Origin of the sequence: Stenotrophomonas sp. 2694, from assembly GCF_040548715.1 — a bacterium.
Classification (GTDB): domain Bacteria; phylum Pseudomonadota; class Gammaproteobacteria; order Xanthomonadales; family Xanthomonadaceae; genus Stenotrophomonas; species Stenotrophomonas indicatrix.
Genome location: NZ_JBEPSG010000010.1, coordinates 1 through 56,184, shown reverse-complemented (window position 1 = coordinate 56,184; position 56,184 = coordinate 1). Strand labels below are relative to the sequence as shown.

General features: G+C 66.6%; 51 protein-coding genes (1 of these 51 only partly in view). 20 read left to right on the top strand and 31 right to left on the bottom strand.

Annotation, left to right across the window (positions count from 1 at the left end; genetic code table 11):
• On the top strand, positions 1 to 1,409 hold the 3' portion of the coding sequence (scpC, locus tag ABIA73_RS13410; RefSeq protein ID WP_025878227.1) for a succinyl-CoA:acetate CoA-transferase ScpC. It extends 106 nt beyond the left edge of the window; 1,409 of the gene's 1,515 nt are visible here — the last part of the coding sequence; its start codon lies beyond the left edge, outside the window; its stop codon occupies positions 1,407 to 1,409.
• A 129-nt stretch (positions 1,410 to 1,538) separates the two neighbouring features.
• Here the strand turns inward: scpC and hglS are convergent, their stop codons facing one another.
• The 9 genes from hglS to ABIA73_RS13365 form a co-directional block, all read right to left on the bottom strand.
• Positions 1,539 to 2,900: a 2-oxoadipate dioxygenase/decarboxylase HglS gene (gene hglS, locus ABIA73_RS13405; protein ID WP_059065771.1), complete on the bottom strand. Its 1,362-nt coding sequence runs from the start codon at positions 2,898 to 2,900 to the stop codon at positions 1,539 to 1,541.
• Positions 2,901 to 3,062: 162 nt separating this feature from the next.
• Positions 3,063 to 3,551 (bottom strand): hypothetical protein, encoded by a 489-nt coding sequence (locus ABIA73_RS13400; RefSeq protein ID WP_059065769.1) that lies wholly within the window; start codon positions 3,549 to 3,551, stop codon positions 3,063 to 3,065.
• A 31-nt stretch (positions 3,552 to 3,582) separates the two neighbouring features.
• Positions 3,583 to 4,335, bottom strand: a complete 753-nt coding sequence (locus tag ABIA73_RS13395) for an HAD family hydrolase (RefSeq protein ID WP_032975604.1) — start codon at positions 4,333 to 4,335, stop codon at positions 3,583 to 3,585.
• A 96-nt stretch (positions 4,336 to 4,431) separates the two neighbouring features.
• Positions 4,432 to 4,851 (bottom strand): EF-hand domain-containing protein, encoded by a 420-nt coding sequence (locus ABIA73_RS13390; protein ID WP_025878233.1) that lies wholly within the window; start codon positions 4,849 to 4,851, stop codon positions 4,432 to 4,434.
• 227 nt (positions 4,852 to 5,078) lie between these two features.
• Positions 5,079 to 5,450, bottom strand: coding sequence for a hypothetical protein (locus ABIA73_RS13385; protein ID WP_025878234.1), 372 nt, complete (start codon positions 5,448 to 5,450; stop codon positions 5,079 to 5,081).
• 595 nt (positions 5,451 to 6,045) lie between these two features.
• Positions 6,046 to 6,759 (bottom strand): M15 family metallopeptidase, encoded by a 714-nt coding sequence (locus ABIA73_RS13380; RefSeq protein ID WP_354275905.1) that lies wholly within the window; start codon positions 6,757 to 6,759, stop codon positions 6,046 to 6,048.
• Positions 6,692 to 8,245, bottom strand: a complete 1,554-nt coding sequence (locus tag ABIA73_RS13375; protein ID WP_354275904.1) for a serine hydrolase domain-containing protein — start codon at positions 8,243 to 8,245, stop codon at positions 6,692 to 6,694. Before ABIA73_RS13375 ends, ABIA73_RS13380 begins: the two co-directional genes overlap by 68 nt.
• A gap of 55 nt (positions 8,246 to 8,300) precedes the next feature.
• Complete coding sequence (locus tag ABIA73_RS13370) at positions 8,301 to 11,324, bottom strand: TonB-dependent receptor (protein WP_223494066.1); 3,024 nt, start codon at positions 11,322 to 11,324, stop codon at positions 8,301 to 8,303.
• Positions 11,325 to 11,374: 50 nt separating this feature from the next.
• Entirely contained in the window at positions 11,375 to 12,847 is a 1,473-nt protein-coding gene (locus ABIA73_RS13365) for a transglutaminase-like domain-containing protein (protein WP_354275903.1), read from the bottom strand.
• Between the two features lie 132 nt (positions 12,848 to 12,979).
• Here ABIA73_RS13365 and ABIA73_RS13360 point away from each other — a divergent pair, with 132 nt between their 5' ends.
• The 6 genes from ABIA73_RS13360 to ABIA73_RS13335 all read left to right on the top strand — a co-directional run bounded on the left by ABIA73_RS13360 (position 12,980) and on the right by ABIA73_RS13335 (position 19,271).
• On the top strand, positions 12,980 to 14,425 hold the full coding sequence (locus tag ABIA73_RS13360) for an SH3 domain-containing protein (RefSeq protein ID WP_354275902.1): 1,446 nt from the start codon (positions 12,980 to 12,982) through the stop codon (positions 14,423 to 14,425).
• Positions 14,426 to 15,520: a dipeptide epimerase gene (locus ABIA73_RS13355; protein WP_025878242.1), complete on the top strand. Its 1,095-nt coding sequence runs from the start codon at positions 14,426 to 14,428 to the stop codon at positions 15,518 to 15,520.
• 400 nt (positions 15,521 to 15,920) lie between these two features.
• Positions 15,921 to 16,769, top strand: coding sequence for a MurR/RpiR family transcriptional regulator (locus tag ABIA73_RS13350; RefSeq protein WP_032975614.1), 849 nt, complete (start codon positions 15,921 to 15,923; stop codon positions 16,767 to 16,769).
• A 12-nt stretch (positions 16,770 to 16,781) separates the two neighbouring features.
• Positions 16,782 to 17,543 (top strand): L,D-transpeptidase family protein, encoded by a 762-nt coding sequence (locus ABIA73_RS13345; protein ID WP_354275901.1) that lies wholly within the window; start codon positions 16,782 to 16,784, stop codon positions 17,541 to 17,543.
• Positions 17,540 to 18,841, top strand: a complete 1,302-nt coding sequence (locus tag ABIA73_RS13340; protein WP_099782555.1) for an APC family permease — start codon at positions 17,540 to 17,542, stop codon at positions 18,839 to 18,841. Before ABIA73_RS13345 ends, ABIA73_RS13340 begins: the two co-directional genes overlap by 4 nt.
• Positions 18,842 to 18,923: 82 nt before the next feature.
• Entirely contained in the window at positions 18,924 to 19,271 is a 348-nt protein-coding gene (locus ABIA73_RS13335) for a hypothetical protein (protein WP_025878246.1), read from the top strand.
• A 107-nt stretch (positions 19,272 to 19,378) separates the two neighbouring features.
• On the opposite strand, the gene yiaA is transcribed toward ABIA73_RS13335, so the two are convergent.
• Positions 19,379 to 19,831 carry an inner membrane protein YiaA gene (gene yiaA / locus ABIA73_RS13330; protein WP_025878247.1) on the bottom strand — a complete coding sequence of 151 codons (453 nt, stop codon included), beginning with the start codon at positions 19,829 to 19,831 and terminating at the stop codon, positions 19,379 to 19,381.
• 172 nt (positions 19,832 to 20,003) lie between these two features.
• On the opposite strand from yiaA, the gene ABIA73_RS13325 reads away from it, so the two are divergent.
• Positions 20,004 to 21,170, top strand: a complete 1,167-nt coding sequence (locus tag ABIA73_RS13325) for a PQQ-dependent sugar dehydrogenase (protein ID WP_354275900.1) — start codon at positions 20,004 to 20,006, stop codon at positions 21,168 to 21,170.
• A 106-nt stretch (positions 21,171 to 21,276) separates the two neighbouring features.
• Here ABIA73_RS13325 and ABIA73_RS13320 read toward each other — a convergent pair whose 3' ends face one another.
• The 4 genes from ABIA73_RS13320 to folB form a co-directional block, all read right to left on the bottom strand.
• Complete coding sequence (locus ABIA73_RS13320; RefSeq protein ID WP_099841784.1) at positions 21,277 to 21,870, bottom strand: hypothetical protein; 594 nt, start codon at positions 21,868 to 21,870, stop codon at positions 21,277 to 21,279.
• 137 nt (positions 21,871 to 22,007) lie between these two features.
• Complete coding sequence (locus tag ABIA73_RS13315; protein ID WP_333622375.1) at positions 22,008 to 24,182, bottom strand: glycoside hydrolase family 3 N-terminal domain-containing protein; 2,175 nt, start codon at positions 24,180 to 24,182, stop codon at positions 22,008 to 22,010.
• Between the two features lie 128 nt (positions 24,183 to 24,310).
• Positions 24,311 to 25,582 (bottom strand): mechanosensitive ion channel family protein, encoded by a 1,272-nt coding sequence (locus ABIA73_RS13310; RefSeq protein WP_059065752.1) that lies wholly within the window; start codon positions 25,580 to 25,582, stop codon positions 24,311 to 24,313.
• 91 nt (positions 25,583 to 25,673) lie between these two features.
• The gene (gene folB, locus ABIA73_RS13305) at positions 25,674 to 26,027 is read right to left on the bottom strand and encodes a dihydroneopterin aldolase (protein ID WP_025878255.1); all 354 of its coding nucleotides are present in this window, start codon (positions 26,025 to 26,027) and stop codon (positions 25,674 to 25,676) included.
• Between the two features lie 365 nt (positions 26,028 to 26,392).
• On the opposite strand from folB, the gene ABIA73_RS13300 reads away from it, so the two are divergent.
• Positions 26,393 to 27,052: a hypothetical protein gene (locus ABIA73_RS13300; protein ID WP_080150741.1), complete on the top strand. Its 660-nt coding sequence runs from the start codon at positions 26,393 to 26,395 to the stop codon at positions 27,050 to 27,052.
• 41 nt (positions 27,053 to 27,093) lie between these two features.
• On the opposite strand, the gene tsaD is transcribed toward ABIA73_RS13300, so the two are convergent.
• Positions 27,094 to 28,119 (bottom strand): tRNA (adenosine(37)-N6)-threonylcarbamoyltransferase complex transferase subunit TsaD, encoded by a 1,026-nt coding sequence (gene tsaD, locus ABIA73_RS13295; protein WP_049468546.1) that lies wholly within the window; start codon positions 28,117 to 28,119, stop codon positions 27,094 to 27,096.
• A gap of 166 nt (positions 28,120 to 28,285) precedes the next feature.
• On the opposite strand from tsaD, the gene rpsU reads away from it, so the two are divergent.
• From rpsU to ABIA73_RS13265, 6 genes are all read left to right on the top strand, one after another.
• On the top strand, positions 28,286 to 28,501 hold the full coding sequence (rpsU, locus tag ABIA73_RS13290; protein WP_002808376.1) for a 30S ribosomal protein S21: 216 nt from the start codon (positions 28,286 to 28,288) through the stop codon (positions 28,499 to 28,501).
• 133 nt (positions 28,502 to 28,634) lie between these two features.
• Complete coding sequence (locus ABIA73_RS13285) at positions 28,635 to 29,078, top strand: GatB/YqeY domain-containing protein (protein WP_032975623.1); 444 nt, start codon at positions 28,635 to 28,637, stop codon at positions 29,076 to 29,078.
• 105 nt (positions 29,079 to 29,183) lie between these two features.
• Positions 29,184 to 30,143, top strand: coding sequence for a YihY/virulence factor BrkB family protein (locus ABIA73_RS13280; protein ID WP_025878278.1), 960 nt, complete (start codon positions 29,184 to 29,186; stop codon positions 30,141 to 30,143).
• 59 nt (positions 30,144 to 30,202) lie between these two features.
• Positions 30,203 to 31,942, top strand: coding sequence for a DNA primase (gene dnaG, locus ABIA73_RS13275; protein ID WP_025878279.1), 1,740 nt, complete (start codon positions 30,203 to 30,205; stop codon positions 31,940 to 31,942).
• 26 nt (positions 31,943 to 31,968) lie between these two features.
• Positions 31,969 to 32,469 carry a protein tyrosine phosphatase family protein gene (locus ABIA73_RS13270; protein WP_025878280.1) on the top strand — a complete coding sequence of 167 codons (501 nt, stop codon included), beginning with the start codon at positions 31,969 to 31,971 and terminating at the stop codon, positions 32,467 to 32,469.
• Positions 32,470 to 32,509: 40 nt separating this feature from the next.
• Positions 32,510 to 33,481 carry a bile acid:sodium symporter family protein gene (locus ABIA73_RS13265; RefSeq protein ID WP_025878282.1) on the top strand — a complete coding sequence of 324 codons (972 nt, stop codon included), beginning with the start codon at positions 32,510 to 32,512 and terminating at the stop codon, positions 33,479 to 33,481.
• Positions 33,482 to 33,603: 122 nt separating this feature from the next.
• Here the strand turns inward: ABIA73_RS13265 and cyoE are convergent, their stop codons facing one another.
• Genes cyoE through ABIA73_RS13245 form a run of 4 tightly spaced genes read right to left on the bottom strand, consistent with a single transcriptional unit; the run spans position 33,604 to position 37,012 of the window.
• Positions 33,604 to 34,497 carry a heme o synthase gene (cyoE, locus tag ABIA73_RS13260; RefSeq protein WP_033830169.1) on the bottom strand — a complete coding sequence of 298 codons (894 nt, stop codon included), beginning with the start codon at positions 34,495 to 34,497 and terminating at the stop codon, positions 33,604 to 33,606.
• A gap of 4 nt (positions 34,498 to 34,501) precedes the next feature.
• Entirely contained in the window at positions 34,502 to 35,665 is a 1,164-nt protein-coding gene (locus tag ABIA73_RS13255; protein ID WP_025878285.1) for a COX15/CtaA family protein, read from the bottom strand.
• 10 nt (positions 35,666 to 35,675) lie between these two features.
• Positions 35,676 to 36,245, bottom strand: coding sequence for a redox-active disulfide-containing membrane protein (locus ABIA73_RS13250; protein WP_033830168.1), 570 nt, complete (start codon positions 36,243 to 36,245; stop codon positions 35,676 to 35,678).
• A gap of 50 nt (positions 36,246 to 36,295) precedes the next feature.
• Positions 36,296 to 37,012 carry an SURF1 family protein gene (locus tag ABIA73_RS13245; RefSeq protein ID WP_354275899.1) on the bottom strand — a complete coding sequence of 239 codons (717 nt, stop codon included), beginning with the start codon at positions 37,010 to 37,012 and terminating at the stop codon, positions 36,296 to 36,298.
• Positions 37,013 to 37,069: 57 nt separating this feature from the next.
• On the opposite strand from ABIA73_RS13245, the gene ABIA73_RS13240 reads away from it, so the two are divergent.
• The gene (locus ABIA73_RS13240) at positions 37,070 to 37,288 is read left to right on the top strand and encodes a twin transmembrane helix small protein (protein ID WP_010484233.1); all 219 of its coding nucleotides are present in this window, start codon (positions 37,070 to 37,072) and stop codon (positions 37,286 to 37,288) included.
• Between the two features lie 53 nt (positions 37,289 to 37,341).
• Here ABIA73_RS13240 and ABIA73_RS13235 read toward each other — a convergent pair whose 3' ends face one another.
• The 6 genes from ABIA73_RS13235 to ABIA73_RS13210 form a co-directional block, all read right to left on the bottom strand.
• Positions 37,342 to 38,217 carry a cytochrome c oxidase subunit 3 gene (locus ABIA73_RS13235; protein WP_025878291.1) on the bottom strand — a complete coding sequence of 292 codons (876 nt, stop codon included), beginning with the start codon at positions 38,215 to 38,217 and terminating at the stop codon, positions 37,342 to 37,344.
• 14 nt (positions 38,218 to 38,231) lie between these two features.
• Positions 38,232 to 38,822 carry a cytochrome c oxidase assembly protein gene (locus ABIA73_RS13230; RefSeq protein WP_025878292.1) on the bottom strand — a complete coding sequence of 197 codons (591 nt, stop codon included), beginning with the start codon at positions 38,820 to 38,822 and terminating at the stop codon, positions 38,232 to 38,234.
• Positions 38,819 to 39,016: a hypothetical protein gene (locus ABIA73_RS13225; RefSeq protein WP_099782535.1), complete on the bottom strand. Its 198-nt coding sequence runs from the start codon at positions 39,014 to 39,016 to the stop codon at positions 38,819 to 38,821. Before ABIA73_RS13225 ends, ABIA73_RS13230 begins: the two co-directional genes overlap by 4 nt.
• 8 nt (positions 39,017 to 39,024) lie before the next feature.
• Positions 39,025 to 40,632 carry a cytochrome c oxidase subunit I gene (gene ctaD, locus ABIA73_RS13220; RefSeq protein WP_025878294.1) on the bottom strand — a complete coding sequence of 536 codons (1,608 nt, stop codon included), beginning with the start codon at positions 40,630 to 40,632 and terminating at the stop codon, positions 39,025 to 39,027.
• Positions 40,633 to 40,693: 61 nt separating this feature from the next.
• On the bottom strand, positions 40,694 to 41,650 hold the full coding sequence (gene coxB, locus ABIA73_RS13215; protein WP_263930194.1) for a cytochrome c oxidase subunit II: 957 nt from the start codon (positions 41,648 to 41,650) through the stop codon (positions 40,694 to 40,696).
• A gap of 11 nt (positions 41,651 to 41,661) precedes the next feature.
• Positions 41,662 to 42,138, bottom strand: a complete 477-nt coding sequence (locus ABIA73_RS13210) for a DUF2244 domain-containing protein (RefSeq protein ID WP_025878297.1) — start codon at positions 42,136 to 42,138, stop codon at positions 41,662 to 41,664.
• A gap of 273 nt (positions 42,139 to 42,411) precedes the next feature.
• Between ABIA73_RS13210 and putA the strand changes: the two genes are divergently transcribed.
• Positions 42,412 to 45,630 carry a bifunctional proline dehydrogenase/L-glutamate gamma-semialdehyde dehydrogenase PutA gene (gene putA, locus ABIA73_RS13205; RefSeq protein ID WP_354275898.1) on the top strand — a complete coding sequence of 1,073 codons (3,219 nt, stop codon included), beginning with the start codon at positions 42,412 to 42,414 and terminating at the stop codon, positions 45,628 to 45,630.
• Between the two features lie 89 nt (positions 45,631 to 45,719).
• On the opposite strand, the gene ABIA73_RS13200 is transcribed toward putA, so the two are convergent.
• From ABIA73_RS13200 to ABIA73_RS13185, 4 genes are all read right to left on the bottom strand, one after another.
• Positions 45,720 to 46,790 (bottom strand): AAA family ATPase, encoded by a 1,071-nt coding sequence (locus ABIA73_RS13200; RefSeq protein ID WP_354275897.1) that lies wholly within the window; start codon positions 46,788 to 46,790, stop codon positions 45,720 to 45,722.
• On the bottom strand, positions 46,777 to 47,385 hold the full coding sequence (gene pnuC / locus ABIA73_RS13195) for a nicotinamide riboside transporter PnuC (RefSeq protein ID WP_354275896.1): 609 nt from the start codon (positions 47,383 to 47,385) through the stop codon (positions 46,777 to 46,779). Before pnuC ends, ABIA73_RS13200 begins: the two co-directional genes overlap by 14 nt.
• 71 nt (positions 47,386 to 47,456) lie before the next feature.
• Positions 47,457 to 47,897 carry a hypothetical protein gene (locus ABIA73_RS13190; protein WP_140228272.1) on the bottom strand — a complete coding sequence of 147 codons (441 nt, stop codon included), beginning with the start codon at positions 47,895 to 47,897 and terminating at the stop codon, positions 47,457 to 47,459.
• 109 nt (positions 47,898 to 48,006) lie between these two features.
• Positions 48,007 to 49,434, bottom strand: coding sequence for an outer membrane protein transport protein (locus tag ABIA73_RS13185; RefSeq protein WP_354275895.1), 1,428 nt, complete (start codon positions 49,432 to 49,434; stop codon positions 48,007 to 48,009).
• A gap of 226 nt (positions 49,435 to 49,660) precedes the next feature.
• Between ABIA73_RS13185 and ABIA73_RS13180 the strand changes: the two genes are divergently transcribed.
• Positions 49,661 to 50,353 carry a rhomboid family intramembrane serine protease gene (locus tag ABIA73_RS13180; protein WP_025878304.1) on the top strand — a complete coding sequence of 231 codons (693 nt, stop codon included), beginning with the start codon at positions 49,661 to 49,663 and terminating at the stop codon, positions 50,351 to 50,353.
• Between the two features lie 86 nt (positions 50,354 to 50,439).
• On the opposite strand, the gene ABIA73_RS13175 is transcribed toward ABIA73_RS13180, so the two are convergent.
• Together ABIA73_RS13175 and ABIA73_RS13170 are read right to left on the bottom strand one after the other, a co-directional pair.
• Entirely contained in the window at positions 50,440 to 51,957 is a 1,518-nt protein-coding gene (locus ABIA73_RS13175) for a S41 family peptidase (protein ID WP_354275894.1), read from the bottom strand.
• 107 nt (positions 51,958 to 52,064) lie between these two features.
• Entirely contained in the window at positions 52,065 to 53,369 is a 1,305-nt protein-coding gene (locus tag ABIA73_RS13170; RefSeq protein ID WP_218788465.1) for a murein hydrolase activator EnvC family protein, read from the bottom strand.
• 94 nt (positions 53,370 to 53,463) lie between these two features.
• Here ABIA73_RS13170 and ABIA73_RS13165 point away from each other — a divergent pair, with 94 nt between their 5' ends.
• Positions 53,464 to 54,126, top strand: coding sequence for a DUF4097 family beta strand repeat-containing protein (locus ABIA73_RS13165; RefSeq protein WP_032975637.1), 663 nt, complete (start codon positions 53,464 to 53,466; stop codon positions 54,124 to 54,126).
• A gap of 78 nt (positions 54,127 to 54,204) precedes the next feature.
• On the top strand, positions 54,205 to 55,920 hold the full coding sequence (locus ABIA73_RS13160) for a M28 family metallopeptidase (protein WP_025878310.1): 1,716 nt from the start codon (positions 54,205 to 54,207) through the stop codon (positions 55,918 to 55,920).
• The last annotated feature ends 264 nt before the right edge of the window (positions 55,921 to 56,184 follow it).

The following is a 56,184-nucleotide window of genomic DNA, read 5'->3' as shown; positions in this document are numbered from 1 at the left end:
TTACCGGCTCCGGTTACCCCAAGGCCGTTCCCGTTGAACTGGCCCGCCGCATCGAATCGGTGCATGCCCAGGGCCTGCCCTTCCAGATCAGCCTGATGACCGGCGCCTCCACCGCGCCGGAACTCGATGGCGCGCTGGCCAAGGCCGATGGCATCGCCATGCGCATGCCGTTCCAGAGCGACCCGGATGCGCGCAACCGCATCAACGAGGGCAAGCTGGATTACATCGACATCCACCTCAGCCACGTCGCCCAGCACGTCTGGTTCGGCTTCTACGGTGAGATCGATACCGCCGTGGTCGAGGTCTCGGCGATCCGCGAGGATGGCTCGCTGGTGCCGTCCACCTCGCTGGGCAACAACAAGACCTGGCTGGACCTGGCCAAGAAGGTGATCATCGAGGTCAACGAGTGGCAGCCGGCCGGCGTGGACGGCATGCATGACATCTACTACGGCACCGCGCTGCCGCCGCACCGCAAGCCGATTCCGCTGGTCAATGCCAACGACCGCATCGGCGAGACCGCGCTGCGCTGCGACCCGGACAAGATCGTGGCCGTGGTGCGCACCAATGGCCCGGACCGCAACAGCCCGTTCAGCCCGATCGATGCGACCAGCGAGCAGATCGCCGCGCACCTGATCGAGTTCCTGCAGCACGAAGTGAGACGCGGCCGCCTGCCGGCCAACCTGCTGCCGCTGCAGTCGGGCGTGGGCAACATCCCCAATGCAGTGCTGGCCGGCCTGGCCAAGAGTGGTTTCCGCGACCTGGCCGCGTTCACCGAAGTGATCCAGGACGGCATGCTCGACCTGCTGCGCGACGGCGTGCTGAGCTATGCCTCGTGCACCGGCTTCGCACTGAGCCCGCAGGCCAACGAGACGTTCAAGGAGAACATCGATTTCTACCGCGAGCGCATCATCATGCGCACGCAGGAAATCTCCAACCATCCGGAACTGGTGCGCCGCCTGGGCTGCATCGGCATGAACGGCATGATCGAGGTGGACATCTACGGCAACGTCAATTCCACGCACGTGATGGGCACGCGGATCATGAACGGCATCGGCGGTTCGGGCGACTTCGCGCGCAATGGCTTCCTGTCTGCGTTCCTGAGCCCGTCGACGGCGAAGAACGGCACCATTTCGGCGATCGTGCCGATGGCCAGCCATGTCGACCACACCGAGCACGACGTGTCGGTGATCGTGACCGAACAGGGCCTGGCCGATCTGCGTGGCCTGACCCCGCGCAAGCGCGCGCAGGTGCTGATCGACAACTGCGCGCACCCGGATTTCCGCGCGCAGCTGCAGGACTACTTCGACCGCGCCAGCCGCGAGAGCTACGGCAAGCACACCCCGCACCTGCTGCCGGAGGCGCTGTCGTGGCACCAGCGGTGGCTGGATACGGGCACCATGAAGGCCTGAGTATTGCCGGTTCGCCGGGCATGGCCCGGCGCTACCCCGCATCGCACCTTGGTAGCGCCGGGCCATGCCCGGCGGGTGTGCCGCATCACACCTCGGTAGCGCCGGGCCATGCCCGGCGGGTGTGCCGCATCAGGTGCGCAGGCTCGCCAGCGATTCGGCCTGGATGCGCTCGTAGATCTCGAACTCATCGTTCACCGCCGCACCCAGCGCCTGTTCGAAGGCCTCGCGATTGGCATGGGCGGCGTACGCGCGCTGCTCACCGCCGCCCAGGTTCGACTGGAAGATGCCTGCGGCACTGACCGGCAGGAAGTCCTCGTAGACGATCGGATCGGCCGTGGCCAGGCCCGCGGCAACCAGCACTTCGGCCGGCAGATCGGCCACGCGCTCCGGCGCGGCGCGGCCAGCGTCGGTCAGCTGGTAGCGGTAATACCCCAGGCCTTCCTGGCGCAGGGTGTCGTGGTCATCCGGGAAGCTGGCGAACACCGCCTGCAGGCGCTGCCCATAGTCGCCACCGGTGCTGCCCGCGCCGTCGGCATCGCGCGCCTGCGTCAGCAGCTGGTCGTACAGCGCGCGGCCCTTGGCGGTCAGCGCCAGGCCACGCTGCTCGATCTCGCCGAAGCGCGCGGTATGGGTACCGGCGTCGCCGCCCTCGTTGCCCGGGAAGTGCACCGCCTCTTCCAGTGCCTTGAAGCTGGTCTGCCGCAGCAGGATCGGGCAGGCGCGGCGCGGCGGGCCCTCGATCACCGCCTTGGCGGCCATGCCGTGCTCGATCATCGCCGCCTGCGCAGCGTCGATGTCCAGCGTGCGCGGGGTCAGGTGGTTGATGTGCGGGCCACGGAAGCTGACCACGTCGGCCACCAGCCGGTGCGCCTTGTGCAGGGCATGGTAGGTCGGCAGGTCGACGGTGGCGTCACCATGCCAGCGGAAGGTCTCCAGCGCCTGTTCGACGAAGCGCTCGGCATCGGCCTGGGTCAGGCCACCGTCACGCTCGGCCTGGTCGATCAGCGCCAGTGCCTCGTCGGTGAAGATGCGGCGGCGGGCGAGGATCTCGGCCGACTGTGCGCGTAGCGCCTCGTCTTCGATCAGCTCCAGGCGCAGCAGCGAGGTGAACACGCGGAACGGGTTCAGTGCCAGCGCAGCGGCGGTCAGCGGGCGGAAGGCGGTGGAATGCACCGGCACGCCGGCCACCGACAGATCGTAGTAGCCCACCGGGTACATGCCCATCACCGCGAACAGGCGGCGCAGGGTTGCCAGTTCCTGCGGGGTACCGACGCGGATCGCGCCATGGCGTTCTTCATCCAGGCGGGCACGCTCGTCGTTGCGCAGCAGCTGCGCGGCCAGCGCCGGGTCCTGCGCCAGGACCTGCGTGTTGATCCGCTCCACCAGTTCCACCAGCGTGCCGTACAACGGCACTTCGGTGCGGTACATGCGGGACATGGCCTGGGCGAACAGGCGGCGGATCACATCAGGCGAAACGAAAGAGGCGCTCATCAGTCACTCGATTACGGGAACGGGGAACAGCTCGGACCCGTATTGTCGCCGGAGCGCGCGGCGGCGGCGATACGCAGAGCAACATGAAGAGCATCGGTAGCGCCGGGCCATGCCCGGCGAATCCCAGGGCCGCGCTGCGCGCTCGCCGGGCGTGGCCCGGCGCTACCGCTTCAACTGCCGCTTCAGCGTGGCATCGAGGGCGATCGGCCGATCCCAGTGCTCGTAGCTGGCCACGATGGCGTGGCGTACGGCGCGGTAGTGCAGGTTCTGCGGCTTGGCCGGCATCCGCTTCACCACCTCGGCCCAGCCGCCCTCGGGGTCCTGGCTGAAGGCGCGCACGCTGTCGCGGCAGGTCTGGCCACTGGCCTTGGCCCAGAAACAGGCGAAATAGATGTCGCCGGCCTGCCACCGGTGGGTGGTGGCCAGCGCGGCGATGTAACCGCGCGGTACACCGGCATAGCGCGATACCTCGTCGAGGAAGGCATCGGGGTAACGCTCGGCGTAGTGGTTGATGTCGGCCAGCTGGGTGTCGACCCAGGCATCGCCGGTATCCACCTCATAGGTCGCCGAACGTTCGGCGGTCTGCTGCGCCAGCACGATGGCCGGCGCCAGCAGCAGGGACAACAGCAGGGCGCGCAGTGGCAGTTTCATGCTTCGATTCTGCCGCAGCGGCCGCGCCGTGTCAGGCCGCGGCAGCGGCCTTGGCCTCGATCGTCGCCAGCGCCGCCGGCCAGTCCCAGGCGGTATCGGCGTTGACCATGCGTGGTTCGTCGTCGGCCACGCCGTGCTGGGTCTCGTGCGCCCAGGTCACCGCGTACGGGGTGTGGATACCCCAGCCGCCGAGGGTGATCACCGGTTCGATGTCCGAGCGCAGCGAATTGCCGACCATCACGAACTGCTGCATCGGCAGGTCGAACTCGGCCAGCACGCGGGCATAGGTTTCCGGGTCCTTCTCGGACACGATCTCGATGCGCGGGAACAGGTCCGCCAGCGCCGCGACCTTGATCTTGGCTTCCTGGTGGAACAGGTCGCCCTTGGTGATCAGCACCACCGGGTACTGCGCGGCGATGGCGGCCACCGACTCGCGTACGCCGTCGATCAGTTCGACCGGGTGGCGCAGGGTGTCATGGCCGATATCGAGGATGCGCTGGATGTCCTTGGCTTCGATCCGCTGCGAGGTGATCTCGATGGCCGCTTCGATCATCGACAGCGTCATGCTCTTCACCCCGTAGCCGAACACGCCGAGGTGGCGCTGCTGCACTTCCAGCAGGTGGCGGGCGGTCTGGGTGTCGTGGACGTCGATGTAGCGCGACAGCAGGTCCAGGTAATCCTGCTCGGCCTTGCGGTAGTAGTCCTCGCTCTTCCACAGCGTGTCGTCACCGTCAAAACCGACCAGGCCGATGGCGCGCGAGGGCGCAGGCGTGGAGGTGTTCATCGCCCTAGGATACAGGCGCGGCGATGACGAAAAAAACCCGGGTGGCCGAAGCCACCCGGGTTGCCCATGCACCGGTTGTCCCGAATTCAACCTTGATCAGCGACCCTGGCCTGCGGCCGTGCCACCCGCGCCGGCACCCGCCTGCTGGGCGGCCACGTAGGCCTTGTACTCGTCGGCGCTCAACTGGCCGTCCTTGTTGGCATCCGCCTGGTCGAACACCTGCGCAAGGCCCGCATTCACCTGCGACTCGCTCTTGCTGATGGTGCCGTTGCCATCGGTATCGATGCTGGCCCACGTCTGGCCACCGCCGTTGGCCTGCGCCGAGGCTGCTGCGGCCGCGTCGGTGGCCTGGTCAGCCGCCTGGCCTGCCTGTGCCGCCGCCTGCTGGGCCTGTGCCGCTTCGTTCTGTGCATGCGCGGCCTGCTGCTTGGCCGACTGCGCCATCGCCGGGATGGCCAACACGCTGCCGGCGGCGACGATCAGGGCGATCAGGGGCTTGCGGTTGCGAATAGTCATCTGGGGTGTCTCCTGAAGGGTGGTAGTGCGCGGTCGTTGTCTCCGCACGGCACCTACCCTGCCACCGCGTTTCTGAATCGATTTTGCGCCGCGATTCCCTCGAACACGCATGGTTAACCACTGGCGCAGACGCATGCGTTAGCGCGGTGGTTAGTGTGAAGTGAGCAGACAGTAAGACGAGCATTCAGCGCTGCACGATTTAACCGGCAGCGAACGAAAAACCTGCGTCAGTCGACGGTTTTTTCCGATGACCGCGAACTGAACAACACCCATCCCAATGCAACACCGGAGAGCGCACCGGCAATCTCCAGCACCACGCGGCTGCCCAGTTCGTTCGGATCGTGGATGGTGGACAGGAACAGGCGCGCATACAGCGGCGACTCCAACCGCACGATGCCCATGTAGAACAGCTTCCAGGCATCGATGCCGGCGGAGATGATCACCGCGATCACGCACGACCAGCCGATGGCATGGCCCACGGTCCAGTGCAGCAGCCGGCACAGGTGGTGCCACAGGAAATACACCAGCAGGCCGACCAGCAGGGCGATGAGGCCCGCCTCGAGCGTACCGAGCAGGCCGAAATGCAGGGGAAGGTTCATCAGGCGGGGACGCAGGAGAAGGCGGCCAGTGTAAGGGGTATCGGCAGGGCTGCGCCCTGTACCTGCCGAAGCCAGGGCAACGGCAACCGCCAAAGCAACAGCGGGCGTTCCGTGGGATGGCGGGGTGGTGTCGGATTGCGGGGACGCCGCAAGTACGTCCCTGTAGGCTCAGCCGCGCCATCCATGGCGCGGATGCCCCGCAATCCGACACCGCCCCGCCTTCGACAGGTTCCCGGTATGTGGTAGATCCACGCCATGCGTGGATGGATTTCCATCGCATCGAATATTTCGACAATTGAACGAAGAACATCCACGCATGGCGTGGACCTACCGTGTCGACCAAGGTCGACACCCACCAGGAGCACGCCAAGCCATTCCGACAGATCGCGGAAATCTGTCGAAGGCGGGGTGGGTCCGGTTGCGGGGGCGTGAGCCGCATGGATGCGGCGACCGAGCTTACATGGACGTACTTGCAGCGGCCCCCGCAACCGGCCCCACCCCGCTATCCCACGGAATGCCCGCTGTTGCTGTTGCTGTTGCCGTTGCCGTTGCCGTCGATTCGGCGGGTGCAGGGCGCAGCCCTGCCGACACCCCCTTACCGCACTGGCACGTCGTAGGCGGTACCGGAGTCCGGCTCGGGCTGCAGCGTGTAGTGCCACCACTCCTGCGCATAGTTGGCGAAACCACGCCGTGCCATCGCCTGTACCAGCTGCTGGCGGTTGCCCTTCTGTGCGTCATTCAGGCCGGGCGTCTGCGTATGCGCGCGCGGGCCGAAGAAGTCGAAATCGGTGCCCATGTCCATCGGCGTACAGCGCCCGCTGCGGCAATCCAGCAGGCCCAGATCCACGGTGGCACCACGGCTGTGGCCGGAGCGCTCGGCGATGTAGCCGTCGCTCAGCAGCTGCGGCTTGTCCAGATCCGGATACTGCAGCGCCTTGCGCGACTGTTCCTGCGGATCACTAACCCAGGCCATGAACGCCTGCACCGCGCGCACCGGGCGATAGCAATCGTAGAGACGCAAGCCAAAACCCTGGGCGCGCAGGTCGGCTTCCACAGCGGCCAACGCCTTTGCCACCGGCGCCAGCAGATAGCATGCAGGTGCCTCATAGCCGGGCACGCGCGCAGCGGTGAAGTTGTTGGCACCGGCGTAGCGGATGTCCATCTCGATGCGCGGCGACAGCGTGCGGATCTCCACCAGTCCCGCCGCAGTGACGTCGGTGGCGGGCGAGATGCGCGGCGGCTCAGCGGCGTGCGCCGCCGCTGCCAGGGCAATCGCCAGTACGAGTGAAATGCAGGTCCTGGAAGTCATAGCTGAAGTCGATCTCCGGATCGATGGCGCGCAGCTCCAGCGTCGGCGTGCCTGCATCGGGATTCAGCCACGCCTGTGCCGAGGGTTCCAGCGTATCCCACTGCAACAGCCAGCGACCCTGTAGCTGCTGCACCGTTGCCTGCAGCGTGGGCGATTTGTCGACGCTGAAGCGCAGGCCGTTGGCGGTGGGACACAGCGAGGCGGGGCCCAGCCAGGGATCGCGGTAGCGCCCCTGCCATTGCGCCAGATCAGTGGTTTCAGCCGGTCGGGCCGCCCGGGTAGAGGGCGCACGACTTCCCGTGGCGGCACGCGCGGCCCGATCGGCCTTCAGCTCGGCCAGGTAGTACCCCACAGGTTGCGCGTCATCCGGCGCGGTGAACTGTTTCAGCGTCGACTGCATCAACGCGGTGCGGGCTTCTTCGGCCTCGCCGTTGATCAGCATCACCACGCCGACCTTGCGATCCGGCAGCAGCGCCAGCGAGGAATACATGCCCGACAGCGTACCGGTGTGCGCGACCTTCCAGTGCCCGTCCATGTCCGACACCCGCCAGCCCAGCCCATAGCCATAGAAGTGGGCGTTGTCCCACTTGCGTTGGCGTTCGCCCAACGGCATCGGCATGTGCAGCGTCCACAGCATGCGGCGTTGCTCGGCGCTCAACCACGCCGGTGCCAGCGCCGGGTCCAGCAGCACCTGCATCCAGCGCGTCATGTCGCGCAGCGAACAGCGGATGCCACCGGCCGCCATCGACGTCAGATCGGGGCTGAGCGTTCCATCGGCACCGGCCACCACGTTGCGGCCATCGCGACGCACATGCGGTTGGGCGACATTGCCGACCTGCTTCACCGACCATGCGCCCACCTGGCAACGGGTCATCCCCAGCGGTTCAAACACCCGCTCGCGCATCAGCTGGTCATAGGGCTTGCCACCGGCGGCCGCAGCCACCTCACCAGCAACGACGTACATCAGGTTGTCGTAGGCGTAGCCGCTGCGGAAACTGGTGACTGGCTTCAGGTGTGCCAGCCCGGCGATGACATCGCTGCGGGTGAAGGCATTGGGCTCGGGCCACAGCATCAGGTCACCGGCACCCAGGCCGAGGCCACTGTTGTGAATCAGCAGATCGCGCACCTGCAGGTGTTCGCCCACCCAGGGGTCATGCATGCGGAACGCCGGCAGGTGGCGGCGTACCGGGTCGTCCCAGCGCAGCTTGCCCTGCTCCACCAGCGTGGCCAGCAGCGCGGCGGTCATCGCCTTGCTGTTGGAGGCGATCTTGAACAGCGTGTCTTCGTCGATGCGGCCGCCGTCACCGCGCGCGCCTTCGGCGTGGCGATAGACCACCTGGCCATCCTCGACCACCGCCATCGCCAGCCCCGGCAGGTGCTCGTGCTGGCCCACGAAGGCGATGTCGGCGTCAAGGCGTGCGGTGTCCACCGCCCCTGCTGGGGCGGTGGCGGCAAGCAACGCGGCCAAGGTCAGCAGGCGATACACGGCCGGTCTCCATTGGCAGGGCCGGGCGACGCCCGGCCCTGCGCATCCTCGTCGATCAGAAGTTCCAGGTCACCACCAGCTGGGTGTAGCGCGGCGCCTGCCAGCGGGTACCGGTAGCGAAGGTGTTCTCGCGGTACTGGCCAGGCTGGGCTTCGTAACGCTGGTGCACGTTGATGGTCTTCTGGTTGTTGAAGATGTTGTACACCGACAGCCGGGCACTCAGGTCGATGCCCTCCACCGGCAGGCGCCAGGTCACGTTCGCGCCCATGGTCCAAGTCCACGGCAGGCGACCGAAGGCACCACGCGGGCTGTATTCGAACTGGCGTTTGTCATAGGGGCCGGAGCAGTTGGCCACGCACAGCCAGCCGGTGCCACCACCGCTGCCCTCACTGGAGGTGCTGCCACCTGCGATCGAATCGTTCGGCCACATGACGCCATAAGCGGTGATCGGGCCGCCGGACTGCACCTGCAACGTGGTGCCGAACGACCACTGCTTGTTCAGCGCATACGCCGCGCGCAGCTTGAACTGGTGACGGAAATCATTGAACAGCACGCCATAACGTTCATTGGTAGCCGGGTGATCCCAGAACTGGACCATGCCGGTGTCGCCGTAGTTGGTATCGGAGTTCACCGGCCCTTCGAAATTGCCCTCGCTCTTGGACCACAGGTAGGACGCGTTGAGCATCCACTTCTCGTCCCATGCGCGATCGATCTGGAATTCCAGCGCCTTGTAGGTACGCTTCGGCTTGGAATAACCGATCACCTCGCCGCTGCCGCCCTTGCGATAGCCGCTGTTGGCGGTATCGATGGTGATCCAGCCTTCGTTGGCGCAGCCGATGCTCTTGTCGCCCCAGATGGTCAGGCTCTCGCCCGGGTTCGCGATCGGCCACAACGTGCTCGGCGTCGGTCCGCACGGGGTGTAGTTGATGCGGATGTCATCCAGTGCGCGGGTCATGCGCCGGTAGGTGGCGTTGACGCCCCACGACCAGGCCTGGTTGATCATGTTCTGGAAACCGAGGATGTACTCGTCCTGGTAGACCGCTTTCAGGTCCTTGTCCACGCTCTGCCGCAGGTCGGCACCGCCGGTGTTCATGCGGGTGTCGGTCGGCCCGATCTGCTGTCCGATGACCGGCGCCATGTACGCCGAACCGGTAGGCGAGGTCTTCCGTTCCCAGCCCTCAAGCACGTAGTAGCTGTACTCGTCGGTCAGGCCGCCGGCGAAGTTGACGTTGATGTTGTTGGTCACCGGCAGGTAGTAACGACCCGCGTTGCCGAACAGCTTGGTGCTGCCATCGCCCTTCATGTCCCACGAGAAGCCCACCCGCGGCGCAATCAGATCGTCCATCTTGATGAACGCCTTGCCGGCGGCGGTGCGGTTTTCGAAGCGGTCCCAACGCACGCCAAGGTTCAGCATCAGGTTCGGAGTGATGTTCCAGATGTCTTCCAGGTAGAAGGCATTGGCTTCGGTCTCGAACTTGCCGCCGGATTGCCGGTTGCGCGCACGCAGCATCTCGGTGACACCGGCCGGCACGTAGGCATTGGCGCCGTCCCACACTTCATCCCCGGGACGCGCCACGTAGGCGGTGTAGCTCAAGGCGGTCGGCCCGGGATAGCGGGTGGTCTGGTCGGTGGTCATCAGCTCGCGGTCAACGCCGAAGCGCAGCAGGTGGTCTCCCAGCTGCCATTCGAAGTCCAGGCGCGCCACGTCGCGTGTGTCATCACGCTCGGCCACGGCGGTCCCGGTCGGATGGCAGCCGGCGCGCAGGCCCTGCAGCTTGGACAGACGGGTGCCATAGGTGCTGTCGGTGAACACCGGGCTGCAGGCCTGGTCCAGCGACGAGTTGGTGAAGGCGCGCTGGTTGTTCTGGCCGACCATCGCGCGCGCGGTGAAGTTCTGTCCGAAGTGACCGGTGTAGGTGGCTGACCAGTTCTTGCCGCCAGTCTCGGTGATCGAATCACCGCCCCAGTCGCCGAGGCGGTTGTCATCCCAGTCGTAGGCGTAGGACGCATTGGTGACATCGCCTTCATCGGAGAATGCCAGCAGCGCCAGGCTGTGGTTGTCATTGATGTTCCAGTCCAGCTTGGTGCCCCAGAACCCATTGCCGGACTTGTTCTTGAACCAGGTGCTGCCATCGGACGAGGTGTTGTGGCCGCGGTCGTTGCGGTCCTCGTACATGGCGAACAGGAACAGCTTGTCCTTGATGATCGGCCCAGAGCCCCAGACATTGGTCTTCAGGAACGAGTTGTTGTCGCGGCTGCCATAGGAATGCGGCGTACCGTCGCGATGGAAATGGTCACCGCCGCTTGAGCGCCCTGCGCTGGGCTCGGCAGTGACTTCCACGCCGCCCTTGAACTCGTTGCTGCCCGAGCGGGTGACCGCGTTGATCACGCCGCCGGTGGAACGGCCAAACTCGACCGAGTAGCCGCCGGTCTTGACCTGGAATTCATTGAAGAACGCGAACGGGGCCGTGCTGAAGCCGCGACGCGTGTACATGTCGGTAACGTTGAGGCCGTTGATGAAGACTGCGTTCTCGGCCACCGAGGAACCGGCGAAGGACAGGCCGCCGAACGAGGAGTTGCCGCCGACCACGCCTGGTGCCATCAGCGCCACGGCGGACAGATCCTGTGCCACCGGAAGCCGTGAGATTTCCTGCCGGTTGATGTTGAATGAGGTCTCGGTGGAATAGACGTCCACCCGGTTGATCACGCGGGTACCGACCACCTGCAGTGCATCGAGGTTGGTGACGCCGCCGCCACTGGCCAGGTTGACGGTCGTGGTGCCGCCGACAGCGACGCTTACCGCCACCTGTTCGCCCAGGGTCTGGCCATCGCGGCTGAGCTGCAGCCGATAGTCACCCACCGGCAGCTGGCCGAGGCGGTAGCTGCCGTCGGCACCGACGGTGACCGTCCGGGTCAGGCCGGTGCCGGCATTGACGACGGTGATCTGGTCGCCCGCGGTGGCGCGGCCGGCAACGGCACCCGACACGTTCTGGGCCATGGCCGTGGTGGGCAGCATGATGCCCAGACACGCGCCGAGGGCGACGCACAAGGCCGCCCGCTTGATGTTGTAAGCCTTCATCCCCTGCTCTCTCCTGCAAGAATTGAATGGTGGTGGGGTGGTGTGTCGCGCTAGCGTTGCCCGGCTGGCAGTACCCGCCACTGGAAGTCGTAGCTCCATTGGTCGAAGTACAGGTTGCCGCCTGACCACTCGGCCTCGCCGCGCTGCGAGTCGACCGTTTCCGAGCGGTAGTGCTGTTTGGCCGGCACGAACGCCTGGCCGAAATCGTCGTTGAAGGCGATGCGGTAGCCATCAAGGCCACCGAGGTAGAAGTCACGCAGCGCGGGCGTGCCGCTGGCCAGCGCACCGGTGGTCACATCCATCGGCAGCCAACCATAGGGCGCCAGGTAGACCTGTCCCCAGTCGTGCAGGTTGTTGTAGCCGCTGCCATCGTCGGAGAACACCATGCCCGATTGCCAGCGCGCGGGAATGCCGTTCATGCGCAGCAGGGCGATCAACAGCAGTGTCTGCTGCCCGCAATCGGCATGACCGGCGCGCAACGCGTAGTCGCTGATGTTGCTGAGGGTCGAGTACTCGCGCGCACCGGCCCATGGAATGCGGTCGACCGCGGCGAACAGCTTGCGTACCACTTCATACGGGCGTGTCTCGCCCTGCAGCACCTGGTCGGAGAACAGCTTCAGCGCCGGGGTGAAGCGCACGTGCGGCAGCTGCTCGGCCAGATAGGGCTTCAATGCTGGATCATCCGGCGTGGCCTGCACCTTCGTCGCATCGATTGCCGTGTGGCGCGCGAAGATCGTCACCGCATAGCGGATTTCAAAGTGCGTCGGCTGGCCAGCCACGGCTGCGGCTTCCAGGTAGGCGGTGCGCTGCTGGGTGCTGGCCGGGGCGACTCGAGCCTTGCCTGGTGCACTGCCGATCCACTGCACGCGCTCCTGCTGGCCGGGAATCTCGCGCGGGTACGGAATCCAGGCACGTACGGTTTCGCCGGCCGGTACGGCATCTGCCTTGACCGTCAACGATTGGGTGAATTCGATGCGCTGCGGCAGCACGGATGCCATGCCGCTCTGTTCGGCGGCGGCAACCACGCGCGCGTGATGCGCGTTGAGCACCTCGTTGGGACCCGGCGCCGGCATCGGCGCATCCGCGCGGCGGCGTGCACGCGCTTCATCGCTGAGCAGGAACAGGTTCGATGGTGCGCGCTTGAAGTACCAGCGCGTGCCATCGATGTCGAGATGCTCGATCAGGCCAAGCTGGTCCCAGCGCGCGAATTCCTCGTCGGTCAGGTCGGGAATCCAGCGGCGTACCGCTGCTTTGGCAGCGGCTTGGTCAAGGGAGAAATCCAGTTTGATGCGGCGCATGCGCTCGCGCTGGAACGCGCTTTCGGCAACATCGCCTGCGGTCGCCAGCAACGCATCGGCATCGCTGAAACGACCGCTGTCGACCAGATCGATCAGCTGCGTTTCCCGTTCGCGATCAGTGGCGCTGCGCGGATCCGCGGCCGGTGCCGCCGACGCCCACAGCAGCAGCGCGGCACACAGGCCGGCAGCGGCAGGCAGAGACGGTTTGCGAACGGCAGGATCCACAGCGACACTTCCCAAGCGCGGGTGGTAACGGCTGTGTAACACGGGCCGGAAGACCGGTCAATAATTTATTCTTGCTTTCGGTGACGAAACGAATAAATATTCCAACAGGCATTCGAGGAGGGTGTGCAGCGCATGATCCTGGCTTCCCGCGAACCGCGCCGGCACTGGCCGCACCGGTTGACCTTGGCACTGGCCCTGGGCCTGCTGGGCGCACCCGCATTCACCCAGGCGGCCACGCCTGCACCCGACCCCGGCGCCCCGCTGCCTTACGTGATCGGCCTGCACGAGGCCTACCTCACCGCGGACTACTGGGCGGCACGGCTGGACAATGCCGACGCACCTATCCTGGACCGCGCGCAGATCGAGGCGCAGAACGCACGGATGCGCGCGCAGGACAAGCACATCCAGGACATCGCCACCCTGCCTGCGCAGCTCAGCACGGCACAGGTGCGTGACAGCATCGGCGCGCTGTCGAGCTGGCCCACGCGGGCGCTGTATGACGACAAGGGCCGCGCCATCGCACCGGACGTGCGCAGCGCGATCGAAGCCAACCTCGGTCTCGACGCAGTTCCGTCGCAGGTGTCGCCGGACTACGCCCTGGTGGTGAAGCGCGCCGCGCTGCGCACCTTCCCCACCCGCCAGCGTGTCTTCAGCACCGTCGGCGATACCGACATCGACCGCTTCCAGGAGTCGGCACTGTTCCCCGGCGACAAGGTTGCCGTCGTCCACCGCAGCACCGACGGCCGCTGGCTGTTCGTGCACAGCGAGCGCTACAGCGCATGGATCGAAGCCGACGCGGTGGCCAGCGGTGACAAGGCCACGGTGCTCGGCTACGGCGCGAAGGGCCCGTACCGCGTCGTCACCGCCGCCACAGCGCACACCGCCTACACACCCGAAGAACCGCGCGTATCGCGCCTGCAGCTGGACATGGGCGTGCGCCTGCCGGTGTTGGCCGACTGGCCCGTCGCTGAGCCAGTGAACGGGCAACAAGCGCACGCCTCGTGGGTGGTGCAGCTGCCGGTGCGCGAGGCCGATGGCCGCCTGAAGCTGGTGCCGGCGCTGCTGCCGCGCTCGCAGGAGACCGCCGCCGACTACCTGCCGCTGACTCCGCGCCTGCTGCTGCAGCAAGCGTTCAAGTTCCTCGGCGAGCGCTACGGCTGGGGCCACGACTACGACACCCGCGACTGCAGTGGATTCGTATCGGAGATCTACCGCAGCTTCGGCGTGCTGCTGCCACGCAATACCAGCGCACAGGCGGTCAGTCCCGCGCTGGACCGCTTGCCGTTCACCGCCAAGGACGGCAAGGCCGTGCGCGACCGCGCCGTCACCGATCTGCAGGTGGGTGACCTGGTCTACATCCCCGGCCACGTGATGATGGCCATCGGCCACGTCGATGGCCGCACCTGGGTGATCCACGATACCGCGGGCGGCAGCTGGTTCGGCGCCGACGGCAAGCGTGTGCAGGCCCACCTCAATGGCGTATCGGTCACCCCGCTGGAGCCGATGATGGCCAGCGACAGCGTCCGCTACATCGATCGCATCACCAACATCCAACGCCTGCGTGCCAAGAACCCCTGAATGAAGATCACCGCCATCGAACTGGGCATGCTGCGCGTGCCGCTGAAGACCCCTTTCAAGACCGCGCTGCGCACGGTGGAAACCGTGGAGGACGTGGTGGTGCTGATCCGCACCGACAGCGGCCACACCGGCTACGGCGAGGCGCCTGCCACCGCGGTGATCACCGGTGATACCCACGGCTCGATCATCGAAGCGATCCGGCACTTCATCGCCCCGCGCCTGATCGGCCAGGAGGTGGTCAACCTCAACCGCCTGTGCACGCTGGTGCAGACCGCGATGGAGCGCAACACCAGCGCCAAGGCGGCGGTGGAGATCGCCCTGTACGACCTGTGGGCGCAGCTGCATGGCGCGCCGCTGTACCAGATGCTCGGTGGTGGCGACCCGGTGATCACCACCGACATCACCATCAGCGTGGACTACATCGACAAGATGGTGGCCGATTCGCTGTCGGCGATCGAACGCGGCTTCGAGTCGCTGAAGATCAAGGTCGGCAAGGACATCGGCGTGGACATCGAGCGGGTCAAGGCGATCCATGCCGCCGTCGAAGGCCGTGCGCTGCTGCGCCTGGATGCCAACCAGGGCTGGACCGCCAAGCAGGCGGTGCATGCGATGCGCACGCTGGAAGATGCAGGTGTGGTGCTGGAACTGCTGGAGCAGCCGGTCAAGGCCGCCGACATCAGCGGCCTGAAGTACGTAACCGATCGGGTCAACACCCCGGTGATGGCCGACGAGAGCGTGTTCAGTCCGAGCCAGGTGATGGACCTGATCCAGCAGCGCGCCGCCGACATCATCAACATCAAGCTGATGAAGACCGGTGGCCTGTCCAACGCGATCCGCATTGCCGACATCGCCGGCATCTACGGCGTGCCGTGCATGATCGGCTGCATGATCGAATCCAGCATCAGCGTGGCCGCAGCGGTGCACCTGGCGGTAGCCAAGAGCGATGTGATCACCAAGGTCGACCTGGATGGTCCCTCGCTGGGACAGTTCGATCCGGTCAGCGGCGGGGTGCGCTTCAACGAGTCGGAGATCAGCATCAGCGATGTGCCGGGGTTGGGCATCACCGAAGTGCGGGGGTTGGAGATGCTGGGTTGATTTCTGCCTTGCGGCTGGCTTGGTGTACAACTGACGTTGGGTCGGGCGTTACTTTTCTTTTCGCGAAAAGAAAAGTAACCAAAAGAAACGCTCCGCCGGCCGCGAGCCGACGTGCTGCGCACGCCGGTGCCCTGCGCTCCTCGGTCCGCCGAGGGACGGCGCGGAACTCGCTGCGCTCAGACACCCGCGCCTCTTCGCCCTCGCCGGACCTGCGGTGCTCGGCTCGCTTGAAGGCGGACTCAACTGCAGCTCCGGGTAGATCCACGCCATGCGTGGATGTCCTTGCTCCTGCTTTTGCCCCACTCCGTGCCCCCTTCGCGGCTGGCACCCGCCCGACCCACCCCATAATCCGCTCTACGCAACCAACCGCAACGCGCCTACACATGCCCGGACGCCCCGCATGCCGCCCCTGCTGAAAATCCGCACCGAGCGCGGGCAGATGTCGGCCATCGAACGCCGCATCGCCGACTTCATCCTCGACAACGCGCACCTGCTGCGCGACTACTCCTCGCAGCAGCTGGCCAGCGCGCTGGGCATCAGCCAGTCCAGCGTGGTCAAGTTCAGCCAGAAGCTCGGCTTCAAGGGCTACCCGGACCTGAAATATTCCATCGGCGAGGACGTCGCCCGCGCCGGTGCCGACCCACAGCAGGCGCCCGCCGAACCGGACATCAGCGATGACTACCTGCGCCTGGGCGACGCCCTGCGCCGCAGCAAGGCCCAGGCCGAGGAAGAAACCCGCCAGGCCAACCCACGCGAGGAGATCGAGCGCATCGTGCAGCTGCTCGACGGCGCGCCCAAGCTGTTTGTGCACGGTCTCGGTGACGACGGCCTGTACGCGCGCGAATTCGCCATGCGGCTGTCGCTGCTCGGCCTGCTGGTGGTGCCACATACCGATCCGATCCTGATGCTGGCCAACCTGTCCGCCGCGCGCCCGGGCGATGTGCTGCTGATGTTCTCCGAGTTCGGCAAGTTGCCACAGCTTTCGCAGCTGTCGCGCCAGTTCCAGGACATGGGCGGCAAAGTGGTGTCGATCACCCGCCACACCGCCAACCCGCTGCGTGCGCATGCCGATGCGGCACTGGTGGTGTGCGCGCACGACCGCGCGCCGCAGGTGGCGCAGCTGCTGTACCGTAGCGCCATGCATGCCCTGCTCGATTTCCTGTTCGTGCTGCTCTGCCACGCCAATCCGGATCGCCAGCAGCAGCTGGCGGTGAACCTGGAACGGATCGACCACCTGCTGGATTCCTGACCGGAGCGCCCGATGAACCTGCTGCTGGCCCGCCTTGCATCTGCCGCGCTGCTGCTCGTTGCCGCAGCTGCTCTCCACGCTGCCCCACTGGACAACGCTCGCCAACTGATCGTGGTCACCAGCGAGACCTGGGACAGCACGCAGGGCCAGCTGCAGGCCTTCGTGCGCGACGGCAAGCACTGGCGCAGGCACGGCCAGGCCTTCCCGGTGGCGCTGGGTCGCACCGGCAGTGCCTGGGGCCTGGGCCTGCATCCTGCCCAGACCGACGGTCCGCAGAAACAGGAAGGCGATGGCCGCAGTCCGGCCGGTGTGTTCGCGCTGGGCAGCGCGTTCGGCTATGCCATCCGGCCCGGCACGGCAATGACCTATCAGCCGATGCTCGAGAGCAGCTACTGCATGGACGTGCCAGCATCGCCGTTCTACAACCGCATCGTCGATGCGAAGAAGGTGGGCAGCGCCGCCATAGCCGGTTCCACCGAACCGATGCGGCTGGACCTGCACAACCAAGGTGACGTGCGTTACCGGGAAGGCTTCGTGATCGCGCACAACCCGGACAACCAACCCGGCAAGGGCAGCTGCATCTTCGCCCATCTGTGGCGCCAGCCCGGCGAGGCCACCGCTGGCTGCACTGCGATGCCAGAGGTGCGCATGCAGGCGTTGCTGGACTGGCTGCGCCCGCAGGACACGCCACGCTTCGTCCTGTTGCCAAGGGCCGAATACCAGCGCCTGCAGGCACAGTGGAAACTGCCCGCGCTTGAAGGAGCCGTACGTTGAGCGCCGCCGACGAACCGCAACTGCAACGCGCGGTCAGCCGCTGGCAGATCGTCGGCCTGTCCATCAACGATGTGGTCGGCAGCGGCATCTACCTGCTGCCGGCGGCCACGGTCGCCCTGCTCGGCCCCTTCAGCCTGTGGGGCGTGGTCGCCGCCGGCATCGTCGTCGCCCTGCTGGTGCTGTGCTACGCGCAGGCGGCCAGCTATTTCGATGAACCCGGTGGCAGCTACCTGTACGCGCGCGAAGCCTTTGGTCGCTTCGCCGGTTTCGAGATCGGCTGGATGATCTGGCTGACCCGCATCAGCTCGGCCGCAGCGCTCAGCAATGCGCTGGCCGACGCTGTGGCGCGGTTCTGGCCGTGGGCAGGCGCAGGCATGGGCCGTATCGCGATCATCGTTGTCTCGCTCGGTTTCCTCACCGGGGTGAACATCATCGGCGTGCGTTCGGCCGCCCGCACCGGCATCGTGCTGGTGATCGGCAAGATGCTGCCGCTACTGTTGTTCGTGGCCATCGGCGCGTTCTACATCGACCCACAGCTGGCCTTCTCCGGCCAGCGCCCGGACCCGCACGACCTGCAGCGCATGGGCGAGGCGGCGCTGCTGTTGCTGTATGCCTACGCCGGGTTCGAGAACATTCCGGCCGCAGCCGGTGAATACCGCAACCCACGCCGCGACATCCCGTTCGCGCTGATCACCATGATCGTCACCGTCACCGTGATCTACGCGGCGGTGCAGATCGTGGCGCAGGGCACGCTGCCCGGCCTGGCCGGCTCGGCCACGCCGCTGGCCGATGCGGCCTCCAGCTTCGGCGGCGAGGCGCTGGCGCTGATCCTCACCGTGGGCGCGACCATCTCCATCCTCGGCACCAACAGCAACACGATGATGATGGGCCCGCGCTTCCTGTTCGCCCTGGCCCGCGATGGCTACGGCCCGAAGGTGCTGGCGCAGGTGCACCCGCGCTTCCGTACCCCGGCCGCGGCGATCTTCTGCCAGGGGCTGATCGCCCTCGGCCTGGCGCTGTCCGGGTCGTTCGTGCAGCTGGCACTGCTGTCGATGACCACGCGCCTGTTCGCCTACATCGGCACGGCCGCCGCAGTGCTGGTGCTGGCCAAGCGCTATGCCGACCGTCCCGGCGCGCTGAAGCTGCCCGGCGGCCCGTTGATTCCGGTGCTGGCCCTGCTGCTGTGCGTGGCCCTGTTTGCCAGTGCCAGCTGGCAGAACATCGTCGCAGCGCTGGTCGCCTTCGCCGTTGGCGCGGTGATCTACAAGCTGCCGCGCAAGGATGCCGCTGCTGATTGACCTGCCGATCACGCTGCCGGTCCGGCGCGTTAACCGGCCGATGGGCACGATCAGGCTTCGTCCACTACGGAGCCTTCTGTCCATGAGCCCCGATTACCAGATCCCCGGTCGCGTGCCGGAAGACAGCACCCCGCGCGAGGCCATTTCCGACTACTGGCGCGACCGCTACAGCGCCGAACCGTATTACGACGCCAGCCTGCTGTTCGATGACTACGAGCCGGCCTATCAGATCGGCCACGCAGCACGCTTCAACGAAACCCGCGCCGATCAGGTGATCCGCGCCTACGAACAGGTCGAAGCGGAGTTGCAGTCCCGCTGGGCGACCGAGCGCGGCAAGAGCCGCCTGGAATGGGATCAGGCCCGCGCCGCTGTACGCCGCGGTTGGGATGAAGCCCATGTGGCCGATCCGCGGCTGACGCGCCACGGTTGACCCCTACAGCTGCTGACTGATGCAGCCCCAGTAGCGCCGAGCCCCTGCTCGGCGCCTTCTGCGTTGCAGGCCTGGCCTGGGCAGGCGCTTGGCGCTACCTCAGCCGGTCATTCCTGTTCCGGCAGCGGCGGGATCGACGACGCGCGCTTGGGCTCGGCCGCGTTGGCGGCAATCAGGTCGCGGGTGTTCTTCTGCACCGCCACCGCGCCAAACAGCGACAGCGCGAACGCCATGCCGTAGAAGCCCTTTTCGCTCAGCACCAGGGTGGCGTTCCACAGGCCGACCAGCAGCAGCAACAGCGCCGACAGCAGTGCGAACCAGCACAGCGCGTAGTACAGGCCGCTCACCGGAATGGCCTCGACGCGGTCGCGCACGCTCTTCTGCAGCGATACCGCTGCAAACAGGCCGAACAGCAGCAGGGTCAGGTAATAGCCCTTCTCGTTCAGCGGCATCTCGGCATTGAACAGGCCGACCAGGTAGGCCACCGCGCCCAGCAGCAGGGCCACCCACGAGGCGGCGATGAAGGCGGGCGAGGGTCGATGGATGAGGGGTGCGTTCATTGCAGGTCCTTGGCAGACAGGCGGGCAATGCTTTGCCCGGACGACAACACCCTAGACGATCCGCGCCATGCCGCACAGGGGGGAGCAGGACCTTCGGGCCACGACCGTCACCGCCCCGGTGGTATACAAGGGAGAGCCTGGCCATCCGCATCCCCTTCCGCTGGAGATACCCATGACCCGCACGCCCCTGCTGCTCGCCCTCGGCCTGCTGCCGATCCTCGCCACCACCGCCTGCAACGCGGCCGGCCCTGATGCGTCTGAGCAGAAGGCTCCGGCAACCGCCGCGGCCAGCGCAGACCAACGCCCCTTCACCGCCACCGAGGTCAGCCGGTTCGACCAGCCGTGGGCGATGACCTTCCTGCCCGATGGCAGCCTGCTGGTCACCGAAAAGCGCGGCAAGCTGCAGCACCTGGACCTGGCCAGCGGCCAGAAACATGAGATCACCGGTGTGCCGAAGGTCGCCTACGGCGGCCAGGGTGGGTTCGGTGACGTCATCCTGCATCCGGATTTCGCCCGCAACCATGTGGTGTACGTCAGCTACGCCGAGGAAGGCACGCTGGACACGCGCGGCGCGGCCGTGGCCCGTGCCACCCTCGCCCTCGATGCCAACGGTGGCGGCCAGCTGAAGGACCTGAAGGTGATCTGGCGGCAGACGCCGAAGGTCAGCGGCGAAGGCCACTACGGCCACCGCCTGGCCTTCGGCCCGGACGGCAAGCTGTGGATCAGTTCGAGCGAACGGCAGAAGTTCGATCCTGCGCAGGACATGAGCGGCAACCTGGGCAAGATCATCCGCCTCAACGACGACGGCAGCCTGCCGGCCGACAATCCGTTCGCCTCGCAGGGCGGCGTGGCCGCGCAGGTGTGGTCGCTCGGCCACCGCAACGTGCTGGGCATCGCCTTCGATGCCAGCGGCAAGCTGTGGGCGCAGGAGATGGGTCCGGCCGGCGGCGATGAGCTGAACCTGATCGTGCGCGGTGCCAACTACGGCTACCCGATCGTGTCCAATGGCGACCACTACGACGGCCGTCCGATTCCCGACCATGACACCCGCCCGGAGTTCGCCGCACCGAAGGTGACCTGGAACCCGGTGATTTCCCCGGCCGGCCTGATGTTCTACAGCGGCAGCCTGTTCCCGCAGTGGAAGGGCAGCGCCTTCATCGGTGGCCTGTCGTCCACCTCGCTGGTGCGGGTTGCCTTCGACGGCGACAGCGCGCGCGAGGCCGAACGCTTCAACATGGGCGAGCGCATCCGCGAAGTGGAACAGGGCCCGGACGGCGCGCTGTGGCTGCTGGAAGACGGCAGCAAGGCACGGCTGCTGAAGCTCACGCCGAAGGCCTGACGGCCGGGTGGTGCCGGCTGCTGGCCGGCACCTGCAGGAGCCCTGGTTGCCGGCCCGCGGCCGGCACTACCGATCTGGAACGGCCCTGCATACGGGGCCGTTTTCGTTACTGGATGGTGCCGACCTTCACCTCGGTGCGCGTGCAGGCCTTGTCCAGGCACTGGCCGGTCAGCCAGACCTGGCCATCGCCGATCATCACGCCCTGCTGGTTGACGAACACCGTGCCGAAGTCCTGCGCGGACACCGCCTTGACCACCGCCGGGGTGATGATCTTTTCGTAGTTGCGCTGGAATTCACCGGGCCCGGTGATCTTCCTGCCACCGCTGATGTTCAGCGGGAAACGCACTTCTTCAACCACCGCCGCGCGATCGCCACCGACCACTGCGGTCTTGAAGGCAGTGAATACTTTTTCATACTGCGCCGCATCGCCGAGCAGCGTCTCGATGCGCGCGCGGGCGTCGTCTGCCGCCGCAGGTGCTGCGGGGTTGGCAGCATCGGCCGGCGTCGCAGCCGCATCCTTGGCGTGCTCCGCCGCAGCCTGTGGCGCGGCGACCGCATCGGGCGTGGTGCTGGCGGCCGCTTCGGCCGGCGTCGCGCCCGTCATCGGCGGAGGCGCATCGGCGGCAGGTTCGGGCGGCGGTGCCGGCTGCGAGCACGCTGCCAGCAACAGGACAGGAACAAGGTAGGCCATCGTGCGCATGCGCGGTCTCCATCGGATCAGGCTCCGATGGTAGCGCCGGGCCGTGCCCGGCGTGTTCGCCATGGGTGAGGACGCCGGGGATGGCCCGGCGCTACTCATTGCCAGTAGACCCACGCCATGCGTGGATGCTCTACCGATCAGGCCTTCAGCAGTTCGAACTGCACCGCGTCACCGGCCATCGACGAGGCGCACACCCACACGTCGAACAGGCCCGGCTCGGCACGCAGCACGCCGTCGCGGCCGGTGAATGCCAGCTGTTCACGGGTCAGGGTGAACACCACCTCGGCCGACTCGCCCGGCTGCAGGGCCACCTTGCGGAAGTCCTTCAGCTCGCGCACCGGCCGCACGCGGCTGGCCACGCGGTCGTGGATGTACAGCTGCACCACTTCCTCGCCGGCCACGCTGCCGGTATTGGTCAGCGTGGTGGTCAGGGTCAGGGTGTCGTCCCAGCCGACGCGCGCAGTGCTCAGCTGCGGCACGCCGTAGGCGAAGGTGGTGTAGCCGATGCCATGGCCGAACGGGTACAACGGCTCGTTCGGAATCTCGCGCCAGCGTGCCTTGAATTCCGACATCGTCGGCAGTTCCGGGCGACCGGTGCGCGGGTGGTTGTAGAAGTACGGCTGCTGGCCGGACACCTGCGGGAAGCTGACCGGCAGGCGGCCGGAGGGGCTGTAATCGCCGAACAGCACATCGGCCACGGCATGGCCGGTCTGCGTGCCCAGGTACCAGGTGATCGCAACGGCATGCGCATTGCGCACCGCGCCCTGCAGGGCCAGCGCGCGACCATTGCGCAACAGCACCACCAGCGGCTTGCCGGTCATCGCCACCGCTTCGGCCAGCGCCTGCTGTGCCGGCGGCAGGGTGATCTCTACGCGCGACTGCGCCTCGCCGCTGTAACGCTGCGGCTCGCCCAGCGCCAGCACCACTACGTCGGCGCGCAGCGCAGCGGCCACGGCCGCCTCGGTGCCACCGGCAATGGCGGCTTCCAGTTCGCATCCCGGCACCACTTCCAGCAGCGCGTCATCGCCGATGGCCGCGCGCACGCCGGTTTCCAGATCCACGTAGCGCTGCTTGTCGCCGAACAGCGTCCAGCAGCCTTCGATGTTGTCGCGGTCCTGCACGAACGGGCCGATCAGCGCGATCTTCTGCCCGTTCTTCTGCAGCGGCAGCACGTTGTCGCGGTTGTTCAGCAGCACGATCGAACGGCGCGCGGCATCGCGCGACAGTTCGTCATGGGCGGCGATATGGGAGGTATCGGCTTCGCGCGCCGGGTCCAGCGAGCGGTACGGGTCGTCGAACAGGCCGATGGCTTCCTTCAGCCACAGGATACGGCGCACGCCTTCATCCAGCACGCTCATCGGCACCTCGCCGCTCTCCACCAGGCCCGGCAGGTGCTCGGCGTAGAAGCCGCTCTGCATGCTCAGGTCCAGGCCGGCGGTGAACGCCTTGGCGGTGGCATCGCGATCGTCGGCGGCATAACCGTGCGCGACCAGTTCCATGTCGGCGGTGTAGTCGGAGATCACCACGCCCGGGAACTTCCATTCACCGCGCAGGATGTCGGTCAGCAGCTCGGCGTTGGCGCTGGCCGGCACGCCGTTGATGTCGTTGAACGAGGACATCACGGTGATCGCGCCAGCGTCGAAGGCCGCCTTGAACGGCGGCAGGTGCACATCGCGCAGGGTCTGCGGCGAAATGTCCACCATGTTGTATTCCATGCCGGCCATCACCGCGCCATAGGCGGCGAAGTGCTTGGGCGTGGCCAGCAGCGAGTCGGCGGCGCGCAGGTCGCTGCCCTGGAAGCCACGCACGCGGGCAGCGGCGAAGGCACAGCCCAGTACCACGTCCTCACCGGCACCTTCGGCACCGCGGCCCCAGCGCTGGTCACGGGCGATGTCCACTGCCGGTGCGTAGGTCCAGTGCAGGCCGGCAGCGGTGGCTTCAACCGCAGTGGCGCGCGCGGTGCGCTCGGCCAGGTCCGGCTCGAAGCTGGCGGCCTCGCCCAGCGGAATCGGGAACACCGTGCGCATGCCGTGGATGACGTCGGCCGCCAGGATCACCGGGATGCCCAGGCGGCTCTCCTCGGTGGCGACCTGCTGGATGCGGCGGCCGAGCTCGGCGCCGACACCGTTGAACAGCGAGCCGACCTTGCCCTCGCGCACCTGCTGCAGCACCTGGTCGGCATTGCGCACGTTGGCTTCCGGGTTCACGTCCGGGGCGAACGGGCGGACCATGTCCGCGAAGACACCCAGCTGGCCGACTTTTTCCTCGACGGTCATCTGGGCAATGAGGGATTCGATGCGATCGGAGGCCACCGGCAGTCCTTGATGAAAACGTTTACAAGCCCGGCATTCTAGCGATCCCGGACGATTTGGCGAGAGGTTTCGTCATTCAGTTTCAGCCACCCGCCGGATCCGTACGGTCCGGCCGGCGGCATCGCAGCTTACTCCGAGCCGGCCAACTGGCGCTGCCCGGCCATCAACATCGCGTCGCTGGACGCCTGGAACACCCGCAGGCCAAAGGCCGGCAGGATCGCCAGCAGGTGGTCGAAGATGTCCGACTGCACCGCCTCGTATTCGCCCCAGGCGGTGCTGCGGGTGAAGCAGTACAGCTCCAGCGGCAGGCCTTCGGTGGTCGGCTGCAGCTGGCGCACCAGCAGGGTCATATCGGTATGGATGCCCGGGTGGCTGGCCAGATAACGCTCCACGTAGGCGCGGAAGGTGCCCAGGTTGGTCACCCGGCGGCTGTTGACCTCGGCCACGCCCTGCTCGCGCAGGCGCCCGTTCCACTGGCCCAGCTCCTGCTGCTTGCCGCGCAGGTAGTCGCCCAGCAGGGCGAACTGGCCGAGGAAGGCCAGGTCCTGTTCCTCCATGAAACGCACGCTGTGCTGGTCCAGGAACAGCGCGCGCTTGATCCGGCGGCCACCGGCCTCCTGCATGCCGCGCCAGTTCTTGAACGACTCGGTCACCAGCTTCTTGGTCGGGATGGTGGTGATGGTCTTGTCGAAGTTCTGCACCGTCACCGTATGCAGGGCGATATCGATGACATCGCCGTCGGCATTCTGGCTGGGCATCTCGATCCAGTCGCCGATACGGATACGCCCATCACCACTGATCTGCACGCTGGCCACCAGCGACAGGATGGTGTCCTGGAAGATCAGCATCAGTACTGCGGTGGCCGCGCCCAGGCCGGTGACCAGGTAGCGCAGGTCGACACCGGCGAGGGTGGCAACGATCGACAGCCCGGCGATCACGAAGATGATGATCTTGGCGACCTGCAGGTACCCCTTGATCGGCTTGTTGCGCGCCTCGGGGCGACGTTCGTACAGGTCGTTGGCCGCATCCAGCGCATGCGACAGCGCCAGCACCACGGTCAGGATCGCCCACGCCTGGCAGGCACCGATGATGAAGCCGACCAGGCCCGGCGGCAGGTCCGGCACGATACGGATGCCCGAGGCGATCACTTGGCTGGGCACCACGTTGGACAGCCGCGAAATGACCCGCATCAGATGGCTGCCGCGGCCGGTATCGGCGCCGGGCAGGCGGTTGAGCAGGCGACGCAGGCCGCGCAGCAGGATGCGCTTGGTCACCCAGTTGGCCAGGCCGGCGGCAACCAGCAGCGCCGAGATCATCAACGCCAGGTAGGCGCCAGGATAGGGTTCCAGTGTGTTCTGCAGCTTTTCCAGCCACTGTACCGCCACCACTGCGTCCACCATCGGTTGTCTCCTTCTTCATTGCTGTTGAGGTTGCCGGCCAGCGGCCGGCTCTACCGGGGGTTGCCAGCCGACGGCCGGCACTACCGGCGTGTCAGTCCCGCGAGCGTTCGATGATCACGCCGACCGCACGTGCACCGCGCACCGCCCCGGGCTTGCTCAGCTTCAGGCGCAGCCACTTCACGTCGAACTCGTCCAGCACGATCTGCGCGCAGCGCTCGGCCAGGGTCTCCACCAGGCCGAACTCCGATTCGCGCACGAACTGCTCCAGGCGCTTGCTGACTGCCTTGTAGTTCAGGGTATGGGCAATGTCATCGCTGGCGGCCGGGCGACGGTTGTCGAACCCCATCTCCAGATCGAACACCAGGTCCTGGCGGATCCGCCGCTCCCAATCGTAGATGCCGATCAGGGCGTCGATCGTCAGCCCTTCGATGAAAACCTTGTCCATTGCGGTTACCAGCCGGAAAACAGGCGGCCATGGTAACGGGACGGCAGTGAGCCTGCCCGGAACGGAGGTGGGTCGCCGGGCATTCGCAAGGTCTGGAAAAGACAAAGGGCCCTGCTAGCGGGGCCCTTTGGTACTACCGTTTTGTCCCCGGGGGGAGCTTTCTCAAGCCGCGGGTCCCGGTGGCGCAGGCACTGAGGTTAGGCAAGGTCCCAATCGCCGGTCAAGGCCAATTGCGACAAAGCAGCTCACGGAATTCGTCCGAGCCGAAACACAGGAAATCGGTCACGCAGGCAACGGCGTTCCCCGATGGTGATCGCCGCCGTCTCTGGCCAGCATCGACCCTTCCTTCACCACCGCACATCACGATGGCTGCATACGATGCATTGAGGCGCGCTTTGTCAGCGGAGCGCCTGTCGACCTACGAGAGAATTGCATCGGCCTGCAGCCCGGGTGTCACCGCCGAATCCCTGTACCTGTGGAACATGCGGATGTGCGGTGCGCTGATGATGCCGGTGCATCTGTGCGAAGTGGTCATCCGCAACGCAGCCGCATCGGCGCTGGCCCGGCAACATGGGCCTCGATGGCCGTGGAATGATGCCTTCCGACGCAGGTTGCCGGCATCTTCATCCGCTTCGGCGAGAACCGCACTGGAACTGGTCACCGGCCGTACCACCGACACGCCCGAGATCGTCGCCAACCTGCCGATGGTTTTCTGGCAGCAGCTCTTCACCTGCCGCTTCGACGCTTCGCTGTGGATACCAGCACTCAGCGGCGTTCTACGCCATGCGCCTTCGGCCCATCCCAGTGTCATCAGGAAAGCCATCCACGCAGATATCGGACGCATCCGCCACCTGCGCAACCGCATCGCCCACCACGAACCGATCCTTGAGCGCGACATCGGCGCCGACCTGGCCGCGATCGGGCGGCTGATCCACGCCCGGTGCCCACACACGCTGGCATGGCTGCAGCGCCATGAACGGGCGACGACGGTATTGGCGGCGTCGCCGTTGGCAGGGCGTCCATAATGCGTCCGCCGGGCATGGCCCGGCGCTACCGGTTGCGGGGCTCACACCGCCGGCAGCGTCGCCATGTCCCAACGCGGGGTGACGTCCACCTTCGGGGGGCTGTGCTGGCCCGCCAGCAGGCGCAGCGCGCCGGCGAAGGCGATCATCGCGCCGTTGTCGGTGCACAACGCCGGCCGCGGGAAGCAGGCGCGGCCGCCGAGGCGCTCGGCCATCTGCTGCAGGCGGGCGCGCAGGCGCTTGTTCGCACCCACGCCGCCGGCCACCACGATCACATTGGTGCCGGCCGCTTCCAGCGCGCGTTCGCACTTGATGCACAGGGTCTCGACCACGGCGTCTTCAAAGCCACGGGCGATGTCGGCGCGGGTCTGCTCGCTCTGGTCGCTGTCGCGCCAGGCCATCAGGACCTGGGTCTTCAGGCCGGAGAAGCTGAAATCCAGGCCGGGGCGGTCGGTCATCGGCCGCGTGAAGCGGTAGACGCCCGGCGTGCCCTGCTCGGCCAGCGCGGCCAGCTGCGGCCCGCCCGGGTACGGCAGGCCCATCATCTTGGCGGTCTTGTCGAAGGCTTCGCCTGCGGCGTCGTCCAGGGTTTCGCCCAGCAACCGGTACTGGCCGATGGCATCGACGGCCACCAGCTGGGTATGGCCACCGGACACCAGCAGCGCCACGAACGGGGCCTGCGGCGGATCGTCTTCCATCAGCGGCGCCAACAGGTGACCTTCCATGTGGTGCACACCCACGGCGGGAACCTCCAGCGCCCAGGCCAGCGACCGGGCCACGCCGGCACCCACCAGCAGCGCCCCTACCAAGCCGGGGCCGGCGGTGTAGGCCACCCCGTCGATGTCGTTCACGCCAAGCCCGGCTTCGGCCAGCGTCTGACGGATCAACGGCAGCAGCTTGCGCACGTGGTCACGGCTGGCCAGTTCAGGCACCACACCGCCGTACTCGGCGTGCAGGGCGATCTGGCTGTAAACCGCATGGGCGCGCAGGGCAGCGCTGCCGGCCAGGTCGGTGTCATACACCGCCACGCCGGTCTCGTCACAGGAAGATTCGATGCCAAGGACTCGCATGCCTGCTATTATGACGCCCCTGCCAACCCCTCGGGGAACTGGCAGGCCTCACTGCAATCCAACAACTTGCCCCTATTCAGGATTTGTGGCTTGCAGTTTGTTTATTCGCCACTATAATGTGCGGCTCGCCGGGCGTGACCCGGTTCTACTGTGTCCCGGAGATTCCATGCCCAGCGTCAAAGTCCGCGAGAACGAACCCTTTGAGTTTGCTCTTCGCCGCTTCAAGCGCACTTGCGAAAAGGCCGGTGTGCTGGCCGAAACCCGCAAGCGCGAGTTCTACGAAAAGCCGACCCAGGAGCGCAAGCGCAAGGCCGCCGCTGCTGTGAAGCGTCAGCTGCGCCGCTCGTCGCGCGACGTTACCAAGCGTCAGCGCCTGTACTGATCGGACGCATCTTCATTGCGGTGGGCATTCCCTGCCGCGATGGAGTCGAAGCCGGCACGCGCGAGCGTCGCCGGCTTTTTGCGTTTCCGGGCCCGGGCATCCGCCCTGCCCCACTACCACCACGAGGTTCGTCATGAGCATGAAGCAGCAGCTCACCGAAGACATGAAGGCCGCCATGAAGGGCGGCGAGAAGCACAAGCTGGGCGTCATCCGCCTGATCAACGCCGCCATCAAGCAGAAGGAAGTCGACGAGCGCATCGAGCTCGACGACACCGCCGTGATCGCGGTGCTCGACAAGATGGTCAAGCAGCGCAAGGACTCGGTCAGCCAGTTTGAAGCGGCCAACCGCGAAGACCTGGCGGCAATCGAGCGCGCCGAAATCGTGGTGATCGAAGCCTACCTGCCGGCCAAGATGGGCGAAGCCGAGATCGTCGCGGCCATCCAGGCGGCCATCGCCGAAACCGGCGCCAGCAGCGCGGCCGACATGGGCAAGCTGATGGGCGCGCTGAAGCCCAAGCTGGCCGGCCAGGCCGACATGGGCCTGGTATCCAAGCTGGTCAAGCAGGCGCTGTCGTAAGCAACGCCAGACCCGGGTCCCTTCCGCACTGCGAAGGGACTGCGGGACGCGCTCCTGCGCACCTGCTTCACCGCGTCTTCGACGTGGTGCTGCTACAACTCCGGCATGGTTGATCCAACGTCCCACGCCCCCGAAGACAGCGCGCCGCACGGCGGCACCGCGTCCCTGCACAAGTACATCAAGCGCCTGCAGGACAGTTTCCCGATGGCCGTCGTCAAGCGCTTCGTCGAAATCGACGTGCTGACCCAGGCCGCCTCGGTTTCCTTCTATGCCCTGCTGTCGATGGCGCCGCTGCTGGTGCTGCTGCTGTGGCTGACCGCCTCGCTGTATCCGCCGGCACAGCAGGCCCTGGTCGACCAGATCAGCTCGGTGGCCGGCAGCAGTGCCGCGACCGTGGCCGAAACCGTGCTGAAGAATGCCGACAACCAGCCCGACGTCGGATCGCTGGCCGGGCTGTGGAGCACGCTGTTGCTGTTCGTTGGCGCCACTGCGGTGTTTGCCCAGTTGCAGAACGCACTGAACCTGATCTTCCGCACCAGCGGCGAACGCCTGGAGGGCATCAAGGCCTGGCTGCGCAAGCGCGTGTTCTCCTTCGGCGTGGTGCTGGCGCTGGGCTTCCTGCTGATCCTGTCGATGACCGCCACCACCGTGCTGCAGGTGGCCTTTGCGCAGCTGCCCTCGATCCTGCCGGCCATCGGCTACCTGACCAGCCTGCTGCTGTACGCGGTCGGCTTCGCCTTCATGTATCACTATCTGCCGGACCGGCGCGTGGCGTGGCGCCAGGCCTTCATCGGCGGCCTCATCACCTCGGCGCTGTTCGCACTCGGCCGCTATGGCATCGGCGTGTACATCGCCACCGTCGCACCGGGCAGCGCTTACGGCTCGATGGGTGCGCTGGTGATCTCGCTGGTCTGGATCTACTACGCCACCGTGGTCTTCTTCGTCGGCGCGCTGATGACCGCGGTGATCGATGAACGCCTGCGCGCACGCCATCATCTGCTGGCTGCCGGCATCGACCCTGGCACTGCGGCGAACGCGCCCGGGAACGTGGCCGGCAAGGGGTAAACTAGGGGGACTGACTTCCCCCTTCCGCGTGGCTGCCGCCGCGCCCTGCCTCGTTGCCCATGGCCCGTATCCCCGACGCTTTCATCGACGACCTGCTGGCCCGCTCCGACATCGTCGAGGTGGTGGGCAGCCGCGTGCCGTTGAAGCGCCAGGGCAAGGAGTACGCCGCGCGCTGCCCGTTCCATGACGAACGCTCGGCCTCCTTCACCGTCTCGCCGACCAAGCAGTTCTATCACTGCTTCGGCTGCGGCGCGCACGGCACGGCCATCAGCTTCCTGATGAACTACGACCGCCTCGAATTCCTCGACGCGGTGGATGAACTGGCCAAGCGTGCCGGCATGGAAGTGCCGCGCAGCGAGAACCCGCGCAGCGCCCAGCAGCAGGATGACAGCCGAGAGCTGTATTCGGCGCTGGACGCGGCAACCAAGTTCTTCCAGAAGAACCTGGAAGGCAGCGAGAAAGCCCGCAGCTACCTCGATGGCCGCGGCGTGGATGAAGAGAACCGCGCACGCTTCCAGATCGGCTATGCGCCTGATGGCTACAGCGGCCTGCGCGACGCACTGGGCAAGGACGAGCGGCGGATGAAGCTGCTCGACCGCGCCGGCCTGTTCTCCAAGAACGATCGCGGCCACGTCTACGACAAGTTCCGCGACCGGGTGATGTTCCCGATCTTCGACCGCCGTGGCCGGGTGATCGCCTTCGGCGGGCGCGTGTTCGAGAAGGATGACGGCCCCAAGTACCTCAACTCGCCCGAGACCGCGCTGTTCCACAAGGGCCGCGAGCTGTACGGCCTGTGGCAGGTGCGCCAGGCCAACCAGAAGATCGAGCGCTTGATCGTGGTCGAGGGCTACATGGACGTGGTCTCGCTGTTCCAGTTCGGCGTCACCCAGGCGGTGGCGACGCTGGGCACGGCAACCACGCCGGACCACGCCGAGCTGTTGTTCCGCAACGCGCCGGACGTGTTCTTCTGCTTCGATGGCGACGCCGCCGGCCGCCGCGCCGGCTGGAAGGCGCTGGAATCTGTGCTGCCACGCATGAAGGACGGCCGCCAGGCCTTCTTCCTGTTCCTGCCCGACGGCGAAGACCCGGACAGCATCGTGCGCAAGGAAGGCGCCGAGGCCTTCGACGAACGCCTGAAGCAGGCCACGCCGCTGTCGCAGTTCTTCTTCGACGAGCTGACCCGCGAGATCAACCTGGGCACGCTGGATGGCAAGGCACGGCTGGCCGAGCGCGCCAAGCCGATGCTGGCGCAGATTCCCGATGGTGCCTTCGGCGACCTGATGAAGCAGCAGTTGGCGCAGCTGACGGGGCTGGGCGGCAACGCGCAGGCGGGCCGGCCGCAGATGCCGCAACGCGCCGCTCCGCGCACGATCCAGCCGGCGGCCAAGCGCAGCCTGGTGCGTGGCGCGATCGCCGTCCTGCTGCAGCAGCCGTCGCTGGCCCTGACCCTGGGCGGCAAGCACCACTTCCAGGGCCTGCGCCTGCCGGGCGTGGAGCTGCTGCTGGAGCTTCTGGGGCTGGTCGAGCAGCGCCCGGACATCAGTACCGGCGCCCTGCTGGAGCATTTCGACGGCCGCGAAGAACAGGCCTCACTGCACACCTTGGCCGCGCAGACGCTGGCGGGCGATGAAGCGATGTGGACGGTGGAACTGCATGACGCGGTCGGCCAGCTGGAGAAGCAGCTGCTGTTCCAGCGGATCGACGACCTCAACGCCAAGCAGCGACAACAGGGTCTGGACGATACTGACAAGTACGAGATGCGCGAGCTGCTGAAGGCACGCGCCAATCTGCGCCTGTAGCGGCAGAACACATTCCCGGAGAGAGCATGCTGCTGCGCCTGACCTGCCTGCTGTTGTTGTCGCTCTGCCCGATCCTGCCGGCCTGGGCTGCGGACCCTGTTCTTGCTGAAGTCCGCCCCGGCCTCTACGCCGGTGGCCAGCCCACGGCCGCGCAACTGCACGAACTGGCTGCCCAAGGCGTGCGCACGGTGATCGACCTGCGCCAACCCGATGAAGATCGCGGCTTCGATGAAACACGCGAGGCCGAAGCGCTCGGCCTGCGCTATGTGCGCATCCCGGTAGCCGGCGCCGAGGGCCTGGATGCCACCAACCTGCGCGCCGTGCACCAGGCGCTGCAGCAGAGCCAGGGGCCGGTGCTGCTGCACTGCGCTTCCGGCAACCGCGCCGGTGCCGTGCTCGGCCTGGTCAACGCACGCTACGAACACGCCAGCCCGGAACAGGCGCTGCAACTGGGCCAGCGAGCCGGCCTGAAGTCGTTGGAAGCGGCCACCCGCGAGCGTCTGGCGATCCCTTCTCCCACCCCCTGATTCCCGGGGTAATCCCCCCGCACCAAGGAGCCCATCCACCATGACCCGCTGGTGGTCGCGCCTGCGACCGGACAACTTCACCCTCGCCCTGCTGTGCACCGTCGGCCTGGCCTCGCTGCTGCCGATGAAAGGCGCCGCCGCCCTGGTGCTCGACGATGTCACCACCGTCGCCATCGCCGCGCTGTTCTTCCTGCACGGCGCGCGCCTGCCGCGCGAATCGATCATCGGCGGCATGCTGCACTGGCGCCTGCACCTGACGATCCTCGCCTGCACCTTCATCCTGTTCCCGCTGCTGGGGCTGTTGTTCAAGCCGTTGTCCGGCTGGCTGCTGACGCCTGAGCTGTACCTGGGCGTGCTGTTCCTGTGCACCCTGCCCTCCACCGTGCAGTCGTCCATCGCGTTCACCTCGATGGCGCGCGGCAACGTGCCGGCGGCCGTGTGCAGTGCTTCGCTGTCGAGCATCCTCGGCGTGTTCCTCACGCCCCTGCTGCTGACCGCACTGGCCGGCACCTCCGGCGGCGTGCACGACCCGCTGCATGCCATCGGCGGCATCATGCTGCAGCTGCTGGTGCCGTTCGTGGCCGGCCACCTGCTGCGCCCGTGGATCGCCGGCTGGGTTGAGAGGCAGCGCGCGCTGCTGCGCTACACCGACCAGGCCACGATCCTGCTGGTGGTGTACTCGGCATTCGGCGAAGCGGTTACCGAGGGGTTGTGGAGCAAGACACCGCTGCTGTCGCTGTTCGCGGTGGCGGTGGTGGCGGCGGTACTGCTGGGCATCGCCATGCCGCTGATCACCTTCATCGCCCGCCGCCTGCGCTTCAACCGCGAAGACGAGATCGCCATCGTGTTCTGCGGCTCGAAGAAGAGCCTGGCCACCGGCGTTCCGATCGCCAAGGTGCTGTTCGCCGGTGGCAGCCTCGGCGCGATCGTGCTGCCGGTGATGATCTATCACCAGATCCAGCTGATCGTCTGCGGCGTGATCGCGCAACGGTATGCCAAGCGCGCGCCCTGACCTGTGGAACAGCCATCCACGCATGGCGTGGATCTACTGTAGGCCGGGCCCACAAAAGTAGATCCACGCCATGCGTGGATGTTTCACAGGTAGCGCCGGGCCATGCCCGGCGGATCCAGCCGTCACAACCAGGGCAGGATCCAGTGGTCCACCAGCAGGAAGGCGAACAGCGCCATCAGGTAGACGATGGAGTAACTGAACATCTTCATCGAGAACAGCTCGTCCGGCGGGTTGAGCATGCGCCAGGCGTACCAGAGGAACACCGCGTTGAGCACGATCGCCCCGCCCAGGTAGAACGCTCCGCTCATGCCAACCAGGTACGGCAGCAGGCAGACCAGCGCCAGCACCACCGAGTACGCCATGATCTGCTTGCGCGTGTGCACCACGCCATGGGTGACCGGCAGCATCGGGATTTCCGCCTTGGCGTAATCCTCGCGACGGAAGATCGCCAGCGCCCAGAAGTGCGGCGGCGTCCAGATGAAGATGATCAGCACCAGCAGCGACGAGTACGCCCAGTCCGACTGCCCCTGCATGCCGGTTACCGCCGCCCACCCCAGCATCGGCGGCATCGCACCGGCCAAACCACCGATGACGATGTTCTGCGAGGTCGCACGTTTCAGGTAGACGGTGTAGATCACCGCATAACCGATCAGCGAGGCGAAGGTCAGCACCGCGGTGATCCAGTTCACCCACAGCACCAGGATCGCCATCGACAGCACGATCAGCACGCCGGCGAATACCAGCACCTGCCACGGCTTGACCTTGCCCACCACCAGCGGACGCCACGAGGTGCGCGCCATCTGCGCGTCGATGTGCGCATCCAGCAGCTGGTTGATGGCTGCAGCGGCGGACGCGGCAAGCCAGATGCCGAGGAAGCCGAGCAGGCCGGCACGCACCTGCTCCCAGCTGGGCACGCCGGGAATGGCCAGGACCATGCCGACCAGGGCGGTGAAGACGATAAGGGCAACGACCTTGGGCTTGGTCAGGTCCCAGTACTGGCGATAGTTGGAAAACATGGGATCAGTCCGGGGCACGCAGGCGGGCCAGCAGGCTGACCAATACAAACAACAGGGCAACGGCAACGCCGTTGTGCGCCACTGCCACTTCCAGCGGCAGCGCCAGCTTCACGTTGAGGATGCCGAGGGTGACCTGCAGCACCAGCAGCGCGACCAGGGCCGAAGCCCAGCCGCGCATGCTCGGCAGCCGGAACAGGCGCAGGCCCAGCCACAGCAGGTAAACGGCAACGACGATGGCAAACAGGCGATGGGCCATCTGGATGGCGATGCGCGAGGCACCGTCGAGCACGCCGCCTTCGTAGTCCACGCCGATACCGCGCCACAGGGTGAAGCCCTCGGCGAAGTTGTGCTGCGGCCACCACTGGTTGGCACAGCGCGGGAAGTTGTCCAGCGAGGCGCTGCCGCCGCCGCACGCCAGCGCCGCGTAGTTGGCGCTGACCCAGCCACCCAGCGCGATCTGGGTGACCAGCACCGCCACGCCAATGCGCAGCAGCCACTTCAGCTTCGGCGCCTCAGCCAGGGTGATCGGCATGTGCGTGGCACGCCAGGCCATCCACACCAGCAGGCCGAACATCAGCATGCCGCCCAGCAGATGACCCATCACCACGATCGGCTTGAGCAGCAGGGTCACCGTCCACATGCCCAGCAGCGCCTGGAAGATCACCACCGCCAATGTCAGCAGCGCAGCGCGCGCCAGGTCGATGTTGCTCCAGCGCAGCGCCGCGATCAGCAGGATGGCCTCGCCGACCAGCGCCAGTGCGCTGGCGGTTCCATGCCAGCCCATCATGTACAGCGGTATGCCCGCGGCCACCAGCACGCAGGCGGTGACCACCGCCGTGCTTCCGAAACGCCGCTTGCGCGTGGCCAGCAGGGCCAGGGTCAGGATCTCGATGCCGAGCGCGCCGGCCAGGAAGCGGTGCACCTGCTCACGCCAGGCCTTGTGTGTTTCCAGCGGACGGATCTCCGCTGCCGGGTGGCCAATGGTCTCTTCCACGTGCTGCGGCCAGGTTGCCTGCCCATAGCAGGTCGGCCAGTCCGGGCAGCTCAGGCCGGCATCGGACAGGCGCACGAAGGCACCGAACATGATCGTGCTCGCGGTCATGATCATGGCGAACCACGCCAGGCGGTGGAAATTGCGGTGCAGCGCCGGACGCGCGGAAAGGCTCATCAAACGGGACTCACTTCAGTTTCAGCAACGTGGCCATGTCCTTGCGCAGGCCGCCGAGATCGCTCCCGGGGGCATGACGCATGATCACGAAGCCGTTCGGATCGATCACGTAGACCGGCAGACCCGCCGGATCATCGACGCCAGGCAGCGCCGCGCGCAGGGCTGGCGACGGGGCCAGCGGCCGCAGCGCGGGCAGCGAGGCGATCGACGCCGGTGGCGTTCCCAGCCACAGGATCTCGACATTATCGGCGTTATGGCCGAACAGCTGCCACACCTTGCCCAGTCCCTGCGACAAAGTGACGCACTGCGCGTCGCAGGCTCCGGCCGGGGCCACCAACAGGCGCCATGTGCGCGCCTCGGGGTTCCAGGGGTAGGCCGCGCCATTGGCCAGCGTCGGCGGTTGCTGGCGCAGATCCACCGGCGGCTTCAGCAATTGCCCTGCATTGCGGTGCGCGGTTGGCTGCCAGCCGGAGAAACGCAGGAGGGCGGCCAGCGCCATCGCCCCGAAGAAAACGGCGAACAGCAGCACCAGGGTCCGGCGGCCGTTGCCGCGCGCCTGCGGGGAGGTAGCAGTGTTCATGCAGGGCATTTTCTCATGGTTGGGAAAGGGATGCCGGCCAGCGGCCGGCACTACCGGGCAACGGGCCGTCTTCTGCGCCATTCCAGTACCAGCGCCACCACCAGCACGGTCAGCGCCAGCCCGAACCACTGCACGGCGTAACCCAGGTGGCGCTGCGGCGGCAGCGTGTTCGGCAGCAGGTCGAGATCGCGCTCATCGCCGAACGGCAGCGCCGGGTCCAGCCGCAGCACGCGCTCGGGCAACGATGGCAGGCCCAGTGCCGCAGCCAGGCCATCGGCGGGAAGGCGACTGGCCAGCCAGCGCCCTGCAACATCGGTGGTAGTGAACGCCGGCCCCAGCGCCAGCCCGGACGAAGGGGGCGGCGCCAACAGGCCTCGCACGGCCACCGCCGACGGCGGTGCCGGCACCACCGGCAACCTGCGGTCCGGCGGCAGCGCGCGCCAGCCAAGGTCCACCAGCAACACGCTGCCCGCATCGCTGCGGAACGGACGATAGATCTTCACTCCGGCGCGGCCGTGGCGGGTCTGGTTGTCCAGCAGCACCACGCCCGGCAGGAAGCGACCGTGATCGGCCACGCCATGCAGCGCGCCCTGCGCCGCCAGCGCCTGCGCCAACGGCAGCGCCTGCGCCACGGCTGGCCCCTGTGCATCCAGCAACGCCTGCTTGGCCTGCATCCGCTGCAGCTGCCACAGCCCCAGCGCGGTGAATCCGGCCATCGCCAGCAACGCCATCAGCCAGCCGATCAGGCGCGTGTGCTGGCGCATCATGACAAGTCCGCGCAAACGCGGTCAGATAGGCACATCCACCCTGCCCTCGAGCCGCGCATGAGTGATTCGCTGAAGACCCTGCTGGTAATCGCGTTTCTGATCGTCATCGTCTGGAATCTGGGCGCCGGCCTGTATTACCTGCTGGTGGACCGCGGCCAGACCAAGCGCACGGTCAATGCACTGACCCGCCGCATCGGAGTGTCGGTGGCGTTGATCGTACTGGTGATCGTCAGCATCTACATGGGCTGGATCAAACCGCACGGCATCGGCGGCTGACGCCCCATCAGACCAGGCAGCGCCGGCGGCTGACGCTGCCGACGCCTGCGCGGTCAAAGCACGTAGACGAACAGGAACAGCATCAGCCACACCACGTCGACGAAGTGCCAGTACCACGCGGCCGCTTCAAAGCCGAAATGGTTGTCGCGGGTGAAGTGTCCCTTCGCCGACCGCAGCCACATCACGATCAGCATGATCGTTCCCAGCAGCACGTGTGCGCCGTGGAAGCCGGTCAGCATGAAGAAGGTCGAACCGTAGATGCCCGAGCCGAGCGTCAGGTTCAATTCCTTGTAGGCGTGGATGTACTCCTCGGCCTGCAGGGTCAGGAAGCCCAAGCCGAGCAGCACGGTCAGGCCCAGCCAGATCAACAGCTGGCGGCGGTTGCCCGCCTTCAGCGCATGGTGGGCGATGGTCAGGGTCACGCCCGAGGTCAGCAGGATCAGCGTATTGATCAGCGGCAGGCCCCAGGCCGGGATCGTCTGGAACGCGCCACCGATCGCTGCCGGGCCATTGGTCGGCCAGCCGGCCGAGTAGCCCTGCCACAGCAGCTCGTTGGTCATCACCCCGCGCCCTTCGCCGCTCAACCACGACAGGCCGAGGTGGCGGGTGTAGAACAGGGCACCGAAGAAGGCACCGAAGAACATCACTTCGGAGAAGATGAACCAGACCATCCCCATCCGGAACGAACCATCCACCTGCCGGTTGTAGTTGCCGGCCTGCGACTCGCGCACCACATCGCTGAACCACCAGAACAGGGTCAACACCAGCATCGCCACGCCGATGTAGAACGTCCAGCGGCCCCAGCTGGCGTCATTGAGCCAACTGGCCACGCCGACCATGGTCACCATCATCGCGATGGAACCGACGAACGGCCACTTGCTCTGGGCCGGGACGAAGTACACGTTGGCGTCGGTAGGTGTCTGGGCCATGGTCGGTATCCGGGTCAGGGAGCAGCGTGGGCGCCTTCCGACGTGGCGGCGGGCGCCAGCCGATCGGACAACGCATCGTTGCGGTAGAAGGTGTAGGACAAGGTGATCGTGCGGATTTCCGGCGGCAGGTCCGGATCGACGATGAAGCGCACCGGCATGTCGCGCTTCTCGCCGGCCTGCAGGGTCTGCGCGGTGAAGCAGAAGCACTCGGTCTTGCTGAAGAACCCGGACGCGCGTGCCGGCGCCACCGACGGCACCGCGCTGCCGACCACGGCCTGCTGGCTGTCGTTGCGGGCGAAGTACAGCGCCTCGTTGAGCTCGCCAGGCACCACATCCATGGTCAGCTGCTCGGGATGGAACGACCACGGCAGCCGCGAATTGACGCCACCATCGAATTCCACCCGCACGGTGCGCTTGCCGGTGGCAGCACCGGTACTGGCTTCGCTGCCCGGGCCACGTTCCAGGCGCACGCCGAATACCTTCTCGCAGGCGATGCGATACAGCGGTACCAGCGAGAACGTCAGCAGAAACACCACCACCGCAACGCCGATCAGGCGCGGCAGGCCGGCGCTGCGTGACGGAGCGGTGGCCGGTGTTTCGCTCATCGACCGATCACGCCGCTGAGGATGAAGCCGACGTACACCAGCACGGCGATCGCGCCCACCCACAACGCGGTGCGCTTGGCGCGCTGGCGCTGCTCCGCATAAAGCGGCGCGGTGCCCGGCCGCAGGCCTGGCGATGCGCTTGCGGCCACGCGTGGCTCGGCTCTGGCCGGGGTGATCGGGCTCTCGTTATGCATGCATCACCTCAATGACCGATATCGTCGTGGGCCAGGTCACCCGGGCGGATGGTCGGCGGCGTGGTGAAGGTGTGCGCCGGTGCCGGCGACGGCAGCGTCCACTCCAGACCGCGCGCGCCTTCCCAGGAGCGGGCCTCGGCCTTCTCGCCATTGCGCAGCGAGGACAGCAGGATCGCAGCCATCATGAACGGCGTGGCGAACATGCCGAACGCACCGATCGAGCTGATCAGGTTCCAGTCGGCGAACGCCACCGAGTAATCGGGGATGCGGCGCGGCATGCCGGCCAGGCCCAGGAAATGCTGCGGGAAGAACAGCAGGTTGACGAACACGATCGACCACCAGAAGTGCACCTTGGCCCACTTCTCGCTGTACATGCGCCCGGTCCACTTCGGCCACCAGTAGTACACCGCCGCGATCAGCGCGAACACCGCGCCGGTCACCAGCACGTAGTGGAAGTGGGCGACCACGAAGTAGGTGTCGTGATACTGGAAGTCGGCGGCCACGATCGCCAGCATCAGGCCGGAGAACCCACCGATGGTGAACAGGATGACGAACGCCACCGACCACAGCATGGGGGCTTCGAACGTCAGCGAACCGCGCCACATCGTGCTGACCCAGTTGAACACCTTCACCCCGGTCGGGATCGAGATCAGCATGGTGGCGAACATGAAGTAGATCTCACCGCCCAGCGGCATGCCCACGGTGAACATGTGGTGGGCCCAGACAATGAACGACAGGAACGCGATCGCCGCAGTGGCGTAGACCATCGCCTGGTAGCCGAACAACGGCTTGCGGCTGAAGGTCGGGATAATCTCGCTGACCACGCCGAAGGCGGGCAGGATCATGATGTAGACCTCGGGATGGCCGAAGAACCAGAAGATGTGCTGGAACATCACCGGGTCACCACCACCGGCCGCATTGAAGAAGCTGGTGCCGAAGAACTTGTCGGTCAGCAGCATCGTCACCGCACCGGCCAGCACCGGCATCACCGCGATCAGCAGGAACGCGGTGATCAGCCAGGCCCAGCAGAAGATCGGCATCTTCAGCAAGTCGATGCCGGGCGCGCGCATGTTCAGCACCGTGGCGATGATGTTGATCGCGCCCATGATCGAACTGATGCCGGCCACGTGGATGGCGAACACGGTGAACGCCACGTTGTAGCCGCCCTGCAGCGACAGCGGCGGGTACAGCGTCCAGCCACCGGCCGGCGCGCCACCGGGCAGCAGGAAGGTCAGCAGCAGCAGGCTGAAGGCCACCGGCAGCAGCCAGAACGACCAGTTGTTCATGCGCGGCAGCGCCATGTCCGGCGCGCCGATCTGCAGTGGGATCATCCAGTTGGCCAGGCCGACGAAGGCCGGCATCACCCCGCCGAAGATCATCACCAGCGCGTGTACGGTGGTCAGCTGGTTGAAGATTTCCGGACGGATGTACTGGATGCCGGGCTGGGCCAGTTCCAGCCGGATCAGCACGCTCATGAACGCGCCGATGACGAACATGATGAAGCTGAAACCCAGGTACAGCGTGCCGATGTCCTTGTGGTTGGTCGAGAAGAACCAACGCTCGAAGAAGCTCTGCGGGTGATGGTGATCGTCGTGCCCAACTGCCGAGTGCGCCATTGCAAAACACCTCTCAGGATCGGTTGTCGCCGCAGCCGCGATACGGCCGCGGGCAGTTACATCAGGCTCCGCTGGCCGCCGCCGCAGGCGCGTTGCCGGCCTCGGCGGCTGCCGGTGCCGCCGGCTGCGCCGGCGTTTCACTGGCAGGTGCGGTGGGTTCGGCGGGCGCGGCAGGCGCTGCCGGTGCAGGCGCGGGTTTGCGCTGCGCCAGCCACTGCTTGAATTCTTCCTTGGACACCGCCTCGACCACGATCGGCATGAAGCCATGGTCCTTGCCGCACAGCTCCGCGCACTGGCCGCGGTAGACACCGGGCTGCTCGATGCTGGTCCAGGCTTCGTTGATGAAGCCGGGAATGGCGTCCTGCTTCCAGCCCAGCGCCGGCACCCACCAGGCGTGGATCACATCGTCGGAGGTGATGACGAAGCGCACCTTGGTGTCCACCGGCAGTACCAGCCGGTTGTCGACATCCAGCAGGTAGTGCGGATGGCTCTCGCGGGTCGGCACCTTGCCACTCTGCCGCATGCGGTCGGACTCGCGGTCCAGGCGGCTGGTGAAGGTCACGTTCTCGCCCAGGTACTCGTACTTCCACATCCACTGGTAGCCGGTGACCTTGACCGTCATCTCGGCATCGCGGGTGTCGTACATCTTGATCAGGTTGGCCGTGGCCGGCCACGCCATCACCACCAGGATGATCACCGGGATCACCGTCCAGATGACTTCGGCCTTGGTGTTGTGGCTGAAGGTGGCAGCGACCGCGCCCTTGGACTTGCGGAACTTGAACATCGCGTAGGCCATCGCGCCGAACACGATCACGCCGATCACCGTACAGACGATCAGCGAAAGGTTGTTCGATTCCCAGGCCAGGCGCGAGGTCTGGGTCACCCCCTTGCCCATGTTCAACTGCCACGGTTTTGGATCGGCCGCCTGGGCCAGCGCCGTCCCCGGCATCGACAGCAGGGCCCCCATCGCGGCGGCCATTGCAACGCACTTCGTGCCCCACCCTCTGCTTTGCTTCATTGCCTAGACCCTTAGCGTCGTCGGTTGCCGCCATCGCTGGCGGCGAGCAAATCTTCAAGCGTTTCAACAAGCGTTTGACGTTCGGCCGGCGCGAGGAAACTCCCCACCTCCACCTGCCGGCCGCTGGATGCCAGCCGGACCCTCTGGTCGTCGGTGAGCAGGCGCACCCAGTGCGGATGAGCCCGGAACACCGGCGATCCACCGGGCACGGGGATGACCTCCACGCACGCCGGCACTACCCGGATTTCCTCCTGCCGTTCACCACTGCGCCACAACGCGCGCAACGCAGCTGCCAGCAACAGGCTGTACAGCAGCGCGAACAGGGGGGCGAATGCGTTGCCGGCCACCCACCCGAAGGCGGACACCAGCCACATCACTCCCGACAACACAGCAAACAACAGGACGAACTGCCGGGCATCGAGCGCCCGTGGGGGACGCAGTCGCAGCTGCGTACCTGACCCATCCGGAGCTGTAAGCACCTCGATCATGTCGCAACCGCGTTCCTGCCGCGGGAAACGTCTCGATGGTAGCCCTGCCCTCTCGCCGGTAGCAAGGGTGCATTCACACTTTTTCCGATGCTGCAATACAGCATGGGCCCAGCGGCACGAATGACGAATTCGGCACAAAAAGGCCCGACTTTGCTGAACACGCTGAATCCACCACCGCTAGGGGCTATCAGCATTCATGAAGGTGGCTGCGCGGGCCTTCCTGAAGTCGAAAAAATGATTAAAATCGCCAAGTTTTCCACTGGCCGGACCGGCATGAACGCACCCTCCTCTCCCATTGCCGCCAGCGACGCCCCGCGTCACTCGGCGCTGCTGTCGCCGGAACTGCCGGCGTCCCCCAACCCGTTCCGCCAGGCCATCACCGATGGTTGGCTGAAGGACGAGGCCAGCCATGTGCGCGAACTGCTGGCGCAGGCACGCCTGCCGGCCGACGAGCAGGCCAAGGTGCAGGCGCTGGCCGCCGACCTGGTCGCCCGGGTGCGTGTGCGCGCCAAGGACCAGGGCGCGATCGAAGCCTTCATGCGCCAGTACGACCTGGGCAGCGAGGAAGGCGTGCTGCTGATGTGCGTGGCCGAGGCGCTGCTCCGCATTCCGGACCAGGAGACCGCCGACAAGCTGATCCGCGACAAGCTGGCCGATGCCGACTGGGAAAAACACCTGGGCGGCAGCGACTCGGTGCTGGTCAACGCCTCCACCTGGGGCCTGATGCTGACCGGCAAGCTGGTGCAGATGAACGACGCCACCCGCGCCGATGCGCCCAGCGCGTTCAAGCGCCTGGTCGGCCGCGTCGGTGAGCCGGTGGTACGCCTGGCCGTGCGCCAGGCGATGAAGATCATGGGCCACCAGTTCGTCATGGGCCGCACCATCGGCGAAGCGCTGGCACGCTCGCACAAGGGCGACAGCGCCAGCTACCGCTACTCGTTCGACATGCTCGGCGAAGGCGCGCTGACCATGAAGGACGCCCTGCGTTACCTGGAAGACTACCGTCGTGCGATCCACGCCATCGGTGGTGACCACAAGTCGCGTGGTGGCCGTGCCGATGGCGACGTCAACAACGCACCGGGCATCTCGATCAAGCTGTCGGCGCTGTACCCGCGCTACGAGCACGCCAAGCGCGCGCGCGTGCTGAAGGACCTGGTGCCCGGCGTGCTGGAACTGGCGCAGCTGGCCAAGAGCTACGGCATCGGCTGCACCGTCGACGCCGAAGAGTCCGATCGCCTGGAACTGTCGCTGGACATCATCGAGCAGGTGTTCGGCGATGCCTCGCTGGCCGGCTGGGATGGCTTCGGCGTGGTCGTGCAGGCTTACCAGAAGCGTACGCCGTACACGATCGACCACCTGGCCGACATGGCGCGTCGCGCCGGTCGTCGCCTGCAGGTGCGCCTGGTCAAGGGTGCCTACTGGGACGCCGAGATCAAGCGCGCGCAGATCGAAGGCTATGCCGGCTACCCGGTGTTCACCCGCAAGCAGAACACCGACGTGTCCTACCTGGCGTGTGCCAAGCGTCTGTTTACCCATGCCGACGCGATCTACCCGATGTTCGCCACGCACAACGCGCACACCATCGCCGCAGTGCGCAGCATCGCCAACGGTGGCGTCTACGAGCACCAGAAGCTGCACGGCATGGGTGATGACCTCTACGCCGAAGTAGTGCCGGCCGATCGCCTTGGCCTGCCCTGCCGCGTGTACGCGCCGGTCGGCTCGCATGAAGACCTGCTGCCGTACCTGGTGCGTCGCCTGCTGGAAAACGGCGCCAACTCCAGCTTCGTCAACCGCATCACCGACGAGCGCGTGCCGATCGCCGACCTGGTCCGCGATCCGGTTGAGATGGTGTCCTCGTTCGAATCGATTCCGCATCCCAAGATCCCGCTGCCGGTTGACCTGCTGCGCAGCCAGAACCACGACAGGAAGAATTCCATGGGCGCCAACCTCGCCAACGACAACGAACTGCGCGCCCTGGCCGAGCAGCTCAACGCTGCAGTGAAGCCTTGGCAGGCCGCACCGCTGGTGCCGGGCGCGAACCCGACCGGTGCCTCGCTGCCGGTGACCAACCCGGCCGACACCCGTGAAGTGGTCGGCCAGTGGCAGGCGGCCGATGCCGCCACCGTGCAGAAGGCGCTGGCCAATGCCGTGGCCGCACAGCCGGCCTGGAACCGCACCCCGGCCGCCAGCCGCGCCGCCATCCTCGAGCACGCCGCCGACCAGCTGGAAGCGCGCATGCCCGAATTCATGGCGCTGTGCGTGAAGGAAGCCGGCAAGAGCCTGCCCGACGGCATCGCCGAAGTACGCGAAGCCGTGGACTTCCTGCGCTACTACGCCAAGCAGGCACGCGAGCAGTTCAGTCACGCCGAGAAGCTGCCCAGCCCGACCGGCGAATCCAACGAACTGCAGCTGCATGGCCGCGGCGTGTTCGTCTGCATCAGCCCGTGGAACTTCCCGCTGGCGATCTTCCTGGGCCAGGTGGCTGCGGCACTGGCCGCCGGCAACAGCGTCATCGCCAAGCCGGCCGAGCAGACCAACCTGATCGGCTATTACGCGGTGAAGCTGCTGCACGATGCCGGCGTGCCGACCGACGTGGTGCAGTTCCTGCCGGGCGACGGCGCCACCGTCGGTGCCGCGCTGACCGCCGACCCGCGCGTGGCCGGCGTGGCCTTCACCGGCTCCACCGACACCGCCCGTGCGATCAACCGCGCGATGGCTGCACGTGACGCCGCCATCGGCGTGCTGATCGCCGAAACCGGCGGCCAGAATGCCTTCATCGCCGACTCCTCGGCGCTGCCGGAACAGCTGGTCAAGGACGCGATCGGTTCGGCCTTCACCTCGGCCGGCCAGCGCTGCTCGGCCGCGCGCGTGCTGTTCGTGCAGGACGACATCGCCGACAAGGTGATGACCATGCTGGCCGGTGCGATGAAGGAACTGAAGGTCGGCAACCCCGGTCTGCTGTCCACCGACGTCGGCCCGGTGATCGACGCCGATGCACTGAAGATCCTGCAGGACCACGCCGTGCGCATGGACCGCGAAGCGCGCCTGATCGCAGCGGCCGAACTGTCCGCCGAAGCGGCCAACGGCACCTTCTTCGCACCGCGTGCGTACGAACTGAAGGACCTGGGCCAGCTGCAGAAGGAAATCTTCGGGCCGGTCCTGCACGTGATCCGCTGGAAGGGCGACCAGCTCGACGCGGTGATCGACCAGATCAACGCCACCGGCTATGGCCTGACCCTGGGCGTGCATTCGCGCATCGACGAAACCGTCGACCGCATCAGCAACGGCGTCCACGTCGGCAACGTCTACGTCAACCGCAACCAGATCGGTGCGGTGGTCGGCGTGCAGCCGTTCGGCGGCCAGGGCCTGTCCGGCACCGGCCCCAAGGCCGGCGGCCCGCACTACCTGCTGCGCTTCGCCACCGAAAAGACGGTGACGGTGAACACCACCGCTGCCGGCGGCAATGCCTCGCTGCTGACCTTGGGCGACTGATCCCAGGCGTCATGCAGCAAAACGAAAAACCCCGCGAAAGCGGGGTTTTTTCATGTTGGGCGGATGCGGGCCTGCCAGCCCCTGGCAACTCATTCCGCCAGCACACTGAACCGGTTGTCCGCACGCCTCACCAATTCCTCCAGCACCCGCGCGATACGCATCTCCAGATCGCCTTCCAGCAGCACATACGCCATTCCTCGCGCCTGCAACTGCTGCAGATACCACGCGTGTTGGCGCATGCGGAACTCCTCACCCACACGCGTTCCATCCTGCTCGAACGGGATATCCGGGGCGCACAGGAACAGCAGGTCGTACGCACGCGCCGCGGCCCGCTGCAGTGGTTCGGGCGCAGTGCCGAACATCCAGCCGCTGTAGCCCAGCGTCACCAACGGCGTGGTATCGCAGAACACCCAGCGATATGCATGCTGCGCGGCCTGGTGCTCGTGCTGCGGCTGGGTCGCAGCGATACGCAGCAGATCCTGCGCCTGCAGCTCGCCGCCCTGCTGCTCCCACAACGTACGCCCGAACTCCGGCACCCATGCCGTACCCAGGCGCTCGGCCAGCACCCGCGCCAGCGTGCTCTTGCCCGTTGACTCACCGCCGATGAAGGCCACCCGCTGCACATGGTCGGCATAGACCGACCGGCTCAGGCCCTGTCGATGCGCATGCGGATCGGCGCGCAGTTCGGTACCACTGGCCTGACCGATGTCGGTCGAACGCTCCAGCCGATGGTGCTGCACCGGCGCATTGAAATGCTGCGCCAGGGCTGCAGCGAAACCATCGCCGTAGTCTTCACCGGTGAAAACAGCCTGCACCGGTCCGCCAAACAACGCCACGCACAGCCATGCGGTGAACGCGCGTTGCACCTGCTCACTGTCCTTGTCCTGCGGCAGCGCACGTACGGGAACACCCTGTTGCCTGCACAACGCCGCCAGCCGCGCATCATCCAGCACCGCCACCGTCGCTTGCGGAAAGCGCGCGCGCAGCCAGCGCTCGCGGCGCTCTGCGCTGTAGCCGGCAAAGCCCGGCTGCGACCAGCCGATCACCAGCAGCTGGGTGCAGCGGGCAGAAGCAAATTCGATCAGGCGCTCGTGGCCGAGGTGGAGCGGGCAGAACTTGCCGACCACCAACCCGCGCGGTACCCGCTCAGGCAATGCCATCGGCCGCCCTGCCCGTATCCGCTTCGGCGCGCATCAGGTGCCGCCAGTGACGCAGCGCCACCAGCGCGTTGATCCAGAAACCGACGTACAGGATCGAGGTCAGTTGCAGCCCGCGGCTGTAGTACAGCGGCACCGCGATGGTGTTGACCAGCAGCCACACCCACCACGATTCCAGCTTGCGCCGCATCATCAGGATCTGTGCGATCACGCTCAGCACCAGCACCGCCGAGTCGATGTAGGGCGCATACGCATTGGTCAGCCGGGTCAGCATCCAGCCGTAACCGAAGGTCGCCAGCACCGCCAACGGCAGCAGCCAGCTCCACGCGCGTGCTGGCAAGCGGGTGATGGGCAACGGCGCGCCATGGTCACCACGCAGCCACTGCCACCAGCCGAACACGCTGATGACCACGAAGAAGAACTGCAGGACCATGTCCGCGTACAGGTGGGAGCGCTCGAACACCGCAGCGAACAACGCGCAGCCGACGATGCCCAGCCACCACGTATGCACGTTGTTGCGGCCGGCCAGCAGGATCGAGCCGGCAACGGCGATGTTGGCAGCCAGCTCCAGCTGGAAGTTCGGGTCGGACAGGTTCATCGCGCTATTGTCGCGTAGATCCGCGCCCCGCGGGATTGAGCCAGTAGATCCACGCCATGCGTGGATGGAAATCAAGCGCGCACGCGCACCAGCAGCCGGGGCGCTGCGCTACCCCAGCGGCCCAGTTGATGGTGCGGCGCCATCACAGGCGCGAGCCAATCCGGTGCTTCGATATCCCAGGTCACGCCATCGAACGGATGCGGCCAAGGCGTTCCCTGCGGATTCGGCGAATGCAGGAACAGCGCGCTCTGGCCGCTATCCGGCGCCAACACCACCCAGCACTGGGTGTCCTGCCGCCTGCAGGCCACCGCGCGCTCGAGCAGCCGCAGCAACGCGGCGGCAACGGCGGTGCGATCACTGCCATGGCGATTGCCACGCCCCTTCCAGTCCAAGTGGGTATGCCAGTAGTCGAACCATTCCGATGCGAGCGCATCCTGCAGCGCCACGGTGGCCCTCGCCTCTTCGGCGGCCCAGTAGCGGGTCATCTTCTTCAGGTATCGGCGATCGGCCATCAGGCCATTGTCGCGTAGATCCACGCCATGCGTGGATGCAGATCCCCGGAAAAAAGAAAGCCCCGCTTGCGCGGGGCCTCCTTCGTACTGCTTCAGGCAATCGCCGGAATCAGAACTTGTACTGCATCGACGCAGCCAGCACGTCGCCGGTGACCTTGTACTTGCCGACAACGTTGTTGGCGGTAGCGGAGGTCGAGTTGATGTTCGGATCCTTGGTGAACAGGTGGGTGTAGCCCACGCTGTATTCCATCTTCTCCGACGGCGCCCAGGTCAGGCCCAGCGACAGCCACTTGCGGGTGGTATCCGGCACGCGGACGTCACGGTGGGCGTCGGTGGTCGGGGTCTGGTCATAGGCCAGACCGCCACGCAGGGTCAGCTGCTCGTTCAGACGGTACTCGGTACCGATCGAAGCGAAGGTGGTGTCGCGGTAGTGGAACGGCAGCACGCTGTCGGGCTGGTTGGAGTCGTAGTCGACGCGCACTTCGTCGAACTTGCTCCATGCGGTGCGCGACACGTCGGCCATGATCTTCCACTGGTCGTTCACGCGGTGCGTGAAGCTGACGGTGGCGCTGGCCGGCAGGGTGATGGTCGCGCGGCCGTTGCTGTCAACGAAGGTGCCCGGAGCAGCCTGCGCCAGGAACGCGGCAGCAGCCGGGGTCATGGTGAAGTCGGCCTTGCCGTCGGTGATCTTGTGTTCGACTTCCGAGCGGTAGCTGAAGGCGATGTTGGTGCCTTCCACCGGGCTGACGGTCATGCCCAGGGTGTAGCCGACGGACACTTCGTCGCCCTTGATGCGCAGGTAACCATCAGCGGTACCCGGCGAGAAGCCGAGCTGTGCGGCCTGGCGGCCAGCGGCCTGGGCAGCGGCCTGGGCCTGTGCCGGGGTGCGGCCAGCGGCCAGTGCAGCGGCGGCAGCGCGCTGCTGGGCGCTGGCGTTGATGGCGGTACCGCCGTCGACGGCGCTGGTCAGGTCGACATTCAGGCGCTCGGCGAACACCGACGCACCGAACGACAGGTACGGGTTGACGTCGTAGGAGAAGGCCGCACCCAGGTCGATGGCCTGCAGTTCGGTCTTGACGCCGTTGTAGCGGCCGACCCAGTCACGGTCGTATTCGGTCTTGAAGCCGAACGGCACGGTCAGCGACACGCCGAAGTGCATGTTGTCCTTCTCGCCTAACGGCACGTGGAAGTACGCGGCCGGAACCGGAGCGATCATGCCGGCGTCGCCGCCGTTGCCGCCGGAAATCGGAGCGCCGTTGGCATAGCGGCCTTCGCCGCGGAACTTGGCGCCGAAGCTGATGGCGCTGACGTCACCCTGGATCTGGGTGCCTTCCAGCAGGCGCATCGAGGCCGGGTTGGTAGCGACCACCGAGGCATCGCCTTCGGCAGAGGTGGAACCAGCGAAGGCGCGGCCCAGGCCCTTGGCGCTGTTTTCCTTCAGCTGGAAGGCGGCGGCATTGGCGTCGGCGGCGGCCAGCGCACCGGCAACGCCGACGGCCAGCAGGGTCAGGCGGGCAATGGTAGAAGCAGTTTGCATCGTAGTTCTCTCTCCGGTAAGCGGTGATGGTGCTCTAAGTGCGCCTGCGCCCGACAGGCCGGATGGCCTTTCGAAGCGCGCCGGATTCCCCTCCCGACATACGACGCCGTATGCGAGTATTACCCAGAGCCGTTAATGAAACAATAACAGCGCTGGCGCATTCTTCGTCGCAAAAGCTGAACAGGCTCCCTCCCCGCCAAAAGCGCCCGCACGCTAGGCTAGTGCCATGTTTGTCTCCCTCCCCTCGCGCAAGAAGGCGACCCTGCGCTGGGCTACACCCGTGCTGTTTGCGGCACTGTGGCTGGCATTCCTGTGGTCGATCTCGCGCCCGGACGATGCCCGCGGAAGCCTGTGGCTGGACTGGGGCGCCCTGTCCACCGGCCTGACCCACCCGCTGGACTGGTGGGCAACGCTGCAGGACGGCAGCGTGCTGCGCCTGTTCACCGCCCTGTTCCTGCACGCCGACTGGTCGCACCTGCTGGGCAACCTGGTGTTCCTGCTGATCTTCGGCCTGCCGGCCGAGCGGGTGCTGGGCCCGTGGCGGTTGCTGCTGCTGTTCCTGGTGGGCGGGGCGATCTCCAACCTGGTCGCGATCTACACCATGGGCAGCCCGGACCAGATCATCATCGGCGCCAGCGGTGCGGTGTCGGCGCTGATCGGTGCCTATCTGGCGCTGTTCCCCGGCGCGCGCCTGGGCGTGGTGATCCCGCTGGGGCTGTTCCTGGAGTTCGTGCGCGCCCCGGCCTATCTGCTGATCGGTGTGTGGGCGGCGCTGCAGGTGGTGTTCGCCTACATCGGCCCGACCTTCGGCATGGTCGCCTGGTGGGCGCACATCGGGGGCTTCGTGTTCGGCGTGGTGTACGGCATGTACGTGCGCGCGGCGATCGCGCGGCGTCTGCGCAAGCGGCACGGGTTCTAGCGTCCGCTTGCTGCATTCTGCGAAACGCCCGAGCCATGCTCGGGCGGTGTCCGCACATCAGTCGAGCATGGCTCGACCCTACGCAATCAAGGCTTGGCCGGGATCTCTGCAGGCTTGGCTTCGGGCTTGGCTTCGGGCTTGGCTTCGGGCTTGGCTTCCGGCTTGGCTTCCGGCTTTGCTTCCGGCTTGGCTTCCGGCTTTGCTTCAGCCTTGGGCTCCGCCTTCGGTGCAGGCTTGGCGGCGGCCTTTGCTGCCCTGTCCGCTTCGGCCTTCGCAGCTTCTGCCTTCAAGCGCGCCGCAACCGAACCCGGGTTCTTCAGTTCGGCCAGTGCATCGTTGATCGGGCCATCGCCCGGCAACACGGCGCCTGCGTGGTAGCCCTCGGTGCCTTCCTCGTCACCGCGCAGGTGGCCCGGCAGCGTCGCTTCACTGTAGTCACTCAGGCTGGCCGGCAATGCCTCGTCTTCCGGACGCGGTGCTGCCTTCAGTTCCACTTCCGGCACGATACCGGTGGCCTGGATCGATTTACCGCTGGGTGTGTAGTAGCGCGCCGTGGTCAGCTTCACCGAATCGCCGTTGTCCAGCGGCAGCACGGTCTGCACCGACCCCTTGCCGAAGGTGCGGCTGCCGATCACGCGCGCGCGCTTGTTGTCGCGCAGTGCGCCGGCCAGCACTTCCGATGCACTGGCCGAACCGGCATCGACCAATACCACCACTGGCGCGCCCTTCAGCAGGTCGCCCGGGGTTGCGTCGAAGCGTGCATCGCTGATGCTGATGCGGCCGCGGGTGCTGACGATGTTGCCCTTGTCGAGCAGATCATCGGCCACCTGCACCGCAGCGGTCAGCAGACCACCCGGATTGCTGCGCAGATCCAGCACCAGCCCCTTGAGGTTGCCGCCGGACTGCTTCTGCAGCTGCTGCAGGTGCTTCTGGAAATCAGAGCCGGTGTCGGCTTGGAACGTGCTCAGGCGGATGTAGCCATAACCCGGTTCCAGCAGGCGGCTGCGCACGCTGGTCACGCGGATCGTCTGCCGGGTCAGGCTGACGTCGAAGGGCTTGGGCTTGCCGTCGCGGACGATGGTCAGCACCACCTTGCTGCCCGCCGGGCCGCGCAGCGGTTCGCTGGCATCAATCGCGCTGATCGGCTTGCCATCGATGGCGATGATCAGGTCGCCGGCGAGGATGCCGGCCTTGGCCGCCGGCGTGTCGTCGATCGGCGAGATCACCTTCATGCTGGCGTTGTCCGGCTGCTGCTGCAGCTCCACGCCGATGCCTTCATAGGCGCCATTGGCCTGTTCGTCGAACGCCTCGGCATCTTCCTTGTTGAAGTAGGTGCTGTGCGGATCGAGGTCGAGCAGCAGGCCACGCACAGCCGACTGCATCAGCTTGTTGTCATCGACCGGATCGACGTAGGCCGCGCGCACCGCGTTGTAGACGGCCACGAAGCGCCGGATGTCATCCAGCGGCACCTTCGAGGTCACCGCCTCCTCGCTGCTCGCCGCCTTCCCGGGAGTTTCCTTCAACGGGACGGGGGCGATCTGCTGTGCCCAGGACAGGGCCGGCAACAGAGCCAGCAAGAGGGTGGCGGTACGGGCTGCGCGCATGGATCACTCCTGTCGACGATGGCATCGTGCCCAAGGCACATGCACCGATTATGCGCGAAGCGTGGCTAAATTCCCGTTGAATCCGCCCTGCTGCGGCCAGGCGGAATTCAGCGCCGCTGCAGCCAGCTGTCCGGATTGACCGGTTGTCCGCCGCGGCGCAGCTCGAAGTACAGCGCCGTCACGCCCTGGCCACCGGAGTTGCCGACCTTGGCCACTGCATCGCCACGGCTGACCCGCGCACCGGCATCCTTCAGCAGGGTGTCGTTGTGCGCGTACAGGCTCATGTAGCCGTTGCCATGGTCGACGATCAGGATCATGCCGTAGCCGGTCATCCAATCGGAGAACACCACGGTACCGTCGGCCACGGCGGTGACGGTGCTTCCGGCGGGGGCGCCGATCAACACGCCACTGCTGGTACGGCCATCCGGCAGCTTGCCGCCATAGCGGGCCAGCAGATTGCCCGACAGTGGCCAGCCCAGGCCACCCACCTTGGGCGCTGGTGCCGAGGCCACGGCCGGCGGGATCTTGGTTGCCGGTGCCGGACGGCCTTCGGCCTTGGCCTGGCGTGCGGCCTTTTCGGCAGCGGCCTTCTCCGCAGCGGCCTTGCGGGCGGCGGCACGGCGCTCGGCCTCGGCACGGGCCGCGGCAGCGCGCAGGTTGGCCAGCAGGGTTTCCAGCGCCTTGGCGTCCTGGCCCAGTGCCTGTTCCTTCTCGCGCTTGTCCTTGAAGCGCTCTTCCAGCGAAGCGACGGTCTGCGCACGCTCGCGACGGTCCGACGCGAGCGTGGCGACCTGCTGCTTCTGGTCGCGGTGAGTGCCCTGCAACTGCTGTTGGCGCTGGGCGATCTGTGCCTGCAGCGTCTCCAGTTCCTTGAGGTCGGCCGTCAGCGTGGTGATGCGCTGCGCGCGCTCGCGCTGCAGGTAGCGGTGATAGGCCAGCGCACGGTTGGCATCGGCCACCGTGTCCTGCGAAAGCAGCAGCTTCAACGGCGCGTGGTTGCCAAGCTGGTAGGCCGCGCGCAGCAGTCCGGCCAGTTCGCGATTCTGCTTTTCCAGGTTGGACTGCAGTGCATTGCGCCGCTGTTCGGCCTGGGCCAGCGCCTGGGTCTGCTCGCGCAGCGCCGATTCGGTCTGGGCCAGCGCACGACCACTGCGTGCCACCTTTTCATCGGCCTCGCGCAGCTGCTGTGACGCCTGTCCGCGCTGGCCCTCGATCTGCCGGCGCTCCTGCGCCACGCCCTTCAGTTCGGTGCGCAGCTTCTGCAGCTTGCGTTCGGCCTCGCGGGCCGAAGGGGTCTGCGCCGCACCCGGCAATGGCAGCGCCAGGGCCAGCGCCATTCCCAGCAACAGGCAACGTCCACCGCGCAGGGTGGCGATGTGATGCCGGCGTGAGGGGAAGACGTTGTTGCGCAAGGGCTTTCCAGTGACTTCAGGCAGATGCGGAGACGTGCAGGGAATGGTGACATCTCCGCACGCGGCCTGCCAGCCGCACAACAACGAGGTCCCCATGAAAGCTCTCTCCATTCCGCTGCTGTTGGGCATTGCGCTGGCCAGTGGCCCGGCCTGGGCCCAGGCAGACGTGAGCAAGGTCAACGGCAGCATCAGCGCCGATCCGGGCCAGCGCTACGGCAAGCTGGACACCGTCAATGGTGGCATCCGTGTCGGCGAAGGCGTGGAAACCGGCAGCATCGACACCGTCAACGGCGGCGTCAAGGTCGCCGATCGTGCGCGCACGGGCAGCATCGAGACCGTCAACGGCGGCATCCGCCTGGGTCGCGAAGTGACGGCCCACGGCGATGTCAGCACGGTCAACGGCAGCATCTTCAGCGACCAGGGCAGCCAGATCGAAGGCGGCGTGGAAACCGTCAACGGTGGTATCGGCCTGGTCGGCAGCCGCGTGCGCAAGGACGTGGAGACCGTCAACGGCGACATCACCGTCGGCATCGGCTCACAGGTCGGCGGTGGCGTGCATGTGCGCAAGCCGAACTTCAGCGTCTCGCTGACGGCCAGTCGCAAGCCGCGGGTCATCATCGGGCCGAATGCCGTGGTCAACGGCAGCCTGCTGTTCGAGCGCGAGGTGGTGCTGTACGTCCACCGCAGTGCGCGCATCGGCCCGGTCACCGGCGCCGATCCGATCCCCTTCGATACCGATACCGCCCCGGCCGACTGAGCCTGCGGCTTGGGCGATACTCCCCGCTACCGGTCGCGCGTGCTGCGTGGCCGTCCCTTGTGTTTCCAGGAACCGATGATGCCCCGCAAACTCCTCCTGTGCCTGGCCGCCGCGGCCGCGCTCAGCGCCTGCAAAGGCGAAGACACCCCGGCTCCGGCGCCCAGCGTCGACAGCGCCGCCAAGCCGGCCACGCACACCTTCTCAGCGGCGATCAACGCCGCCGACTTCGCCGAGATGGTGAAGACCCTGGCCTCTGACGAGTTCGAAGGCCGCTCGCCCGGCAGCAAGGGCGAAGAACTGACGGTCAACTACATCCGCGACCAGATGCAGCGCATCGGCCTGCAGCCCGGCAACGGCGACAGCTGGTTCCAGGACGTGCCGATGACCGAGACCACGGCCGATGAATCGACCGTGCTCACCCTCACCCAGGGCGGCAAGACCCGCGAACTGAAGTTCGGCACCGACATGGTGGTGGGCACCCGTACCGGCCAGACAGAAGTGAAGGTCGATGCCAGCGACCTCGTATTCGTCGGCTACGGCGTGGATGCACCGGAGCAGAAGTGGAACGATTACGCCGGCCAGGACTGGAAGGGCAAGACGGTGGTCATGTTCGTCAACGACCCGGGCTTCCATGTCGATGACGAAAAGCTGTTCGACGGCAAGCGCATGACCTACTACGGCCGCTGGACCTACAAGTTCGAGGAAGCTGCGCGCAAGGGAGCTGCTGCCGCGCTGATCGTGCATGACACCGCGGGCGCTTCGTACGGTTGGGACGTGGTGAAGAACTCCTGGGCCGGCCCGCAGTACGACCTGCCGGCCAAGGACGATGCAGAGCCGCGCCTGCCGGTACAGGGCTGGTTGAGCGCCGACGCGGCCAAGGCCCTGTTCGCCGGCGCCGGGCTGGATCTGGACCGGGCCTACAAGGACGCCAGCAAGCCCGGCTTCAAGCCGGTACCGCTGAAGGCAACCGCTTCGGTGGACCTGAAAAGCAAGGTCGCGCAGAAGCAGTCGCGCAACGTTGTGGGCGTGCTGCCTGGCAGCAAGCGTGCCGATGAGGCCGTGCTGTACATGGCGCACTGGGACCACCTCGGCAAGCATGAGGGCGAACAGGGCGACAACATCTACAACGGTGCCGTCGACAACGCGACCGGCGTGGCCGGCATCCTTGAGGTGGCCGAAGCGATGGCCCATCAGGAACCGAAGCCGGAACGTTCGGTGGTGTTCCTGGCGGTGACCCTGGAAGAATCCGGCCTGCTGGGTTCGAAGTACTACGTCGCCCACCCGACCTTCCCGCTGGACAAGATCGCCGGTGTCATCAACATCGACGCGATGTCGGTGGCCGGTCGTGCCAAGGACGTGACGGTGACCGGCTTCGGCAGTTCGGAGCTGGAAGACATCCTCAAGCCGCTGGCTGCAGCCCAGGATCGCACCCTGCACGGCGAGACCTCGGTGCAGAGCGGCTTCTACTTCCGTTCGGATCACTTCAACTTCGCCAAGGCGGGTGTGCCGGCGCTGTACGCCGACGGCGGTGAGGACCTGCGCGACGGCGGTGTCGAGGCTGGCCGCAAGGCGGCCGCGGACTACGGTTCCAACCGTTACCACGGCCCGAAGGACGAGTATGACCCGGCCACCTGGAAGCTGGATGGCACGGTCGAGGACCTGCAGCTGATGTATGGCGTCGGCAAGGAACTGGCCGGCGGCGATCGTTGGCCCAACTGGTACGAAGGCAATCCGTTCAAGGCTGCCCGCGACACGATGATGAAGGCCAAGGCACCGGCCGCTGCGGCGAAGTAAGTCCCCCAGCCGTTGAGTTCCAAAGAAAGCGGCGCCCTTGGGCGCCGCTTTTTTGTGCGTGAGTGCTGGGACCCGGTAGTGCCGGCCGCTGGCCGGCTGGCACGTGCAGCCGCGTGATGTTCATGAGGTTGCCGGCCACCGGCCGGCACTACCTTCAGTTTCTCGCGCGCAAAGAAAAACCCCGCTGCGTGAGCAGCGGGGTTTTTGGGTATAAACCCTGGCGATGACCTACTCTCGCATGGCTTAGGCCACACTACCATCGGC

What these genes read in the sequence shown, in the direction of transcription:
- ABIA73_RS13240 (WP_010484233.1), top strand. Translation starts at nt 37,070, where the DNA reads ATGAGTGATTCGCTGAAGACCCTGCTGGTAATCGCGTTTCTGATCGTC.
- ABIA73_RS13280 (WP_025878278.1), top strand. Translation starts at nt 29,184, where the DNA reads ATGGTTGATCCAACGTCCCACGCCCCCGAAGACAGCGCGCCGCACGGC.
- ABIA73_RS13200 (WP_354275897.1), bottom strand. Translation starts at nt 46,790, where the DNA reads ATGGCATTGCCTGAGCGGGTACCGCGCGGGTTGGTGGTCGGCAAGTTC.
- ABIA73_RS13355 (WP_025878242.1), top strand. Translation starts at nt 14,426, where the DNA reads ATGAAGATCACCGCCATCGAACTGGGCATGCTGCGCGTGCCGCTGAAG.
- ABIA73_RS13400 (WP_059065769.1), bottom strand. Translation starts at nt 3,551, where the DNA reads ATGAAACTGCCACTGCGCGCCCTGCTGTTGTCCCTGCTGCTGGCGCCG.
- ABIA73_RS13335 (WP_025878246.1), top strand. Translation starts at nt 18,924, where the DNA reads ATGAGCCCCGATTACCAGATCCCCGGTCGCGTGCCGGAAGACAGCACC.
- ABIA73_RS13395 (WP_032975604.1), bottom strand. Translation starts at nt 4,335, where the DNA reads ATGAACACCTCCACGCCTGCGCCCTCGCGCGCCATCGGCCTGGTCGGT.
- ABIA73_RS13320 (WP_099841784.1), bottom strand. Translation starts at nt 21,870, where the DNA reads ATGCGCACGATGGCCTACCTTGTTCCTGTCCTGTTGCTGGCAGCGTGC.
- ABIA73_RS13190 (WP_140228272.1), bottom strand. Translation starts at nt 47,897, where the DNA reads ATGGCCGATCGCCGATACCTGAAGAAGATGACCCGCTACTGGGCCGCC.
- ABIA73_RS13160 (WP_025878310.1), top strand. Translation starts at nt 54,205, where the DNA reads ATGCCCCGCAAACTCCTCCTGTGCCTGGCCGCCGCGGCCGCGCTCAGC.
- ABIA73_RS13325 (WP_354275900.1), top strand. Translation starts at nt 20,004, where the DNA reads ATGACCCGCACGCCCCTGCTGCTCGCCCTCGGCCTGCTGCCGATCCTC.
- ABIA73_RS13385 (WP_025878234.1), bottom strand. Translation starts at nt 5,450, where the DNA reads ATGAACCTTCCCCTGCATTTCGGCCTGCTCGGTACGCTCGAGGCGGGC.
- pnuC (WP_354275896.1), bottom strand. Translation starts at nt 47,385, where the DNA reads ATGAACCTGTCCGACCCGAACTTCCAGCTGGAGCTGGCTGCCAACATC.
- ABIA73_RS13265 (WP_025878282.1), top strand. Translation starts at nt 32,510, where the DNA reads ATGACCCGCTGGTGGTCGCGCCTGCGACCGGACAACTTCACCCTCGCC.
- ABIA73_RS13225 (WP_099782535.1), bottom strand. Translation starts at nt 39,016, where the DNA reads ATGCATAACGAGAGCCCGATCACCCCGGCCAGAGCCGAGCCACGCGTG.
- ABIA73_RS13285 (WP_032975623.1), top strand. Translation starts at nt 28,635, where the DNA reads ATGAGCATGAAGCAGCAGCTCACCGAAGACATGAAGGCCGCCATGAAG.
- ctaD (WP_025878294.1), bottom strand. Translation starts at nt 40,632, where the DNA reads ATGGCGCACTCGGCAGTTGGGCACGACGATCACCATCACCCGCAGAGC.
- ABIA73_RS13175 (WP_354275894.1), bottom strand. Translation starts at nt 51,957, where the DNA reads ATGCGCGCAGCCCGTACCGCCACCCTCTTGCTGGCTCTGTTGCCGGCC.
- coxB (WP_263930194.1), bottom strand. Translation starts at nt 41,650, where the DNA reads ATGAAGCAAAGCAGAGGGTGGGGCACGAAGTGCGTTGCAATGGCCGCC.
- ABIA73_RS13210 (WP_025878297.1), bottom strand. Translation starts at nt 42,138, where the DNA reads ATGATCGAGGTGCTTACAGCTCCGGATGGGTCAGGTACGCAGCTGCGA.
- yiaA (WP_025878247.1), bottom strand. Translation starts at nt 19,831, where the DNA reads ATGAACGCACCCCTCATCCATCGACCCTCGCCCGCCTTCATCGCCGCC.
- ABIA73_RS13380 (WP_354275905.1), bottom strand. Translation starts at nt 6,759, where the DNA reads ATGACTTCCAGGACCTGCATTTCACTCGTACTGGCGATTGCCCTGGCA.
- ABIA73_RS13245 (WP_354275899.1), bottom strand. Translation starts at nt 37,012, where the DNA reads ATGATGCGCCAGCACACGCGCCTGATCGGCTGGCTGATGGCGTTGCTG.
- ABIA73_RS13300 (WP_080150741.1), top strand. Translation starts at nt 26,393, where the DNA reads ATGGCTGCATACGATGCATTGAGGCGCGCTTTGTCAGCGGAGCGCCTG.
- ABIA73_RS13235 (WP_025878291.1), bottom strand. Translation starts at nt 38,217, where the DNA reads ATGGCCCAGACACCTACCGACGCCAACGTGTACTTCGTCCCGGCCCAG.
- ABIA73_RS13390 (WP_025878233.1), bottom strand. Translation starts at nt 4,851, where the DNA reads ATGACTATTCGCAACCGCAAGCCCCTGATCGCCCTGATCGTCGCCGCC.
- folB (WP_025878255.1), bottom strand. Translation starts at nt 26,027, where the DNA reads ATGGACAAGGTTTTCATCGAAGGGCTGACGATCGACGCCCTGATCGGC.
- ABIA73_RS13185 (WP_354275895.1), bottom strand. Translation starts at nt 49,434, where the DNA reads ATGCAAACTGCTTCTACCATTGCCCGCCTGACCCTGCTGGCCGTCGGC.
- ABIA73_RS13345 (WP_354275901.1), top strand. Translation starts at nt 16,782, where the DNA reads ATGAACCTGCTGCTGGCCCGCCTTGCATCTGCCGCGCTGCTGCTCGTT.
- putA (WP_354275898.1), top strand. Translation starts at nt 42,412, where the DNA reads ATGAACGCACCCTCCTCTCCCATTGCCGCCAGCGACGCCCCGCGTCAC.
- rpsU (WP_002808376.1), top strand. Translation starts at nt 28,286, where the DNA reads ATGCCCAGCGTCAAAGTCCGCGAGAACGAACCCTTTGAGTTTGCTCTT.
- ABIA73_RS13255 (WP_025878285.1), bottom strand. Translation starts at nt 35,665, where the DNA reads ATGAGCCTTTCCGCGCGTCCGGCGCTGCACCGCAATTTCCACCGCCTG.
- ABIA73_RS13370 (WP_223494066.1), bottom strand. Translation starts at nt 11,324, where the DNA reads ATGAAGGCTTACAACATCAAGCGGGCGGCCTTGTGCGTCGCCCTCGGC.
- ABIA73_RS13180 (WP_025878304.1), top strand. Translation starts at nt 49,661, where the DNA reads ATGTTTGTCTCCCTCCCCTCGCGCAAGAAGGCGACCCTGCGCTGGGCT.
- ABIA73_RS13250 (WP_033830168.1), bottom strand. Translation starts at nt 36,245, where the DNA reads ATGAACACTGCTACCTCCCCGCAGGCGCGCGGCAACGGCCGCCGGACC.
- ABIA73_RS13350 (WP_032975614.1), top strand. Translation starts at nt 15,921, where the DNA reads ATGCCGCCCCTGCTGAAAATCCGCACCGAGCGCGGGCAGATGTCGGCC.
- ABIA73_RS13270 (WP_025878280.1), top strand. Translation starts at nt 31,969, where the DNA reads ATGCTGCTGCGCCTGACCTGCCTGCTGTTGTTGTCGCTCTGCCCGATC.
- cyoE (WP_033830169.1), bottom strand. Translation starts at nt 34,497, where the DNA reads ATGTTTTCCAACTATCGCCAGTACTGGGACCTGACCAAGCCCAAGGTC.
- ABIA73_RS13310 (WP_059065752.1), bottom strand. Translation starts at nt 25,582, where the DNA reads ATGGTGGACGCAGTGGTGGCGGTACAGTGGCTGGAAAAGCTGCAGAAC.
- dnaG (WP_025878279.1), top strand. Translation starts at nt 30,203, where the DNA reads ATGGCCCGTATCCCCGACGCTTTCATCGACGACCTGCTGGCCCGCTCC.
- hglS (WP_059065771.1), bottom strand. Translation starts at nt 2,900, where the DNA reads ATGAGCGCCTCTTTCGTTTCGCCTGATGTGATCCGCCGCCTGTTCGCC.
- ABIA73_RS13230 (WP_025878292.1), bottom strand. Translation starts at nt 38,822, where the DNA reads ATGAGCGAAACACCGGCCACCGCTCCGTCACGCAGCGCCGGCCTGCCG.
- tsaD (WP_049468546.1), bottom strand. Translation starts at nt 28,119, where the DNA reads ATGCGAGTCCTTGGCATCGAATCTTCCTGTGACGAGACCGGCGTGGCG.
- ABIA73_RS13360 (WP_354275902.1), top strand. Translation starts at nt 12,980, where the DNA reads ATGATCCTGGCTTCCCGCGAACCGCGCCGGCACTGGCCGCACCGGTTG.
- ABIA73_RS13165 (WP_032975637.1), top strand. Translation starts at nt 53,464, where the DNA reads ATGAAAGCTCTCTCCATTCCGCTGCTGTTGGGCATTGCGCTGGCCAGT.